Source organism: Klebsiella sp. FDAARGOS_511 (genome assembly GCF_003812845.1).
Taxonomy (GTDB): Bacteria; Pseudomonadota; Gammaproteobacteria; order Enterobacterales; family Enterobacteriaceae; genus Klebsiella; species Klebsiella grimontii.
Map to the genome: position 1 here is coordinate 285,626 of NZ_CP033824.1, position 57,016 is coordinate 342,641.

At 56.3% G+C, this 57,016-nt stretch carries 55 protein-coding genes and 1 pseudogene (1 of these 56 only partly in view); 29 read left to right on the forward strand and 27 right to left on the reverse strand.

Going from position 1 to position 57,016, the window contains the following annotated elements:
* Positions 1-157: 157 nt before the first annotated feature.
* From EGY08_RS02355 to EGY08_RS02385, 7 genes are read left to right on the forward strand one after another with little or no spacing between them, the layout of a single operon-like run.
* Positions 158-592, forward strand: coding sequence for a nuclear transport factor 2 family protein (locus EGY08_RS02355; protein ID WP_004121140.1), 435 nt, complete (start codon positions 158-160; stop codon positions 590-592).
* Positions 589-1,308 carry an SDR family NAD(P)-dependent oxidoreductase gene (locus tag EGY08_RS02360; protein WP_123828138.1) on the forward strand — a complete coding sequence of 240 codons (720 nt, stop codon included), beginning with the start codon at positions 589-591 and terminating at the stop codon, positions 1,306-1,308. Before EGY08_RS02355 ends, EGY08_RS02360 begins: the two co-directional genes overlap by 4 nt.
* Positions 1,305-2,564 carry an NAD(P)/FAD-dependent oxidoreductase gene (locus tag EGY08_RS02365; RefSeq protein ID WP_123828139.1) on the forward strand — a complete coding sequence of 420 codons (1,260 nt, stop codon included), beginning with the start codon at positions 1,305-1,307 and terminating at the stop codon, positions 2,562-2,564. Before EGY08_RS02360 ends, EGY08_RS02365 begins: the two co-directional genes overlap by 4 nt.
* Before the next feature lies 1 nt (position 2,565).
* Positions 2,566-3,288 carry a DUF1365 domain-containing protein gene (locus EGY08_RS02370; protein ID WP_123828140.1) on the forward strand — a complete coding sequence of 241 codons (723 nt, stop codon included), beginning with the start codon at positions 2,566-2,568 and terminating at the stop codon, positions 3,286-3,288.
* Entirely contained in the window at positions 3,285-4,508 is a 1,224-nt protein-coding gene (locus EGY08_RS02375; RefSeq protein ID WP_049115314.1) for an SAM-dependent methyltransferase, read from the forward strand. Before EGY08_RS02370 ends, EGY08_RS02375 begins: the two co-directional genes overlap by 4 nt.
* Positions 4,505-5,038 (forward strand): DUF3833 domain-containing protein, encoded by a 534-nt coding sequence (locus tag EGY08_RS02380; protein ID WP_004121156.1) that lies wholly within the window; start codon positions 4,505-4,507, stop codon positions 5,036-5,038. Before EGY08_RS02375 ends, EGY08_RS02380 begins: the two co-directional genes overlap by 4 nt.
* A 14-nt stretch (positions 5,039-5,052) precedes the next feature.
* A complete protein-coding gene (locus tag EGY08_RS02385) occupies positions 5,053-6,012 on the forward strand; it encodes a YbgA family protein (RefSeq protein ID WP_004121158.1) in 960 nt (319 codons plus the stop codon).
* A 65-nt stretch (positions 6,013-6,077) separates the two neighbouring features.
* Here the strand turns inward: EGY08_RS02385 and EGY08_RS02390 are convergent, their stop codons facing one another.
* Together EGY08_RS02390 and EGY08_RS02395 are read right to left on the reverse strand one after the other, a co-directional pair.
* Positions 6,078-7,460: a carbohydrate porin gene (locus tag EGY08_RS02390; protein ID WP_123828141.1), complete on the reverse strand. Its 1,383-nt coding sequence runs from the start codon at positions 7,458-7,460 to the stop codon at positions 6,078-6,080.
* Between the two features lie 258 nt (positions 7,461-7,718).
* Positions 7,719-7,910, reverse strand: a complete 192-nt coding sequence (locus EGY08_RS02395) for a hypothetical protein (protein WP_123828142.1) — start codon at positions 7,908-7,910, stop codon at positions 7,719-7,721.
* 438 nt (positions 7,911-8,348) lie between these two features.
* On the opposite strand from EGY08_RS02395, the gene EGY08_RS02400 reads away from it, so the two are divergent.
* Together EGY08_RS02400 and EGY08_RS02405 are read left to right on the forward strand one after the other, a co-directional pair.
* Positions 8,349-9,788 (forward strand): MFS transporter, encoded by a 1,440-nt coding sequence (locus EGY08_RS02400; RefSeq protein ID WP_177447572.1) that lies wholly within the window; start codon positions 8,349-8,351, stop codon positions 9,786-9,788.
* 57 nt (positions 9,789-9,845) lie between these two features.
* Complete coding sequence (locus tag EGY08_RS02405) at positions 9,846-11,525, forward strand: glycoside hydrolase family 43 protein (RefSeq protein ID WP_123828143.1); 1,680 nt, start codon at positions 9,846-9,848, stop codon at positions 11,523-11,525.
* A gap of 156 nt (positions 11,526-11,681) precedes the next feature.
* Here the strand turns inward: EGY08_RS02405 and EGY08_RS02410 are convergent, their stop codons facing one another.
* The 3 genes and pseudogenes from EGY08_RS02410 to tssB all read right to left on the reverse strand — a co-directional run bounded on the left by EGY08_RS02410 (position 11,682) and on the right by tssB (position 12,739).
* Entirely contained in the window at positions 11,682-11,822 is a 141-nt protein-coding gene (locus tag EGY08_RS02410; protein ID WP_077252535.1) for a VasL domain-containing protein, read from the reverse strand.
* Between the two features lie 16 nt (positions 11,823-11,838).
* Positions 11,839-12,207, reverse strand: a pseudogene (locus tag EGY08_RS02415) (type VI secretion system contractile sheath domain-containing protein); the annotation flags it as partial.
* Positions 12,208-12,247: 40 nt separating this feature from the next.
* On the reverse strand, positions 12,248-12,739 hold the full coding sequence (gene tssB, locus EGY08_RS02420) for a type VI secretion system contractile sheath small subunit (protein ID WP_123828144.1): 492 nt from the start codon (positions 12,737-12,739) through the stop codon (positions 12,248-12,250).
* A 752-nt stretch (positions 12,740-13,491) separates the two neighbouring features.
* Between tssB and EGY08_RS02425 the strand changes: the two genes are divergently transcribed.
* Positions 13,492-14,055 carry a DJ-1/PfpI family protein gene (locus tag EGY08_RS02425; RefSeq protein ID WP_112166433.1) on the forward strand — a complete coding sequence of 188 codons (564 nt, stop codon included), beginning with the start codon at positions 13,492-13,494 and terminating at the stop codon, positions 14,053-14,055.
* A gap of 93 nt (positions 14,056-14,148) precedes the next feature.
* On the opposite strand, the gene EGY08_RS02430 is transcribed toward EGY08_RS02425, so the two are convergent.
* Positions 14,149-15,765: a peptide ABC transporter substrate-binding protein gene (locus EGY08_RS02430; protein WP_004121195.1), complete on the reverse strand. Its 1,617-nt coding sequence runs from the start codon at positions 15,763-15,765 to the stop codon at positions 14,149-14,151.
* Positions 15,766-15,954: 189 nt separating this feature from the next.
* Between EGY08_RS02430 and mpaA the strand changes: the two genes are divergently transcribed.
* Positions 15,955-16,668, forward strand: coding sequence for a murein tripeptide amidase MpaA (gene mpaA / locus EGY08_RS02435; RefSeq protein ID WP_004121196.1), 714 nt, complete (start codon positions 15,955-15,957; stop codon positions 16,666-16,668).
* Here mpaA and ycjG read toward each other — a convergent pair.
* Positions 16,659-17,624, reverse strand: a complete 966-nt coding sequence (ycjG, locus tag EGY08_RS02440; RefSeq protein ID WP_087829242.1) for an L-Ala-D/L-Glu epimerase — start codon at positions 17,622-17,624, stop codon at positions 16,659-16,661. The genes mpaA and ycjG overlap by 10 nt on opposite strands.
* 101 nt (positions 17,625-17,725) lie before the next feature.
* Here ycjG and tpx point away from each other — a divergent pair, with 101 nt between their 5' ends.
* A complete protein-coding gene (tpx, locus tag EGY08_RS02445; RefSeq protein ID WP_004101479.1) occupies positions 17,726-18,232 on the forward strand; it encodes a thiol peroxidase in 507 nt (168 codons plus the stop codon).
* Positions 18,233-18,275: 43 nt separating this feature from the next.
* Here the strand turns inward: tpx and EGY08_RS02450 are convergent, their stop codons facing one another.
* From EGY08_RS02450 to pspA, 9 genes are all read right to left on the reverse strand, one after another.
* Positions 18,276-19,331 (reverse strand): AbrB family transcriptional regulator, encoded by a 1,056-nt coding sequence (locus EGY08_RS02450; RefSeq protein WP_049114321.1) that lies wholly within the window; start codon positions 19,329-19,331, stop codon positions 18,276-18,278.
* Positions 19,332-19,447: 116 nt separating this feature from the next.
* Complete coding sequence (tyrR, locus tag EGY08_RS02455) at positions 19,448-20,989, reverse strand: transcriptional regulator TyrR (RefSeq protein WP_004121199.1); 1,542 nt, start codon at positions 20,987-20,989, stop codon at positions 19,448-19,450.
* 285 nt (positions 20,990-21,274) lie between these two features.
* Complete coding sequence (locus EGY08_RS02460; RefSeq protein ID WP_123828145.1) at positions 21,275-22,336, reverse strand: YcjF family protein; 1,062 nt, start codon at positions 22,334-22,336, stop codon at positions 21,275-21,277.
* Entirely contained in the window at positions 22,333-23,730 is a 1,398-nt protein-coding gene (locus EGY08_RS02465) for a YcjX family protein (RefSeq protein ID WP_004121201.1), read from the reverse strand. Before EGY08_RS02465 ends, EGY08_RS02460 begins: the two co-directional genes overlap by 4 nt.
* Before the next feature lie 100 nt (positions 23,731-23,830).
* A complete protein-coding gene (gene pspE / locus EGY08_RS02470) occupies positions 23,831-24,145 on the reverse strand; it encodes a thiosulfate sulfurtransferase PspE (protein WP_004121202.1) in 315 nt (104 codons plus the stop codon).
* A 33-nt stretch (positions 24,146-24,178) separates the two neighbouring features.
* A complete protein-coding gene (pspD, locus tag EGY08_RS02475) occupies positions 24,179-24,409 on the reverse strand; it encodes a phage shock protein PspD (protein WP_004101464.1) in 231 nt (76 codons plus the stop codon).
* Positions 24,410-24,428: 19 nt separating this feature from the next.
* The gene (pspC, locus tag EGY08_RS02480) at positions 24,429-24,788 is read right to left on the reverse strand and encodes an envelope stress response membrane protein PspC (protein ID WP_004101461.1); all 360 of its coding nucleotides are present in this window, start codon (positions 24,786-24,788) and stop codon (positions 24,429-24,431) included.
* Positions 24,788-25,012 carry an envelope stress response membrane protein PspB gene (gene pspB, locus EGY08_RS02485; RefSeq protein WP_004101459.1) on the reverse strand — a complete coding sequence of 75 codons (225 nt, stop codon included), beginning with the start codon at positions 25,010-25,012 and terminating at the stop codon, positions 24,788-24,790. Before pspB ends, pspC begins: the two co-directional genes overlap by 1 nt.
* A 51-nt stretch (positions 25,013-25,063) precedes the next feature.
* A complete protein-coding gene (gene pspA / locus EGY08_RS02490) occupies positions 25,064-25,732 on the reverse strand; it encodes a phage shock protein PspA (protein ID WP_004121203.1) in 669 nt (222 codons plus the stop codon).
* A gap of 152 nt (positions 25,733-25,884) precedes the next feature.
* On the opposite strand from pspA, the gene pspF reads away from it, so the two are divergent.
* Complete coding sequence (gene pspF, locus EGY08_RS02495) at positions 25,885-26,874, forward strand: phage shock protein operon transcriptional activator (RefSeq protein ID WP_162626072.1); 990 nt, start codon at positions 25,885-25,887, stop codon at positions 26,872-26,874.
* Here the strand turns inward: pspF and EGY08_RS02500 are convergent.
* Together EGY08_RS02500 and EGY08_RS02505 are read right to left on the reverse strand one after the other, a co-directional pair.
* Complete coding sequence (locus tag EGY08_RS02500; RefSeq protein WP_123828146.1) at positions 26,865-28,256, reverse strand: MFS transporter; 1,392 nt, start codon at positions 28,254-28,256, stop codon at positions 26,865-26,867. The genes pspF and EGY08_RS02500 overlap by 10 nt on opposite strands.
* Positions 28,257-28,281: 25 nt before the next feature.
* Complete coding sequence (locus tag EGY08_RS02505) at positions 28,282-29,451, reverse strand: M20 aminoacylase family protein (RefSeq protein WP_087829244.1); 1,170 nt, start codon at positions 29,449-29,451, stop codon at positions 28,282-28,284.
* Positions 29,452-29,620: 169 nt separating this feature from the next.
* On the opposite strand from EGY08_RS02505, the gene EGY08_RS02510 reads away from it, so the two are divergent.
* The 14 genes from EGY08_RS02510 to osmB all read left to right on the forward strand — a co-directional run bounded on the left by EGY08_RS02510 (position 29,621) and on the right by osmB (position 44,611).
* The gene (locus EGY08_RS02510; protein ID WP_112166413.1) at positions 29,621-31,927 is read left to right on the forward strand and encodes a helix-turn-helix domain-containing protein; all 2,307 of its coding nucleotides are present in this window, start codon (positions 29,621-29,623) and stop codon (positions 31,925-31,927) included.
* Positions 31,928-32,096: 169 nt separating this feature from the next.
* Positions 32,097-32,381, forward strand: a complete 285-nt coding sequence (locus EGY08_RS02515) for a hypothetical protein (RefSeq protein ID WP_049114326.1) — start codon at positions 32,097-32,099, stop codon at positions 32,379-32,381.
* Positions 32,382-32,745: 364 nt separating this feature from the next.
* The gene (gene sapA / locus EGY08_RS02520) at positions 32,746-34,389 is read left to right on the forward strand and encodes an ABC transporter substrate-binding protein SapA (protein WP_123828147.1); all 1,644 of its coding nucleotides are present in this window, start codon (positions 32,746-32,748) and stop codon (positions 34,387-34,389) included.
* Entirely contained in the window at positions 34,386-35,351 is a 966-nt protein-coding gene (gene sapB / locus EGY08_RS02525) for a putrescine export ABC transporter permease SapB (RefSeq protein WP_004121215.1), read from the forward strand. Before sapA ends, sapB begins: the two co-directional genes overlap by 4 nt.
* Entirely contained in the window at positions 35,338-36,228 is an 891-nt protein-coding gene (sapC, locus tag EGY08_RS02530; RefSeq protein WP_004121217.1) for a putrescine export ABC transporter permease SapC, read from the forward strand. Before sapB ends, sapC begins: the two co-directional genes overlap by 14 nt.
* The gene (sapD, locus tag EGY08_RS02535; protein WP_004121219.1) at positions 36,228-37,220 is read left to right on the forward strand and encodes a putrescine export ABC transporter ATP-binding protein SapD; all 993 of its coding nucleotides are present in this window, start codon (positions 36,228-36,230) and stop codon (positions 37,218-37,220) included. Before sapC ends, sapD begins: the two co-directional genes overlap by 1 nt.
* 1 nt (position 37,221) lies before the next feature.
* On the forward strand, positions 37,222-38,031 hold the full coding sequence (sapF, locus tag EGY08_RS02540; protein WP_004121221.1) for a putrescine export ABC transporter ATP-binding protein SapF: 810 nt from the start codon (positions 37,222-37,224) through the stop codon (positions 38,029-38,031).
* Positions 38,032-38,049: 18 nt separating this feature from the next.
* Positions 38,050-38,592, forward strand: coding sequence for a HutD family protein (locus EGY08_RS02545; protein ID WP_004121223.1), 543 nt, complete (start codon positions 38,050-38,052; stop codon positions 38,590-38,592).
* 210 nt (positions 38,593-38,802) lie between these two features.
* Positions 38,803-39,591, forward strand: a complete 789-nt coding sequence (gene fabI / locus EGY08_RS02550; RefSeq protein ID WP_004121225.1) for an enoyl-ACP reductase FabI — start codon at positions 38,803-38,805, stop codon at positions 39,589-39,591.
* A gap of 182 nt (positions 39,592-39,773) precedes the next feature.
* Positions 39,774-40,931: a CMD domain-containing protein gene (locus tag EGY08_RS02555; RefSeq protein ID WP_123828148.1), complete on the forward strand. Its 1,158-nt coding sequence runs from the start codon at positions 39,774-39,776 to the stop codon at positions 40,929-40,931.
* Between the two features lie 81 nt (positions 40,932-41,012).
* A complete protein-coding gene (locus EGY08_RS02560; RefSeq protein WP_049112423.1) occupies positions 41,013-42,947 on the forward strand; it encodes an exoribonuclease II in 1,935 nt (644 codons plus the stop codon).
* 177 nt (positions 42,948-43,124) lie between these two features.
* Positions 43,125-43,307 (forward strand): hypothetical protein, encoded by a 183-nt coding sequence (locus EGY08_RS02565; RefSeq protein ID WP_004121231.1) that lies wholly within the window; start codon positions 43,125-43,127, stop codon positions 43,305-43,307.
* Positions 43,308-43,379: 72 nt separating this feature from the next.
* Positions 43,380-44,129: a DNA-binding transcriptional regulator YciT gene (locus EGY08_RS02570; protein WP_004121233.1), complete on the forward strand. Its 750-nt coding sequence runs from the start codon at positions 43,380-43,382 to the stop codon at positions 44,127-44,129.
* A 263-nt stretch (positions 44,130-44,392) separates the two neighbouring features.
* Positions 44,393-44,611 (forward strand): osmotically-inducible lipoprotein OsmB, encoded by a 219-nt coding sequence (gene osmB / locus EGY08_RS02575; RefSeq protein ID WP_004139496.1) that lies wholly within the window; start codon positions 44,393-44,395, stop codon positions 44,609-44,611.
* A gap of 97 nt (positions 44,612-44,708) precedes the next feature.
* On the opposite strand, the gene yciH is transcribed toward osmB, so the two are convergent.
* The 5 genes from yciH to pgpB all read right to left on the reverse strand — a co-directional run bounded on the left by yciH (position 44,709) and on the right by pgpB (position 48,350).
* Positions 44,709-45,035, reverse strand: coding sequence for a stress response translation initiation inhibitor YciH (gene yciH, locus EGY08_RS02580; RefSeq protein WP_087829250.1), 327 nt, complete (start codon positions 45,033-45,035; stop codon positions 44,709-44,711).
* Positions 45,035-45,772 carry an orotidine-5'-phosphate decarboxylase gene (pyrF, locus tag EGY08_RS02585; RefSeq protein WP_087829251.1) on the reverse strand — a complete coding sequence of 246 codons (738 nt, stop codon included), beginning with the start codon at positions 45,770-45,772 and terminating at the stop codon, positions 45,035-45,037. The genes yciH and pyrF overlap by 1 nt, the downstream gene beginning before the upstream one ends.
* A gap of 190 nt (positions 45,773-45,962) precedes the next feature.
* Entirely contained in the window at positions 45,963-47,132 is a 1,170-nt protein-coding gene (lapB, locus tag EGY08_RS02590) for a lipopolysaccharide assembly protein LapB (RefSeq protein ID WP_004121242.1), read from the reverse strand.
* A gap of 6 nt (positions 47,133-47,138) precedes the next feature.
* Positions 47,139-47,447, reverse strand: coding sequence for a LapA family protein (locus EGY08_RS02595; RefSeq protein ID WP_014229014.1), 309 nt, complete (start codon positions 47,445-47,447; stop codon positions 47,139-47,141).
* Positions 47,448-47,582: 135 nt separating this feature from the next.
* Entirely contained in the window at positions 47,583-48,350 is a 768-nt protein-coding gene (gene pgpB / locus EGY08_RS02600) for a phosphatidylglycerophosphatase B (RefSeq protein WP_087829252.1), read from the reverse strand.
* A 161-nt stretch (positions 48,351-48,511) separates the two neighbouring features.
* Here pgpB and ribA point away from each other — a divergent pair, with 161 nt between their 5' ends.
* Entirely contained in the window at positions 48,512-49,102 is a 591-nt protein-coding gene (ribA, locus tag EGY08_RS02605) for a GTP cyclohydrolase II (protein ID WP_004121245.1), read from the forward strand.
* A gap of 57 nt (positions 49,103-49,159) precedes the next feature.
* On the opposite strand, the gene acnA is transcribed toward ribA, so the two are convergent.
* The 4 genes from acnA to topA form a co-directional block, all read right to left on the reverse strand.
* Positions 49,160-51,832 (reverse strand): aconitate hydratase AcnA, encoded by a 2,673-nt coding sequence (acnA, locus tag EGY08_RS02610; RefSeq protein ID WP_004850158.1) that lies wholly within the window; start codon positions 51,830-51,832, stop codon positions 49,160-49,162.
* A gap of 395 nt (positions 51,833-52,227) precedes the next feature.
* Positions 52,228-52,395 carry a YmiA family putative membrane protein gene (locus EGY08_RS02615; RefSeq protein WP_004121247.1) on the reverse strand — a complete coding sequence of 56 codons (168 nt, stop codon included), beginning with the start codon at positions 52,393-52,395 and terminating at the stop codon, positions 52,228-52,230.
* A gap of 245 nt (positions 52,396-52,640) precedes the next feature.
* Positions 52,641-53,615: an HTH-type transcriptional regulator CysB gene (cysB, locus tag EGY08_RS02620; RefSeq protein WP_004121248.1), complete on the reverse strand. Its 975-nt coding sequence runs from the start codon at positions 53,613-53,615 to the stop codon at positions 52,641-52,643.
* A 331-nt stretch (positions 53,616-53,946) separates the two neighbouring features.
* Positions 53,947-56,544: a type I DNA topoisomerase gene (gene topA / locus EGY08_RS02625; RefSeq protein WP_049112416.1), complete on the reverse strand. Its 2,598-nt coding sequence runs from the start codon at positions 56,542-56,544 to the stop codon at positions 53,947-53,949.
* Positions 56,545-56,954: 410 nt separating this feature from the next.
* On the opposite strand from topA, the gene EGY08_RS02630 reads away from it, so the two are divergent.
* Positions 56,955-57,016: the beginning of a YciN family protein gene (locus EGY08_RS02630; RefSeq protein WP_004101388.1), read on the forward strand. 190 nt of this gene lie beyond the right edge of the window; the window shows 62 of its 252 coding nt (coding positions 1-62); the start codon lies at positions 56,955-56,957; its stop codon lies off the right edge, out of view.

A 57,016-nucleotide genomic window follows, 5' to 3' on the forward strand; every position in this document is an offset into this window, starting at 1 on the left:
TTCGCCTCTCGCTAAAGCCTCAAACCTGCACAGCAGAGATAAAAATAACCATATGATTTTTAATAAAAATAAAAAATATCTCAGCCAAAACTTGGACAAATATTATTAATTGTGTAAGTTTTAAATACGCTATGTTGATTCACTCTGGATGTGAGCCATGAGTCCTTCGCCCTCCGTTCTCAGCCGTTTTACCGAGTACTACGCCATGCTGGATACCCAGCCACCCTCGGCGCTGGCCGCGCTCTATCATGCGAATGCCGTACTGATCGATCCGTTTGGCCAGCATCGGGGACTATCCGCGATCCAGGGGTATTTTTCCCATCTGCTAGCCAACGTGGAGCGGTGCCGTTTCGCCATCAATACGCCGGTCTGCAACGCTCAGCGGTTTGCCGTCGCCTGGACTATGCACTGGTCACATCCGCGCCTGGCCGGCGGGAAGGCGTTAGAACTTGCGGGCTGCTCGATGGTTACGGTTGAAGAGGAGCGGATTATTTACCAGCGCGACTACTACGACGCCGGAGAGATGCTGTACGAACATCTTCCCCTGGTGGGCTGGGCGGTACGCGGCGTCAAGCGGAGGGTGCGGACATGATGACGGTGCTTATCACCGGCGCCAGCTCCGGGATTGGCGCCGGGCTCGCCAAATCCTTTGCTGCGGACGGCCACTCCGTCATCGCATGCGGGCGCGATCCGTCACGTCTGGCGGCGCTACAGCGGCACAGCCCCAACATCAGCCTCCGCCCATTTGATATGACGGACAGGGAGGCCTGTCGCCGGGCGCTCGCGGAGTGCCCGGCCGATCTGATCATTCTCTGCGCCGGGACCTGCGAATACCTGGACCACGGCACGGTAGATGCCGCGCTGGTGGAACGGACGATCGCCACCAACTTTCTCGGGCCGGTGAACTGCCTGGAGGTGCTTCAGCAGCGGCTGTCTGCCGGCAATCGCGTAGTGCTGGTAAGTTCAATGGCGCACTGGCTGCCCTTCCCTCGCGCCGAGGCGTATGGCGCCTCCAAAGCGGCGCTAACCTGGTTTGCCAACAGCCTGCGCCTGGACTGGGAACCGAAAGGCATTGCCATCACGGTGGTCTCGCCGGGATTCGTCGATACCCCGCTGACGCGCAAAAACGATTTTCCCATGCCCGGCCAGGTGAGCGTGGAGCAGGCGGTAAAGACGATTCGCCGCGGTCTGGCGAAAGGTAAAAATCATATCGTCTTCCCGACAGGTTTTGGCATGCTCCTGCGCCTGCTGGCAGGGCTTCCCGAAGGTCTGCAACGCCTACTGTTGCGCAGGATGGTACGCTCATGAATATCGCGATTATTGGCAGCGGCATTGCCGGTCTGACCTGCGCCTGGCGCCTTGCCGGACAACACCAGGTCACCCTGTTCGAAGCAGCATCCACGCCGGGGGGACATACCGCCACGGTGGATATCGCCACGCCGCAGGGCACATGGGCCATCGATACCGGGTTCATCGTTTACAACGATCGCACCTATCCGCGCTTTATGGGGCTGCTCAGCGAACTGGGCCTCAGCGGTCAAAAAACGCAAATGAGCTTCTCGGTACACAACCCGCAGAGCGGGCTGGAGTATAACGGCCACAGCCTGAGCTCGCTTTTCGCCCAGCGGCGCAACCTGGTAAAGCCGGCCTTCTGGGGATTTCTGACGGAGATCGTCCGCTTTAACCGTCTGGCGAAACAGGCTCTGGCGGGGGCGTTCGACCCGGGCGCCACGCTACAGACCTTCCTTGAGCGGCACCGCTTTAGCCCCTTTTTTGCGCGCCACTATATCCTGCCGATGGGCGCCGCTATCTGGTCATCGTCGCTGCAGGAGATGCGCCGCTTCCCGCTGGCGTTGTTTCTGCGCTTTTTTGAAAACCACGGCCTGCTCGATATCCGCCAGCGTCCGCAATGGTACGTGGTGCCCGGAGGCTCGCGCGAATACGTGCGCGCCCTGCTGGCTCAGCGTGGCGATCGCCTGCGCCTGCGCCTCAATGCACCTGTGCAAAACGTTATCCGTCGTCAGGATGGCGTCACGCTCCAACTGGCATCGGGGGAGCAGCATTTCGACCAGGCGATCTTCGCCTGCCACTCAGCCCAGGCGCTGGACATGCTGGCGGACCCGACCTCTGCCGAACGCGAGATTCTGGGAGATATCGGCTGGCAGCAAAATGAAGTCGTTCTGCATAGCGATCCCCGCTGGCTACCGGTGCGTAAGCGCGCCTGGGCCAGCTGGAACTATCGCCTGAGCGAGCAGGATCAGGCCAGCGCCTGCGTCACCTATAACATGAATATTCTCCAGGGCCTGCCCGCCGATGCCCCGCTGTTCTGCGTCACCCTCAATCCGCCAACGCCGGTGGACCCGCGTTTCGTCTGGAAGCGCATGGTCTATGAACATCCGCTGTTTAATCCGCAAAGCTGGTCCGCCCAGATGCGCCGCGAGGAGATTAACGGCCGCCAGCGGAGCTGGTTCTGCGGCGCGTACTGGTATAACGGTTTTCATGAAGATGGCGTGCGCAGCGCCCTTGATGTGGTCAACGGTATCGCGGCGGCGGAGAACCTCTGAAATGAACAACTGCCTCTATGAGGGCGTATTACGCCACCGCCGTCTCCAGCCGAAGGCGCACCACTTTCGCTATCGCATCTTTATGGCCTGGCTCGACCTGGACGAACTGGATGCGCTCGCCGCCGTCGGTATCCGCCGCAATCGGTTTGCCGGCGCTGCCTTTTACGATGCCGATTATCCGCTGGGCACGCCGTTAAAACAGCAGGTTCTGAACCGCCTGGAAAACCTGACCGGCACGCGCCCGGATGGCCGCGTCATGCTGCTGACCCAACTGCGTTACCTGGGCTTTCATTTTAACCCGGTCAACTTTTACTACTGCTACGACAGCGCCGGTACCCTGCGCTGGGTGCTGGCCGAAGTGCGCAATACGCCGTGGAATGAGCGCCATTACTACGCGGTAGACGGTCAACAGGCGCGTCCGCTGGCGAAAGCCTTTCACGTCTCGCCGTTTAACCCGATGGATATGGTCTACCTCTGGCGCTTTAACAGTCCCGGTAAAACGCTGCACATGCATATCGAGAACCATCAGGCCGCGAAAGTCTTCGACGCCACGCTGGCCCTGAGCCGCGTGCCTTTGACGCGCGCCAGCCTGCGCGGTCTGCTGCTGCGCATTCCGCTGATGACGCTGAAAACCGTCCTCGCGATCTACTGGCAGGCGCTGCGGCTATGGCTCAAGCGCATGCCGCTGTATAACCATCCTGTCAGCAGGAGTGAACGCTCATGACCGATCCCGTCTTTGCGCTTGAACCCGATATTCCGCGCAACGTGCGTATCGCGCGCTGGTTGCTCTTTCGTCTGTTGAGCGGCATTCGCGAAGGTTCGCTCACCGTGCGCGAAGGGGCGCAAACCTTTCATTTTGGCGACCCTACCGCCGCGCTGCGCGCCGAGGTGCGAGTGCTTTCAGCGAACGTCTACTGGCGCTTATTGACCGGCGGCAGCCTCGCCGCCGCGGAGGCCTGGATGGACGGCGAATGGGAGAGCCAGCAGTTGACGCCGCTGCTGCAGATGCTGGCGCGTAACGGCCAGGTACTGGGGCGGCTGGAGCGCGGCTTCCGGCTGCTGGGCAAGCCCGTCGAGCGGCTGCGTCACTGGACGCGCCGCAACTCGCGCGCGCAGGCGAAGGCGAATATCGCCGCCCATTACGATCTGGGCAACGACTTTTACGCCCACTTCCTTGACGACGAACTGCTTTACTCCAGCGCGCTATTTACCGACGACGGCCAGGATCTCACCCAGGCCCAGCGGGCCAAAATGGCGCGCCTGTGCGAGCGTCTGGCGCTTACGCCCGGCGATCATCTCCTGGAGATTGGCACCGGTTGGGGGGCGATGGCCGAATACGCCGCCCGCCACTACGGCTGCCGGGTCACCACCACCACCCTGTCGCAGGAACAGTTCCAGTGGGCCAACGCGCGAATTGCCCGCGCCGGGCTGCAGGATCGCGTCGAGGTACTGCTCTGCGATTACCGCGATCTGACCGGCCAGTATGACAAGCTGCTGTCGGTGGAGATGATTGAAGCCGTGGGGCAACGCTATCTGCCAGCTTTCTTTCGCACCTGCCAGGCGCGGCTGCGCCCGGGCGGCAGAATGGCGATCCAGGCCATCACCATCCAGGATCAGCGCTATCGCGGCTACAGCAAAAACGTGGATTTTATTCAGCGCTACATCTTCCCCGGCGGATTTTTGCCCAGCATCACGGCGATGAACGAGCTGATGACGCGGCACACCGATTTTGTGATGCGCGATCTGTTCGATATGGGGCCGGACTACGCCCGCACCCTGGCCCACTGGCGGCAGCGATTTATCCACGCCTGGCAGGATATTGAGAAGCTCGGCTTTGACGATCGCTTCCGCCGCATGTGGCTCTACTACTTCGGCTACTGCGAAGCCGGGTTTAACGCCCGCACCATCAGCGTTGTGCAGCTTACCGCGGAGCGAACATCATGAAACGCATTCTGACCCTTGGCCTCGCACTGCTGATGCTGGCTCTGGCGGGCTGCAGCGCCGAAGTGACCGACTACCGACAGCAGCAGCCGGCGCTGGACATTTTCCACTACTTTCAGGGCCAAACGGAAGCCTGGGGGATGGTTCAGGATCGTAACGGCAAGCAACTGCGCCGCTTCCACGTGGCGATTGACGGCGACGTGGTTGGCGACACGTTGACGCTTCACGAGCGCTTTGTCTATGACGATGGCGAAAAGCAGCAGCGGGTATGGCGCATTCGCCGCACCGGCGACCACCGTTATGAAGGCACCGCGGGCGACATTACCGGCGTGGCGACCGGCCAGGCGGCGGGCAACGCTTTCCACTGGCGCTACAGCATGAACGTGGCGGCCAACGGTAGCACCTGGCTGCTGCACTTCGACGACTGGATGTTCCTGCAGGACGACGTGCATCTGTTCAACAAAACCGAGATGAAGAAATTCGGCATTACCGTCGCCACGGTGACCCTTTTCTTCACCCGAACGGTACATTAAGAGAGGACAACGCCATGAACACGCAACCTGTCATTGGGATCAGCGGATGTTTAACCGGTTCAGCCGTGCGATTCGACGGCGGGCACAAGCGAATGAGCTTTGTGATGGATGAGCTCGCACAGTGGGTGGCGTTTAAACCCATCTGCCCGGAGATGGCTATCGGCCTGCCCGTTCCGCGCCCAGCGCTGCGGCTGGTGCAGACGACCGAGGGGGAGTTTCGCATGCGCTTTAGCCATGCCCCGCACGACGACGTGACGGAGAAGATGGCCGATTTCGCCAGCGCCCATCTCTCCACGCTGGGCGAGCTGTCGGGATTTATTGTCTGCGCCAAATCGCCCAGCTGCGGCATGGAGCGCGTGCGGCTGTACGATGAAAAGGGCAACCGCGGGCGTAAAGAAGGCACAGGATTGTTTACCGCCGCGCTGATGGAGAAATACCCCTGGCTACCGGTTGAGGAGGATGGTCGCCTGCACGATCCTGTGCTGCGTGAAAACTTCGTCGAGCGGGTTTTCGCCCTGCATGAACTGAATAGTCTGCACAAAAATGGCCTGACGCGTCGTGCGCTGCTGGATTTTCATAGTCGCTATAAACTTCAGCTGCTGGCCCACCATCAGTCGGGGTATCGCGAGATTGGTCCGTTCGTTGCGTCGCTCCACGAGTGGCAGGATCTGGAGGCTTTCTTTGCGGTGTACCGCGAAAAACTGATGGCGATCCTTAAACAGCCCGCTTCGCGTAAAAACCACACTAACGTGCTGATGCATATTCAGGGCTACTTCCGTAACCAGCTAAACAGCCGCCAGCGCGGCGAGCTGCGGGAGGTGATCCTTAACTATCGCTCCGGGCTGCTGCCCATTCTTGCGCCGATAACGCTGCTTAAGCATTATCTGGCCGAATATCCTGATCGTTACCTGCAGGCGCAGAACTATTTTGACCCCTACCCGCAGGACCTGGCCTTGCGCCTGACGGTGCATTGAGAGGGCTGAACGAGCGAACAGGCTGGCGCGCGCCAGCCTGTTCGCCCTGGTAAATCCGTCAGCTTTTAGAACCACGCCTCAAACATGCCGCCGACGTTCAGCGAATCCAGCTGTTCGTCTTTGGTGCCGTTGACCTTCGCAGTGCGCTTGTTATCCACCTGGCCGCCGGTCACGTAGAAGCGCAGCATCGGACGGAACTCCGGCCCCATTCCGATGGCGATATTCTGCGACAGCGTCAGCTTCCAGCCGTGGTTATCGCCGCCCTGGTCGTAATCGACGCGCTGGTAGCCCGCTTCCAGCCAGGTGGAGTGCACGTCGTTCCAGAAGTACATCGGACGGACGATGGCGCCGTAGTTTTTGCGGTTATCGGTGTTGTCCTTGCCGTTGTCATAGTCGTGGAAGGCCAGCAGATATTCGATCTGCGCCTGCCGGGTAAATTTATGCAGCCCTTCAAAGCTGGCGTAGATAGCGGTCAGGTCATCGGTTTTGTTGTAGACGCTGTTATCCGAGTTATCGGAGTAGCGCAGGATCACTTTATTGACGCCGCTGTCGTTGGTGTGGCTCAGCACCAGCCCGCCCTGCCAGGCGTCGAGACGCTCGTCGCTGTCCACCGCTTTCGAATCAAAACCGTAGTTGGCGTATACCTCAACGTCGATCGGCCCGGCCTTGATGTTGTGGGTTTTGGTGGTCAGGGCGTAGTGGCCGTTATCGCCGGTACCGGAGCCGCCGGTACAGGTGATGCGCGACGGGTTGGCCTCATCGGCCATCACTTCCGGGCTACAGGACTCCACCTGCGACACCCCCGCCACGTCAAACTGCACGCCGCCGATCTCAAAGTTTTTCACCCCGGCGCCCTGGCCATCGTGGTTCATCCAGAAGTAGTCGTTGATCCCCTGCTGCGGACGCTGATGGAAGTCGCGGCCTGCCCAGATATAAGCGTTGGGGTTAGATTCCAGCACGTTGGTGACGCCGACGTAGGCTTTTTTCAGGTTAACTTCATCGCTCCAGTGGTCAAACATGACGTTGATATCCCAGATCGCGCCTTTATTGCTCTTAAAGGCTTTGGTTATCTGGAATTCGCCGCCGTTACCTTCGTTGCCTAAACGACCGATCGCCGAGGCGCCGTTATAGGAGCCATCCACGCCGACAAACTTCTGATCGCCGGTCTGGAACTGCGCGCCGTAGCGGGCGTAGCCGCTGAACTTGAGGCCGAAGGGGATCGCCAGATCCGGCGTGGCCGCGGTGGTCTGCGGGTTGGTAATGACGTCCACTTTTTTATCGGCGGCGGCGTCGATTTTCGCCTGGCGCTCGGCCAGGGCTTTATCGACGGCTTTCGCCACAATGGCGTCGATCTGTTCCTGCGTGAACTCTTGAGCTATTACAGAGGTAAACGGGAAAAAGGCGGCGATAACCGCCACGGGTAATGGAAGTTTTTTTATCATTGTCAAAATTATCTCAATATAGGTTAATTTTATTCAGATAATAACAATCCTATTCTGAGTAGACAGAATATCTCGCTATCATAAGAACATTATTTTAATTTTGTACATCTACAGAGGCTTTACACTATTAGGGATACCCGACCTCCTCGCGCATTATTTAATAATTAGCGGCCCCCCGGGTAAATTATCACTTTGGATAATTCACGGGCCAGCAGCGGTGGTATTGATTGCCCCAGGCATGCGCCATTAATTAGCGTCGTTGTTTCAGCAGCTGGCGACGGCCTCCCTACTCACGACACCACCTTTTGCCTCCAGGCGGCGGACAGCATTGATGGCGCCAGCGACCTGCACTATTGCCGTGAAAAACAGGAACGGCGCGGCGTTGGCCGCCGCCCCGGCACCGTCGAGTGGATGTGTAAAACCCCTACCTGCGCCCCACTCAGCATAAGATTGCATGATAAACCCCATAATTTATGAAGCCAAAATTTAACAACTGTGACACATCCTCTATTCTCCTGGCCGGTTGCTCAATTACGTTATTTCACTCAGCGATTAAGAAAATGCTCAAATGTGAGCCATCTCGCAAATATTAGCGCTATTTACTCAACGCCAGGAGAACCCTGTAAAGTACATTTCTTCGGGTGACCAGGAGAGAAAAAATAAAATAAAAATGATTTTTTCGCGCCCTGAATCTATCGGGATATAGCTTGTGAATCGTTAGTCAACAAGAGAGACAAGATAGTCTTGATGGGTATTTGCTTCGATGATCACAGAAGTAAAAAAACATAATAAATTAATTTAAAAACGTAATGGATTCTTCGAGATCATTTATGTCAGAAATTGTTACACATCCACACAACACACCGGAGTCTGCTCAGAATGAGTAAAAACATAATGCAAAGCCGCCATGACGAATATCATAAATTAACGCGCGGGGAACGTATTGGTTATGGGATGGGCGACTTCGCTCAAAACCTGGTCTTTGGCACAATAGGCGGCTTTCTTGCTCTTCACATGCTGACGGTAAATACCATCAGCACGGCAACGGCTGGGTTTATATTTCTTTTTGTCCGAATCATCAATGTCTTTTGGGATCCAATGGTTGGTACGTATGTAGACAAAAGAACGTCAAAAGCAGGTAAATACCGTCCCTGGCTGTTAAGAGCCGGCGTGCCGCTGGTGATCCTTTCCGCGTTACTTTTTGCTCCCATTCCTGGCGTCCGAGGTTCAGTCCCTTTTGCTTTTATCGTCTATTTGGCTCTGGATTTAGTTTATTCGGTGGTGAATATTCCTTATGGTTCTCTTAACGCGTCCCTGACCAGGGATCCGGAATCGATTGATAAACTCACCAGTACCCGCATGATGCTGGCCAATAGCGCGAACCTTCTTGTCTATACCCTGTTCCCGATGTTTGTACAAATGGCCTCGCCAAAAGATCGTAGCCTTAAGGACACCGGTTTTTTTGGCATTGAGCTCAATCTGGGAAACTATACCGATCCATCAGCGAACTACGCCTGGTTCGGCGTTTACTCCGTTTATATGCTAATCGGCGCTGCGGCGCTTTTCATCTGCTATAAATTCACCAAAGAACGCGTTGTTGCAACGGCAGAACAGACTGCCAACGTCAAAACGACCGATCTGTTCCTTGAACTTAAACATAATCGTCCGCTGGTTATTCTCGGGCTGTTTTTCATGCTGGCATTTACCTTCATGTTTTTCATGAACACGGTTAACGGCTTTTTTAATCAGTACGTTGTGGGTCATTCAGAGTGGATGGGGGCCGTCGGCCTTGTTGCCTCGATTCCGGGCATTGCCTTCCCTATTTTCTGGCCCAAACTCAAGAAAATTTTTGGTAAAAAAGGGTTCTTCCACATTTTTCTGGCCATGTTTATTGTCGGTGAATTACTGACTTACGTCTGGTCACGGGAGGGCATGCACGATGCGCTTTGGCTTGCTTACATCGCGACCTTCATTAAACAGTGGGGCTTGACCTCGGCGACCGGCTTTATGTGGGCGCTGGTTCCTGAAGTGATTGCGTACGGCGAATTAAAATCTGGCAAGCGAAATGCGGCGATCATTAATGCCATTATGGGGCTCTTTTTCAAAATCGGCTTTACTATCGGCGGCGCGATTCCGCTGTGGTTACTGGCCGTTTACGGCTTTAATGAAACCGGCGCCCAGCAAAGCGCCAGCGCTATCGACGGGATCATTATGACCGCGGTATGGATCCCTATCGCGTTAGCCATTATATCGATGATCATCATTCAGGTTTATCCCATCTCTGACAAAAACGTTAACGATATCAACCGTCAGCTTGATGAGATACGCGTGTAGCTAAAAATTATAAATCCAGCCATTAAGTCACTTTTCATTTTAAAAAGGTGTAATGATATGTCTCTTATTCAAAACCCTATTTTACGTGGGTTTAATGCCGACCCAAGTATTATCCGCGTGAAAGATACCTACTATATCGCCAACTCGACGTTCGAGTGGTTCCCGGGCGTTCGTTTACATGAGTCAAAAGACCTGGAGCACTGGAATCTTCTCCCTTCGCCATTGTCAACGACCACCCTGCTGAATATGAAAGGCAATCCTTCATCAGGCGGCATTTGGGCGCCGGCGCTCTCATATGCGGATGGTCAATTTTGGTTGGTGTATACCGACGTCAAAGTCACCGAAGGCGCCTTTAAAGACATGACTAACTATCTGACCACCGCAACCGATATTCGCGGCCCGTGGACGGATCCCATCAAGCTCAACGGCGTAGGTTTTGATGCTTCACTATTCCATGACGATGATGGGCGTAAATATATCGTGCAGCAAACCTGGGATCATCGTGAGTACCACCATCCCTTTGACGGCATCACCTTAACCGAACTGGATACCAGGACCCTGAAATTAAGACCAGAAACCGCGCGTACTATTTACCGCGGCACTGCCGTTGCGCTTGTTGAGGGGCCGCATCTTTATAAACTGAACGGCTATTATTATCTTTTTGCCGCCCAGGGCGGCACCGTATTTACGCACCAGGAAGTGGTTGCGCGTTCTAAGACCTTAGACGCCAACAGCTTTGAAACCGAGCCTGGTGAGGTCTTCTTAACCAACGTCGATACGCCAGACAGCTATATCCAAAAGCAAGGACACGGCGCCTTAGTTTCTACCCTCGGTGGGGAGTGGTACTATGCCTCGCTCTGCGCGCGTCCGTGGAATCGCCCGGGTGAGTCAGTCTACGATCCTCGCGGCTGGTCAACGCTGGGTAGAGAAACGGCTATTCAAAAGGTGTATTGGGATGAAGATGGCTGGCCGCGTATTGAAGGTGGCCACGGCGGAAAAACGTTTGTCGAGGGTCCAAAAGATGCCATTTATACCGAAAGCCCGGAAGACCGTAGCCAGCACGACGACTTTACAACGGCGACGCTCGATCGAAACTGGAATACCCTGCGAGTGCCGTTCACAGAAAAAATGGGGACCACTGGCGATGGCAAGCTAACGTTAATTGGCCAGGGCTCTTTAGCGAATACGCACGACCTGTCGCTGATTGCCCGCCGCTGGCAGGCCTTCTATTTTGACGCGAAAGTTAAAGTCAAATTTAATCCATTTAACTACCAGCAAATGGCAGGATTAACAAACTACTATAACGATCGTCACTGGAGTTTTGTGTTCATTACCTGGAATGAAATTAACGGCAAGGTCATTGAATTAGGTGAGAATAACCGCGGGAAATATACATCATATTTAAAAGATGACGCCATCAAAGTCCCGGAACATATTGAAGAAGTCTGGTTCCGCACGAAGGTCAGGAAAGAAACATATAGCTATGAATATAGCTTTGATGGAGTTGAATTCACTGAAATCCCCGTCAGGTTAGATGCTGCGATCCTTTCGGATGATTATGTTCTGCAAAGCTACGGCGGGTTCTTTACCGGGGCGTTTGTTGGCCTTGCGGCAGTCGACTACTCCGGTTATGACGCCAGCGCTGAGTTTTATCATTTCGATTACCAGGAGCTGGGCGATACGTTAATCGCCAGTGACGCTTACAGTTGGGAAGCCAGTGAATTACGTGGTTATTAGATAGCCCTGACCGGGGATGTGAAATGAGGAACTGGCGCGACAGGCCGCGCCGGTTCCGGGTGTTGCGGGGGCCGTTCTGGCCGCAGAATGGATATCCCGGATGCTTTTCGTAGATTATCTGTAGAAAAAAATATAACGGCGGATGCGATCCCGGGGTTATTCCGCCGATTTTATTTGTTTCAACGCGGCATAGCGGGCAATCAGTTGCTGCAGGTGTTGTTCCGTCTGGCTCTGCTGCGCCGAAGCCCCTGGCTGATTGTGCGGCTGTTCTGACAGCTGCCGCAGCTGCTCTTCCACCGGAACGGTCCGGCTGAACGACTGCGTTCAGACCGCGCCACTGGGATTCCACTTTCTGGAACGCTTCGTGGTGCATGATCGCATCCAGCTGGCGGCTAATCAGGTAGTCCAGTTCCGCGATATGGTGATCGATCAGGGTTTTGTCGAGCTTCTCCACCGGCTGGCCGGACTTGCGGATGCAGTCCATAAACACCTGCATCGCCGCCGTCAGACGTTCGCCCGCCGGGGCGTCAGACAGTGCGGCATCATCCAGAAAGTTGTTAATATCCCCCAGGCGGGACGCCAGGGTCAGGTTGATTTTTTCAAACAGGGAGGCGTAAACGCCCTCTTTTTCCAGTACAGCGGTCTGCCCATGCGTAGAGGCGGTTTCAGTATTTACAGACATCAGCATATTCCCGGTTAATCCATTAAATAACGCACGCCGTTTATTTCGGGGCCAGTGCACTCATTTCATCGCGTAATTCCTGAGACAGCGCCGGGTCTTTGAGGATCTTTTCGAGCTCTTTTCGGAAAGTGGCGTTATCCAGAAGGTTGGATTTGAGGTCACGTAATAAATTACGCATCGCCAGCATGGCGCGAAGCTGCGGAATTTGACGGGCAACCTGCTCAGGCTCGAAGTCTTTCATATCAGCGAAGTTCAGCTTAATGCTTTCCTCCGTGCTGTCTCCGGCCAGCGTGTTCTGCACGGTCAGGTTTATTTCCGGGTTGAATTCCGCAAGGACGCTGTTGAAGTTATTTTTGTTGATATTGATTTTTTCTCTGTCAGATAATGGTCGGTCCTCTTTACCATTACTGAAATCACCGAGGGTGAGAAGCTTCAGCGGCAGCTCGACTTTTTTCTGCGCGCCCCCTGTATGCAGAGCCAGCTTTAAATTAATGCGTGCCTTTGGCACTTCATTCTGGAAACTATCAGCCATAGCGGTCCCTTCCCTTGAGGAATATTTGTTAAAAATAACGACGTTTGATGACAAAACCATAGTAGAGCAAAGCATCAGAAAATATCAACCCGTCAGTTCGAAAGTCCAATATAAGACTTCCCTTAAAGATTTTAATCAAAATGTAAAAACCAAAGTATCAGACGAACAAAACCAATATGAAATACCCAGCGTTTACTTACAATAAAGACAGGATTTACGCCCGCCTTATGAATAGGTAATGAATTCACATCTCAACACATCTGTTCAATTGGTGAAAATCAATGTGTAACGGTAATAATTATTGTTCCATCATTGAAAATATGGCTGACAAAAGAAATAAAGATCGAATTCTTTTTTTATCGTTTGCAAGCCATGAATGTTCCCTGAACCAGACGTTAATATAGTCATAAAAAATGTCAGACAGGATTGGTATAAAAACCACAAATAATCCCCCTCAAATATTGCTCTTTGATTATTAGAACTGACAAGGCATTGAGACTCAGTGAGCGCAATGAAATATTAGCAATCCATTCACCCAGTATATTTAAATACGGCAGACAATAATGCTCATCGCTCATTAATTCCTTCCCGGTGCCCGTTCGAAAGCGGCGCGCCCGCCTCCCGCCAGCCAGGTCGTAAAGGATTACAGCTGCGGATTCATTGTTTTGTTGTCCAGAGCCGAGTTGCGGTTCGCATTCCCTCTCCCGCCAGGCTATATCTTAGACACCTTTCTTCATACAGGAGTGAATATGATGGGCAAAAAGATTCTGATGCTGGTGGGCGATTATGCCGAAGATTACGAGACCATGGTGCCGTTTCAGGCACTACAAATGATTGGTCATCAGGTTGATGCGGTCTGTCCTGACAAAATCAAAGGCGACTACATTATGACCGCCATCCATGACTTTGACGGCGCCCAGACTTACAGCGAGAAACCCGGCCACCGCTTTGTTCTCAACGCCGATTTTGCAAGCGCGAAAGAAGCGGATTATGACGCGCTGTTGATCCCCGGCGGACGGGCGCCAGAATATCTGCGCCTGAATGCGGAAGTGCTTAAACTGGTGCAGGCATTTGACGCAGCGCGTAAACCTATTGCTGCCGTTTGCCACGGCCCTCAGCTGTTGGCGGCTGCGGGGGTATTAAAAGGCCGCACCTGCAGCGCCTATCCGGCCTGCGCGCCGGAAGTGCGGCTCAGCGGTGGACATTTTGCCGACATCGGTATCGATCAGGCGCATATTGACGGCAATCTGGTTACCGCCCCCGCCTGGCCCGCCCATCCGCAATGGCTGGCGAAATTTGCCGAATTGCTGCGGTAAAAAAACAACCGGATAACTGCCTCGATGAAGATTATTTGAAGGAGGAGCTGGCGCTAAAATCGCGCCAGCTACGGGTTTAAATGTCAGTACCCATCAGTGCTTCACGATATACATTGTGCGGCTATAGGCCACGTCCTCCGGATTGGCTATCGGATACCCTTTCAGCCATGGTTTAATCAGACGCCCGTTGGTGTACTGATAAATCGGCGCGATGGGCGCTTTCGCCATAATGATTTTTTCCGCCGCGTTGTAATCGTCATTGCGCGCTTTTTCCGACGTTTCCAGCGCCGCCTGGGTCAGAATTTTGTCGTAGGCCGGATCGTTGAAACGGGAGATATTGCCGCTATGGGTTGAGGTCAGCAGCGACAAGAAAGTCGACGGTTCGTTGTAATCCCCCACCCACGAGGCGCGGATCACATCGAAATTGCCGGTATTGCGGCTGTCGATATAGGTTTTCCACTCCTGGTTTTGCAGCTTCACGTCGACGCCCAGATTTTTCTTCCACATGGAAGCCACCGCAATCGCGATCTTCTGGTGGTTCTCCGAGGTGTTGTACAGCAGCGTCAGCTTCAGCGGACGGTTCGGACCGTAGCCCGCCGCCTGCAGCAGCGCTTTCGCCTGGGCATTCAGTTCGGCCTGGCTCATGCTTTCGATTTGCGTCGGCTGCGGAGTAAAGCCTGCGGTCACATCCGGAGTAAAGCGCCAGGCTGGTTTCTCGCCGGTACCCAGAATTTTCTCCGCCATCAGACGACGATCGATAGTCATGCTAAGCGCCAGGCGGACGCGCTCATCGGCGGTTGGCCCTTTCTGAGTGTTAAAGGCGTAATAATAAGTTCCTAGCTGCGGCGGAGTATAAACCTGCCCCGGTATATCCTTCAGCAGCTTCTGATACAGATTTTTCGGGAACGACTCGGTGATATCGATATCGCCGGCCAGATAACGTTTGGTGGCCGCTGATTCCTGGTTAATGGGCGTAAATGTGACCTGCTGGATCACCGTTTTGTCGTTATCCCAGTAGTGCGTATTGGGGACCACTACCAGCTTTTCATTCACCACGCGATCTTTTAGGACATACGCGCCGTTGCCAATCAGGCTTCCCGGACGCGTCCAGTTGTCGCCGCTCTCCACGTTAGCTTTTTGCACCGGATAGAAAGCAAAGCTCGCCGTCAGATTGCTGAACCACGGCAGCGGTTTATCCAGCTGCACGCGCAAGGTACGCGCGTCAACGGCGGTAACGCCGAGGGTATCCGGCGCGGCTTTACCATCAATAATATTTTGCGCATTAGCGATTCCGGCCAGCGCAGCAAACCAGGCAAACGGGGATGTGGTTTTGGGATCAACCAGCCGCCGCCAGCTATAAACAAAATCCTCTGCCGTTACCGGCGTTCCGTCGGACCAGCGGGCGTTATCGCGCAGGGTAAATGTCCAGACGCGATTATCATTGCTCTGCCAGCGAGTCGCCACGCCCGGGATCAGGTTGCCTTTCTCGTCCTGATTGACTAAACCTTCAAAAAGATCGCGGATAACCTGAATTTCAGGCAGACCGACGGCTTTCGCGGGATCTAAGGAGGCGGGCTCGTCTTTAATATGCCGCACCAGCACCTGGTTTTCGGCTAAAACAGTGCCCGGCGGGACATCAGCCGCCCAGGCAAGAGAAGAGACGCTGGCTAACCACAGCGCGCCGCATGTCAATGTGACAGGATACTTCATAAGATCCCCTTTAAAATAAAAAAACCAGAGCTGGCAGTGCGATAATTATTTGTTTCATCACCTGAAATTGCAAACGGCTTGTGAAAGAAAGTTGACGTCTATGCTGATTTCACTATCGCTGGAAACTATTTGATTCCGGGACGGTTTTACACAACACTGCTGAAAAATAACCTGATAACAGGATGCCCTATGCCCGTTTCTCGTCCTCGCCCTCAGCGCGGTGATTTTCCGCCAGGAACACAACGCTACGGCCAGTCTCACCTTGGCGCGCCGCTGCTGTGGTTCCCGGCGCCGCTGGCCGATAGCCGTAGCGGCCTGATCCTTGCCGGAACCCACGGCGATGAAGGCTCATCCATAGTCACGCTTTCCTGCGCGCTGCGTACGCTCAAACCCGAGCTGCGCCGTCATCATGTGGTGCTGGCGGTCAACCCGGACGGCTGCCAGCTGGGGCTGCGCGCTAACGCGCGCGGGATCGACCTGAACCGGAATTTTCCGGCGGCGAACTGGAAAGAAGGCGAAACGGTTTATCGCTGGAACAGCGCGGCGGAACAGCGCGATGTGGTTCTGCTCACCGGCGAAAAACCCGGCTCAGAACCGGAAACCCAGGCGCTGTGCCAGCTTATCCACCAGATCCACCCCGCGTGGGTGGTCTCGTTTCACGATCCGCTGGCCTGTATTGAAGATCCCGGCCATAGCGAACTGGGTCAATGGCTCGCCGATGCGTTTAGCCTGCCGCTGGTGGGCAGCGTCGGCTATGAAACGCCCGGCTCCTTTGGCAGCTGGTGCGCGGATATCGGCCTGCCCTGCATTACCGCCGAATTCCCGCCGATATCCGCCGACGAGGCGACGGATAAATACCTGGCGGCAATGACGGACCTGCTGCACTGGCACTCTCAAAGATGAAGCACGCCGGTGCTGAAATGCAGCGCCGGCTCGACGTCCACCGCCAGCCAGGTCGGGCCATCGAGGTCGGCAAAACGGACCTGCGGCGCCAGCGCTAGCGCCGCGCTGATGGCTCTGGAAGTACACAGCATACAGCCCAGCATCCGCGCAAATCCCAGGCGCTCCGCCTCCTGCGCCAACAGCAGCGCTTCGGTCAGGCCGCCGGTCTTATCAAGCTTGATATTGACCATCTCATAGCGGCCGCGCAGCGCCGCCAGGCTGTCGCGAGTATGGCAACTCTCATCGGCGCAAATGGGCAGCGGGTGGATAAAATTCTCCAGCGCCTCGTCGGCCCCAGCCGGGAGCGGCTGTTCCAGCATCGCCACACCGATATCCGCCAGCAGCTGGCAACGCTCGGCCAGGCCATCGCCGCGCCAGGCTTCGTTAGCATCCACGATGAGCGTGGCCTGCGGAACCGCTTCACGAATGGCAATCAACCGCTCGCTAATCAGATGATCGTCAAGCTTCACTTTCAGCAACGTAGCCCCTTTTTCCCACAGCGCCGCCGCGCTGGCCGCCATCTGCTCCGGCGTGCCGATAACCACCGTTTGCGCCGTCACCACCCGGTTGGGCAGCGTCACGCCCAACAGCTGCGCGATGCTCTTACCCGCGCTTCGCGCCTGCCAGTCCCAGAGCGCGCAGTCCACGGCGTTACGCGCGGCCCCTGGCGGCAGCAGGCGCTGGATCTCCTCGCGGGAAACGCCGCGCTCAATCTGTTCGCCAATTGCCATGATCTGCGCCATCACCGAAGCAATACTCTCCCCGTAACGAGGATAGGGCGTGCACTCGCCTGTACCCTTGACACCATTCTCTTCAATTTCCACCACCACGACTTTTGCCTCGCTGCGGCTGCCGCGGGCAATCACAAACGGGGTATGTAACGGCCAGGCTTCTTCATAGACTCGCAGATTTCGCATTCCCTGAACCTCGCAGGTAAGTATTAAAAGGATTTGCCGTGTTGCTGACGGATGTCATACACTAGCCGCGACGTTAACTATATGTAAACAGGAAGATAACCATGTCACAAACCGTGCATTTCCAGGGCAACCCCGTTTCTGTTCAAGGCACCATTCCGCAGGCAGGCGCTAAAGCGCAGCCGTTTACGCTGGTGGCCAAAGATCTCTCTGACGTCGCGCTGAGCCAGTTCGCAGGCTCCCGTAAAGTGCTGAATATTTTCCCAAGCATCGATACCGGCGTTTGCGCGGCATCGGTACGTAAATTCAACCAGCTGGCGTCTGAACTGAACAACACCGTCGTGCTGTGCATTTCCGCTGACCTGCCTTTCGCTCAGTCTCGCTTCTGCGGCGCTGAAGGCCTGAACAACGTTGTGACTCTGTCCACCCTGCGCGGCGCGCAGTTCCTGGCCGACTACGGCGTCGCTATCTCCGCGGGCCCGCTGGCCGGCCTGGCGGCGCGCGCTGTGGTCGTGATTGATGAAAACGACCAGGTTGTTTACAGCCAGCTGGTGAATGAAATCACCGAAGAGCCGGACTACGACGCCGCCCTAGCCGCGCTAAAAGCGTAATAACGCCACAGGCCACGTAAGCCCTCGTTAACCGGGGGCTTTTTTATTCCCGCGCCGCATAGCGGGAGATAAAGCGCGCAATCGCCGGCCCGGTCAGTAAGATGGTGAACAAGCGCAGCGTCTGCATCGCCATAATAAACGACATATCCGCTCGCGTACCGGCGGCGATAATCGCCACCGTGTCCAGCCCGCCCGGACTGGTCGCCAGATAGGCGGTCATAAAGTCCAGCGGCAAAACCTGCGTCAGCCCAAAAGCCATCAGCGCGCACAGCAGGATCAGGCCAATAATCGATGCGAGGATCTGCGGCAGGGTTTTGAGCGCCAGCAGGAAAATCTGTTTATTAAACTTTAGACCAACGCTCCAGCCAACGGCGGCATAAGCCAGCGCCAGCAGCCACTCAGGAAGTTCAAGCTGCAGCCAACCTTCCCCCTGCGCCAGCGCCCCGATCACCATCGGGAAGAGCATCGCGCCGGATGGAAAGCGCAGCCGCAGCCCCAACCACCCTGCTGCCGCCGTCAGCAGCAGCGTGAACGGTAGCTGCCAGCTTATCGGAGGAAACCAGGCGACCTGCTGAGTCATCTCCTGCGCTTCACCGCCGAGCGCGACGCGAACGACCAGCGCCGCGGCCCCCGCGACAAACAGCACCCGCAGATACTGCATCAACGCCACCAGCCGGACATCTGCGCCGTACTCCTGGGCCATAATCACCATCGCCGAAGCGCCGCCCGGCGAACTCCCCCACGCCCCGGTGGCGCCAGGCAGATCGCTGTAGCGCACCAGCAGCCATCCCGCCAGCGCGCTGATAGCGAGCGTAGAAAAGAGAATCAACAGCACCAGCGCCCAGTTCGCCAGCAGGACGCCGAAAATGGAGGGCGTCAGGCTGCGGGCGATCATGCAGCCGATAATCGCCTGGGCGGCGATAAAAAAGGGACGGGGTACACGAATTTCCGCGCCGCGCAGGCTGAGGATGATTCCGGCAATCATCGGCCCCAGCAGCAGTGCGGCGGGAAGATGAAACCAGAACAATATAAAAGAGAGCGCGCTGGAGAGTACCAGCAGTTTCATCCATTGAAAAAAATCACTACGCCAGATCCGCATGCGTATTCCTGCCAAAAAGAGGGTAAAGACGAAGTATATACAGAATCATTCTACACCTGGACCCCGCCCTTTTCTGGAAATACCAACCGCCTGCCCGGGCAGACGGTTGGTGAGCATTACTCGTCGCCTTTTTTCTGGCTCAGGCCATATTCGCGCAGCTTATTGGCGATCGCGGTGTGGGAGACGCCAAGACGCTTGGCCAGTTTACGCGTGCTGGGGAAGCTGCGATAAAGCTGGGTGAGCACCGAGCGTTCGAAACGGCGGGTAATGTCATCCAGAGACCCCTCCATCGCTTCTTCGCCAACCGCCAGCGAAGAGACGTCGTGGTCCGGCAGCAGGATATCCTGAGGGCGCAGCTCAAACCCATCCAACTGAGTCAGCGCGCGATAGATCGCGTTTTTCAGCTGACGCACGTTGCCCGGCCAGCTGTAGCGCGTCAGTACGCTATTTAAATCGGCTGAGAGTTTTGGCCGCGGAATGCCCTGTTCATCGGCAAAGCGCGCCACGAACAGTTCGGTCAGCGGCATGATGTCCTGCGGACAGTCGCGCAGCGGCGGCAGATACAGCGTCAGCACGTTCAGGCGATAATAGAGGTCTTCGCGGAACAGCCCCTTTTGCACCAGCTCCACCAGGTTTTTCTGGGTCGCGCAGATCACCCGCACATCAACGTGGACCTCATGATCTTCACCGACGCGGCGGAAGGTGCCATCGTTGAGGAAACGCAGCAGTTTGGTCTGCATGCGCGGCGACATTTCGCCAATTTCATCCAGCAAAACCGACCCGCCGTTAGCCTGCTCGAAAAAGCCCTTTTTCCCCTGGATGGCGTCGCCGAACAGCTCGCTTTCCACCGCGTCTTCCGGGATAGAGCCGCAGTTCAGCGCCAGATAAGGTTTCCCCGCGCGCGGGCTCGCCAGATGGCAGGCGTGGGCCAGCAAATCTTTCCCTGTGCCAGTATCCCCGACGATCAGCAGCGGCGCGCTGAGCATGGCCAGCTTGCGTGCCTGCTCGACGACGTGGCGCATTTTCGGACCTACGGCGAGGATCTGGCTAAAGGCGCTGGTATCCTGAATGGTCATGGTTTGCAGCTGGCGCCCCATACGGACCGTCGAACGCAGCATCGCTACCGCGCCGGTTAGCACCTTCTCGCCGTGCTCGCCTTCCAGGTAGACCGGGGTGATCTCCAGCAGAAAGTTCTGTCCGTTGACCACCACGTGTTCCGCATGCGACTCCTGAGGATCGTTCTCCAGCCAGCGCTGGACGTTAAAATCGGTAATCAGCTGCGCGACCGGATGGCTGCGCAGCTTATCCTGGCTCTGGCCAAACAGCTGGCAGCTGGCTGGGTTAGCCAGTTCGACTTTTCCTTTGGTATCCAGAGACAGCACCGGCTCCGGCATCGCCACCAGCAGCGCGCTGAGCGCCAGGTGTTCCCGCTCTGACGGCATCCACGCTACGGTGCGCACGTCGGTGACGCCGGCGATACGACGAATTTCCGCCATCAGGCTGCTGAAGCTGGCGAACTCCAGCTCGGCGAAATTGAGATAAATTCGGCCAATAGGGTCAATGTCGATACCCCGCAGGTCGATACCGCGCAGCACCAGTAAATCGAGTAATTCACGAGTCAGACCAAGACGGTCTTCACAAAAGACTTCAAGACGCATAGGTGTTTTCACCCTAAAGAGGCCAATGACGGATGAATAATAGGACAGTTATTTGCTGGCGTGAAGCCAGCTGTCAACAATTATTGACAGTATGGCGGAAAAATGGCCTTTCTGCCGTAAAGTTATGCGCTCAGACGAAAAATGGCGATGAGATGAGCGGCTATCATCGCTTCTGTTTTTCTCCCCGGCTTGCGCTACGCTTAGCCGGGCTACAGGTTACAGCCTTCTGTGAAACGGTAGCCCGGCTAAGGCATTCACGCCGCAAGCAGAGAATGCTTAAGCGACTTATTTTTCCACGCCGCTTTTACTCTTCTGCAACGTCTCTTTTAGCTGGCCGATCAGCTCGCGGCGAAAATCCCCCAGCCGCGGTTTATCGTCGGCGATCCACGGCAGCGGACGGCAGAGTTCCATAGCTTTAATTCCCAGCCGCGCGGTCAGCAGACCGGCGCCAATCCCCTGCGCCGCGCGCGCCGATAGCCTGGCCGCCAGATCCTGCGACATCCAGTCCATCCCGACTTCCCGCACCAGTTCGCTGGCGCCGGCAAAAGCGATATTGAGCAGCACCAGACGAAACAGGCGCAGGCGGCTATAGTAGCCCAGCTCAATACCGTAGAGGGTGGCGATGCGGTTGATCAGCCGTAAATTGCGCCAGGCGATAAACGCCATATCCACCAGCGCCAGCGGACTGACGGCTATCATTAGCGTCGACTCTGCCGCCGAACGGCTGATTTCACGCCGCGCCTGCGCATCCAGTACCGGCTGCACGATCTGCGCATACAAGCTCACCACTTCACGATCGTTCTGCGTTTCGTGGATTGCCGCATACCAGCGCTGCAGAGCCGGGTGCGATTGATCGAGCCCCGCCTGCTGGGCCAGCTTCTCGCAAAAGGCGCGCCCTTTGCCGACCGCATGGCTGTGCATCAGGTCCCGCGCCTCATCGCGCTCGTGGGCGCGCTGGCGTAGTCGCCACAGCCGGCGCCACTCGGTTGCCACCGAACCGACGCCCGCGCCGACGATCAAGGCGCCGGCAGCGCAGCCGCCAAGGGCTATCCAGTCCTGCGTTTGCCAGGCGGTCATCGTCCACTGCACGCCCTGCGCCACCACGCTGACGCCAAAAATAGCCAGCCCGGCGCTGACCATCTTTCGCCACAGGCTGCGCTTAGGTCGCAGCACTGACTCCACTACCGCTTCCGCCGCCCCCTCTTCTTCTTGCAGAACGTCAAGCCGCGCAGGAGCGAATTTCGCCGCGTCGGCGCCGTCAAACGCGCGCGCGGACTTCAAAATTTGCGCCTTTTCCTCCTCCAGCGGGCCGTCGAAATCGATACGCGGTTTTAAGGGTTCGGTCATCGCAATTTATCTCCGATCAAAAATTCCAGCGCCGCATCGAGGCGAATATGCGGCAGCGGTTTATCAACGTCCATCACCTGCGGGCGGAAGTTTTCAAACTGAAAGCCCTGCTGTTCCCAGAAAGCCTGGCCCGGCAGGCGGGCTGGCACCTCGCCGGGGTAGACAGTTAGCGGCTGGCCGTCGCTCAGCCTGTGGCCTCGCAGCGCAGGGATCTTTTCGCCGTTCACCTCAATAAGCCCGCTCTGCGTCGCCTGAATCGACGCCAGTCCCAGACAATCCATACTAATACCTTCGAATGCCGCGTTTTGCCAGGCATCCTGTATCAGCTGCTGCAGCAGCGACACCATATTGCTGTGCTGATCGACGGTCACATGATCCGCTTTGGTCGCGGCGAACAGCAGCTTATCGATAACCGGTGAGAACAGGCGACGAAACAGCGTACGCTGGCCATAGTGAAAACTTTGCATCAGCTGCGTCAGCGCCAGGCGCATATCGTTAAATGCCTGCGGCCCGCTGTTAAGCGGCTGAAGGCAGTCCACCAGTACGATTTGCCGATCGAAGCGCAGGAAATGATCTTTATAGAAGCCCTTTACCACTTTCTCGCAGTAGTATTTAAAACGCTCGCGCAGCATTCCGGCATTGGTATGTTTGCCCGCCTGCGCCAGCTTAGCCTCACCGGCGGCATCCACATCCGGCCAGGGAAAGAACTGCAGTGCCGGCGCGCCGGCCATTTCACCGGGCAGCACAAAGCGCCCTGGCTGAATAAAGTGCATCCCTTCGCGCTTACAGGTATGCAGATAGTCGGTCCATGCCGCAGCGATCTCCGCCAGACGGGTTTCATCGGCGGGCGCCAGCGGATCCAGACCTTCGCATAGCTGTCGCCAGCGTGCCGACCACTCCGCCCTCTGCCCCTGCAGTAGTCCGGTCATCTGCCGTGACCAGGTCAAATAGTCCTGGGCCAGCATCGGCAGATCCAGCAGCCACTCGCCGGGATAATCGACAATTTCCAGATACAGGGTTGAGGTTTCTTTAAAATGGCGCAGCAGCGAATCGTTAGAGCGATAGCGCAGAGCGAGGCGGATTTCGCTGACGCCACGGGTGGGCGTCGGCCAGACCGGCGGCTGACCGTAGAGCTGGGCCAGCCCTTCATCATAGGTGAAGCGCGGAATACCAAAATCCCGCTGCGGTACGCGCTTGACGCCCAGCAGGCGCTCTTCTCTGGCCGCGCTAAGCAGCGGTAGCCGCGCGCCGGCGTGAATATTCAGCAGTTGATTGACCAGCGCGGTGATAAAGGCGGTCTTGCCGCTGCGGCTAAGGCCGGTGACGGCCAGACGAAGATGCCGATCAACCCCACGATTGATCAGCGCGTTAAATTCTGTTTTGAGTCGCTTCATCGCCATCCTGTTGTGCCTGAAGAACGAGGGAAATAAACATGAGGGCTAAAGAGATAATTATCAATAGATTGCATTAGCCCCGCTGCGACGGGGCCGACGATTATTTGCTGGCGCTTTTCGGCCTGGCTATCCCACGGAGGCCGCCGGCGTTAACCACCTGCGTGTAGCCCATTTCGCTCAGCAACTGCTGAGCCTGTCCCGATTGCCGGCCAACGTTACAATAAACGTGAATGGTATCGTTTTTATCCGGTACTTCCGCCGCAATCCGCGTTTTTAAATCCGCCAGCGGAATATTCACCGCCCCGACGACGTGCTCTTTTTGATACTGCTGCGGAACGCGGACGTCAATCCAGTGTTCCGCCGCGAAGACGGGTAAGGCCATCGCCAGCGCTAAACCCAGAAGGAGTTTTCGCATGTTATCATCCTGATAGTGTGAGTGTTTAGGCACTCATAACATACGCCATCCGCGACGTTTAGAAAACCGCTGCGCCGCCCGGCTGAGCATAGGTTCCAGAACAAGCATCAGCAGCATTTTCAGCGGCCGACGCGCGACGGATTTTACCGCCCAGCCTGCGACGCCCGCCGGGCCGTAGCGCAGCGCGGTGAGCAGCACCAGTTTGCCCGCGATTTTCAGACCCGGTTTGACTTTTTGCCCGGCCTGCTGCCATTTCATGTTCATCATTAACCTCAACTTTCAGTTATAGCTGGCGGAAACGACTGCGCAGCGAAAAGGTATCAGAGGTGACGTAGCGCTCCATTTCACGCAGACGACGCTCACCCGCTGCCAGTTCCTTATCCGCGGCGGCCAATAGTTCTCCGCTGCTCGGCGTTTTTTCACCATACAGCTCGCTTTCCGGCATCGGATCCAGCGCAAACGAGAGAATGATGTAAGCCACCACGACAAACAGGAACAGGCCAAATATCATTGCCAGTACGGTAATCAGGCGTACCAGCTTAACCGGCACGTCCAGATACTGCGCGATGCCGGCACAAACGCCTTTCACCATGCCCTGCTGCGGAATGCGCCACAGTTTTTTACTCAGATCCAGTCCGCCCATTATTTCTCTCTCCAGTTCGGGTGCTCAGCATCAAGAATGGCTTCCAGCGCCTGAATACGCTCGCGCATGCGCTTCGCGTCATCGGTCAGCTGCAGCAGGCGCTGCTGTTCATTCTGCGAAAGGCTGCCGCTGGCGGTGCGGTTGTTGTAATGCAGCCAGAGCCAGACCGGCAAAACAAACAGCACAAACAACGTCAAAGGGATGGCGAGAAAAAGCATGCTCATGTGAACTCCTTGCAGATGGCGGCGGCACGTCTTGGTGCCGCCCGAAGATGATTACTGGTTATTTTGATTCATTTTGGCTTTCAACGCCGCCAGCTGCTCGCTGATTTCATCGTCCGCTTTCAGATCGGCGAACTGCTGATCCAACGACTTATCTTTACCAAAGCGATGGCTTTCCGCTTCTGCTTCCATATGATCGATACGGCGTTCAAACGATTCAAAACGCGCCATCGCCTCGTCAATCTTGCCGCTGTCCAGCTGACGGCGAACGTCGCGGGAGGAGCTTGCGGCCTGATGACGCAGCATCAGCGCCTGCTGACGGGCGCGGGTTTCGCTGAGTTTGTTTTCCAGCTCGCCAATCTCTTTTTTCATCCGCGCCAGCGTTTCGTCCACCAGCTGCGCTTCGTTTTCCAGGCTACCGATCAGGTCGGTCAGCTTCTGCTTTTCGATTAGCGCCGCTCGGGCCAAATCCTCTTTCTCTTTACGCAGCGCCAGTTCGGCTTTTTCCTGCCATTCCGCCTGCTGGGCAACGGCCTGTTCAATACGACGGCTTAGCTGTTTCTTTTCAGCCAACGCCCGCGCCGAGGTCGAACGCACTTCAACCAGCGTGTCTTCCATCTCCTGGATCATCAGCCGAACCAGCTTCTGCGGATCTTCCGCTTTCTCCAGCAGAGAGTTAATGTTGGCGTTCACGATGTCGGCAAAACGAGAAAAAATACCCATAATTTCAATCCTCATAGTTCTGGTGTCAGGCACCGGCCTGTGCCATGACTAATACAAATGCCGTGCCAAGTTTTTATCTTATTGATTTTAATGGAAGTGGTTGTTATCTGGCCAGCGCATTGCTAAAGTGACCTGGTGAATCACACTACTAAATGGCGAAATTCATCATGGCGGATTACAAGGACAACCTGCTCGGCGAGGCCAATAGCTTTCTTGAAGTGCTGGAACAGGTCTCGAGACTGGCGCCGCTCGATAAACCGGTGCTGGTGATTGGCGAGCGCGGAACCGGCAAGGAGCTGATCGCCAGCCGCCTGCACTTTCTCTCATCCCGCTGGCAAGGGCCATTTATCTCGCTCAACTGCGCGGCGCTCAATGAAAATCTGCTCGATTCGGAGCTGTTCGGGCATGAGGCCGGCGCCTTTACGGGGGCCAGTAAACGTCACCCGGGGCGCTTCGAACGCGCCGACGGCGGTACCCTGTTTCTCGATGAGCTGGCCACCGCGCCGATGCTGGTGCAGGAAAAACTGCTGCGCGTGATTGAGTATGGCGAGCTGGAGCGCGTCGGCGGCAGCCAGCCGCTACAGGTTAACGTCCGTCTGGTGTGCGCGACCAACGCCGACCTGCCACAAATGGTAGAAGACGGACTTTTTCGCGCCGACCTTCTCGACCGTCTGGCCTTTGATGTGGTGCAGCTGCCGCCGCTGCGCGAACGGCAGAGCGACATCATGCTGCTCGCCACCCAGTTTGCCATCCAGATGTGTCGCGAACTCGGATTACCGCTGTTTCCCGGCTTTAGCGAACGCGCCGCCGAAACGCTGCAAAACTACCGCTGGCCGGGGAATATCCGTGAATTAAAAAACGTGGTTGAACGTTCGGTCTACCGCCACGGCAGCAGCGAGTGCGAGCTGGATAATATTATCATTAACCCCTTCCGCCAGCAGCACACGGCGACGCTCGTCGAAGTGGAGAAGACGCCAGGCCCCACGCTGCCGCTCGATTTACGCGCTTTCCAGCAGGAGCAAGAAAAAAGCCTGCTCGAGAGAAGCCTCGAACAGGCGAAGTACAATCAAAAACAGGCGGCCGAACTGCTGGGGCTAACCTACCACCAGCTGCGGGCGCTGCTGAAAAAGCATCAGCTTTGACCTGTACGCGGAAGCAGCAGCGCGCTCACCGCCATTGAACCAAGGCAGAGCGCGGCGTTAAACCACAGCGCATACTGCGCCGCGCTGGCCATTCCGAGCGGTAAAAACAGCGCAAAAAGTGACGCTGTCACCGCAATGCCCATCGCCCCACCCAGCGAACTGCCCATCTTATAGATCCCCGAGGCCACGCCGACCTTATTCTCGGGAGCGTTAACCACCGCGGTGTCCGTTGAAGGGGTGGCGTAGCAGCCCAGGCCGAAGCCAAACAGCACGTTGCTGAAAAAGACCGTGACGATATAGGTCGATTTATCGAGAAAGGTGCAGGAGATAAGAAGAATACCGACCGCGGTAAAGACCGGGCCGGTCATCATCGGCAAACGCGCGCCGTAGCGTTGCAGCAGTTTCTCGCCCACCCGAATCATCGCCAGCACGGTAACCAGGTAGCCAAGCGTCATCATTCCGCTCTCCAGCGGGCTCAGATGATGCCCCTGCTGGAGCCAGATGCTGGCAATCATCATCGTACCGATGGCGCCGTTAAGCATAAAGTTCGACAACACCGCGGCGCTGTAGGCACGGTTGCGAAACAGCGCGAAATCAATCAGCGCCGCGTCGCCTTTACGCTGGCCGCTACGGATAAAAAATAGCCCCGAGGCCAGCGCGCCGGCCAGCATCGCCAGCGAGGTTGCGCTGGTCCAGCCCCAACCGTGGCCTTTGCTGATAAAAAGATTTAACAGTATCAGCGCCAGGATCAGGCTGAGCAGGCCGCTGATGTCCAGCTTATGCTGCTGCGCGCTGGCGCTACGGCTTTCCGGCGTACCGCGCAGCAAAAACAGCGCCGCCAGCGCTACCACGATGGAGAAAACAAAGATCCAACGCCAGCCCAGCCCGGTGGCGATCGCCCCGCCGACAAACGAGCACAGCCCGCTGCCGCCCCAGGAGCCGATGACCCAGAAGCTGACCGCCCGCTGGCGCGCTTTGCCTTCATACCAGGTTTTTATTAACGCCAGCGTCGCCGGCATGATGCAGGCGGCCGACAGCCCCTGTAAAACGCGCCCGGCCAGAAACAACGCGGGCCCCTGCGACAGCACCAACATCGCGCTGCCGACAATGCTGAGGATCAGGCCGAGCGAGGTCATACGCATGCGGCCAAATTTATCCGCCAGACCACCGCTGGCGACCACGAAGCAGCCGCTGAATAAGGCGCTCAGGCTCACCGCCAGAGTCAGGGTCTCCAGCGAAATATCGAGGCTGCTTTTCATTGCCGGAACCACGTTGATCACCGACTGGGCAAACAGCCAGAAGGTCAGAACGCTCAATACAATACCCGCCAGCAGACGATCGGTGCCGACGAACTGCGCTTCGCTTAGCGATACAGAACTCATAGCAGGGTCCTCTTCGTTGCGGAGATTAACGCAAATAGTGTTCCGTCAGGGCGCACCACAGCGCGGCGCCTTTCAGCAATAGCGCATCGTTGAAGTCGTATCCGGGGTTATGCACCATGCAACGATCCGCCTCGTCTCCGGCGCCGAGGGTGAAATAGCAGCCGTGTGGGTTGCGCTCAAGCATAAAAGCAAAATCTTCGCTGCCCATAAACGGCTTCACCTCGCCGACCTGCGCCGCTCCAAATAGCGCGGTTGCCACCGTGCGAACCATCTCATTGGCAGCCGGATCGTTCCTTAAAACCGGGCTGCCGTTAACGTGGGTTAAGGCGGCGCTGGCGTTAAAGCTCTCGGCCTGAGCGACGGCGATATCGTGAATGCGCTGCAGGACCGTCTCGCGAACCTGTTCGTTTAAGGTGCGCACCGTGAGCTTCATTAACACCTTGTCGTTGATAATGTTCGGCGCGTGACCGGCCTGAATGCTGCCCACGGTCACCACCGCCGGTTCAAACGGCGTGATGTTGCGGGAAACAATGGATTGCAGCGCCAGGGTGATATGACAGGCAACCAGCGTGGCGTCGACAGTATGCTCCGGTACCGCGCCGTGTCCGCCCACCCCTTTGACTTCAATATGGAGAGTGTCTGAGGAGGCCATCATCGCCCCATCGCGCAGGCCAATTCTGCCTAACGGCTGCCCCGGCATATTATGCAGGCCAAAAATGGCATCGCAGGGAAACTGGTCAAACAGGCCGTCTTCGAGCATGACCCGCCCGCCGTAGAGCAACTCTTCTGCGGGCTGAAAAATAAGCTGCAGCGTACCGTTAAACTGTCGGGTGCGCGCCAGATATTCCGCGGCGTACAGTAAGGTAGTGGTATGGCCGTCGTGGCCGCAGCCGTGAAAACGTCCATCGACCCGGCTGGCCCACGCCTTGCCGCTCATCTCCTGCATCGGCAGCGCGTCCATATCCGCCCTTAGCCCCAGTCGTTTTTTGCCGTCGCCCGCGCTTAAGGTCGCGACCACGCCGGTGCCCGCCAGACCGCGGTGAACCTGATAGCCCCATTCGCCGAGCAGGCGGGCAACCTCTTCACTGGTTTTATGCTCTTCAAAACCGATTTCCGGCTGCTGATGGAAACGGCGGCGAAGCGCGACAAACTGCGCCTCGTTAACCTGTAATGCCTCAATAATCGGGTGTGTCATTTTTATTATTCCTGTGTTGTGTTTGCACGACACTTTCGAGTTTATGCATCTTTGTTGGCTTTAAAATGCGATTTTTTGTTTTATAGTGACGGATTATTAATGAGTGCTTTTCATACAAAACGGTTATGACAAAAAATAACATGCTGTTTTTTGTCTTCAGGAGGCGACGGTGGAGCATCATTCAGGCGACTTTCAGGTTGTGGTTCGCGATATCCGACAGTGGAGCCAGCAGGAAAACGATGCTCTGACACTGATATGGCTGCTTGAGGGCAGCGTAGAACTCCGCGATGGCGAAACGGGTCGCTATCTACAGGCTGATGAACTGGCGATAGTGAATCGTCATCGCCGCTGGAGCCTCAACAGCAAGACGGCGAACGTTGTGATGACGCTGTCGCTGAACGCCGGGTGGCTGACCCGCCTCGACGGTGATTTTTTTTCCTCCGCCTACCAGAGCAGCAGCGAAACGCGCGATGCCGAAGACACCCTGCGTTACCTGATGCGCCAGCTGCTGGTCCTTGGTCTGGTCAATCCCCAGGCACACTACCGGCTGGAGGCCAACCGCTGGCTTAGCGAAATTGCGCTCCTGCTGGCGTCACGCTTCAGCCGTCCCCTCACCGCCCAGGCGCCTCGCGGCTCGGAACGCTGGAGCCAACGAATTAACCGAGTAGTGGCGCGAATCGATGCCAATTATCAACGGCGCCTGTCGCTGCAGGAGATTGCCGCCGCGGAATTTGTTTCCGAAGCCTGGCTATCGCGTCTATTCCGCAAAGAGGTGGGCGTCAGCTTTATGCAGTACATCACCGGGCTGCGCCTGCGCAAGGCCGCCGAGCAGCTGACGGCCACGCGCAGGTCGGTGCAGCAGATCGCCCAGCAGCATGGCTTCGCCAGCAGCCGGGTGATGAGCGACCTGTTTAAACGCGAGCACGGCCTGACGCCGCGCCAGTTCCGCCAGCAGCATCCGCAGACGGCGATCGAATCCCCTCGTCCGCGCCCTCAGCAAGCCGAGCTGTGGCAGCCTGTATCAATCGACCGGCTTTACTCCCGGCTCAATGCGCCGCAAACCAACGGCCTGGACAGCCCGCCGCTGCGGCTCAATCCCCAGCAAACCCGCCATCTCGATGTGCGTGAACTGCCGACGCGGGCCGCGCCGCTGCGCCACACCCGCATGGTCGTTACCGTTCGTGAACTGGACGATCTGCTGCGCGAGGATGTCCGCCGCGAGCTGGAACAGCTGCACGGCGCACTGCCGATATTCGCCATCGATATTCACGATCCGTTTCTCAGCAGCCGTCTGTTCAGCGCCGGCTGGGACGATCCGCAAATGGCCGGCTACGCCTGCTGGTATAATCTGCAGCGCATATTTAGCTGGCTGGCGACTATGGGCTGGGCGGTGATACTCCATACCGGGCTCACCACCCGCGGCGATCTGTTGCAACGCTTTCTGCGGCTCTCCGCCAACCATTTTCCACCGACAACCCTGGCCAGCTGGCGCTTCGTCTGGCACTGGTCTCCCCAGGCCAGCGACGAGGCGCGCCAGCACGCCTGGCGGCAACAAAAAGCGATCCTGCAGAGGCTATCGCCGCAGTCGGCGCTGGGGATCTGGCACCGTTTTCCGCAACAGGTAGAGGACGATCCCCTTCTGCGCTCACCGCTGCTTGCCGAGGCGGATTTTCTTGCCTGCCAGGCCGATGCCAACGAACTGCTGGATCTGGCGCAGATTGACAGCCAGAAGCTGGCCGCCAGCGAAAACTATCCGGTACATAAATTACGCAAACTCCATAGCGCCCTGCGCCAGCGGCATCACCTGCTGCCGCTTTGGCTGCTCTCGTGGAATACCCTCACCGGCGATACCCGCGATACCAACGGCCGTTTCTTTCGCGGCGCGCTGCTGATGGACAATCTGCTGGGACTGGCGGATCAGGTGTGGCTCGCGGGGTTCTGGCTGAATTCCGGATTGCAGGGAGAAGCCCGGGCCAACGGCAAGCTGGATACCTCCAGCCTGGCACTGCACTATCTCCACGGTCTGCCGCGACCGGTCTACTGGGTATTGTGGCTATGGCGCAGGCTACGGGGCGAGGTGCTAATCAACGACAAAAATCTGCTGCTGCTACGCCATCACGGCCATTATCAGCTACTGTTGCGCAATACGGTGGTGTTCAACCCCTGGCTCTCCAGCGAGGAGGCGTTTACGCAGCGCTTCAGTCAGCCCTGGAGCGTGCGGCTCCTCGGTCTTGAGGGACGCTGGCGAATCAAACATCATCTGTTCGATCAGCACCATGGCGCGCTCTTCCCGCTATTCGAGGCCTTTCGCAGCCAAAGCGGGCCGGACGATGAGGACTATCGCTGGCTGATGCACCGGGCGCGCCCGGCGCTGCGCGTCAGTGAAGAGACGCCGGATAGCGACCGCTGGCAGCTGGTAGAGACGCTGGAAAGCAACGCGCTGGCGCTTTATGAATTCACGCCGCTCGCGGACTAAAAGTGACAGCGTCACCATGCGATAACGTCCCACAAGCGGCCTGTGCCGCGAAAAATGGCGTTTGATTGCGCGGGAGTCGTTTCACATGCAGTTAAAAAAATGTAACTAGCAAGATATCTTCATGTGAACTATCATCTGCGCATAATGATTCAATGGACTGAAAATAAAGATGATTCCGGTTAATCCTTCAACGCTTGGCCGCTATGCGGCGCACGTCAGCCTGGTCCATACTATGAAAAACCACCGCGCGCCGGCGCTCTCGGTTATGATGATCTTTTCGGACCTGCTTATCCGCTCAACCGAAGATTCATATCGTCAACAGGGCTGGACAATCACACCGCAAAACAGCGGCCTGGTCCTGCGTAACTATGTCGCCCTCCATCACAACGGCGGAAAGCTGGAAATAAATCCCAAAGATTATATCGCCCGCTATAACCGACTTCTTCCCCTGTAGCGCCTCAACATCCAGCGAGCCGTGCGGATACGGCTCGCTGGAGAAACCGCAAATAAAAAGATACCATGTGGCGGATATCGGGGCTGCGATGCAAAATAAGCGCCGTGCTCAATACCCATAGCATCCTCAAGCCGTGCAGCATATGAATCGAAAATACGCTTTACTCAACCCCTTGCTTGCCTGATGCCAAACGTCAGGTGATTTACGAGGTATACTCGAAGTTCATAAGCGGTATGAATTTGAATCCGTTGGCCAAATAGCCGACGCAACCATCGCTTATATTATCTTCAGAGGCAATAAGGTGGTGGTAAATGTTATTTAATATTAATAAGATAGAGCCTTGCTCTATAATCAAAAAGAAATTATGCGCCTGAAATTGTCTTCTCTCCTGGCAGCGGCATCTATGCTGTGCGGGCAAGCTTTCGCCGCGCCCGCGCTGCCTGCGCACGCCGACATTCGCGATAGCGGCTTTGTGTATTGCGTCAGCGGTCAGGTCAACACCTTTAACCCACAAAAGGTCAGCAGCGGCCTGATCGTCGATACCCTGGCCGCCCAGCTCTACGACCGCCTGCTTGATGTCGATCCTTATACCTATCGTCTGGTCCCCGAACTGGCTGAAAGCTGGGAGGTGCTGGACAACGGCGCAACCTACCGCTTCCATCTGCGCAGCAACGTGACTTTCCAGACCACTGCCTGGTTCAAACCGACCCGCAATTTTAATGCCGATGACGTGATTTTCACCTTTGGTCGTATTTTTAATCGCGACCACCCGTGGCACAACGTCAACGGCAGCAGCTTCCCCTATTTCGATAGCCTACAGTTTGCTGACAGCGTGGAAAGCGTGCGTAAACTGGATAGTCATACCGTCGAGTTTCGCCTCAAACGCCCGGACGCCTCATTCCTCTGGCACCTGGCCACCCACTACGCTTCGGTAATGTCGGCAGAATATGCCGCGAAGCTGGCGCAGAGCGATCGTCAGGAAATGATCGATCGGCAACCGGTTGGCACCGGTCCGTTCCAGTTGGAGGAGTATCGCAGCGGTCAGTACATTCGCCTGCAGCGCCATCCGGCCTACTGGCGCGGTAAACCGCTGATGCCGCAAGTGGTGGTCGATCTCGGCTCCGGCGGCACCGGTCGCTTGTCGAAACTGCTGACCGGCGAGTGCGACGTACTGGCCTGGCCCGCCGCAAGCCAGCTCTCTATTCTGCGCGACGACCCGCGCCTGCGCCTGACCCTGCGTCCGGGGATGAATATCGCCTGGCTGGCGTTTAATACCGCTAAGCCGCCGCTCGATAATCCGGAGGTACGCCACGCGCTGGCGTTGGCCATCAACAACCAGCGCCTGATGCAGTCGATCTACTACGGCACGGCGGAAACCGCGGCGTCCATGCTGCCTCGCGCTTCATGGGCCTACGATAACGAGGCCAGGATCACCGAATATAACCCTACTGAAGCCCGCGCCCGGCTGAAAGCCCTGGGGCTGGAAAAGCTAACGCTTAAGCTGTGGGTACCCACCAGCTCGCAGGCCTGGAACCCCAGCCCGCTGAAAACCGCCGAGCTTATTCAGGCAGATATGGCGCAGATTGGCGTGAAGGTGATTATTGTCCCGGTCGAAGGCCGGTTCCAGGAGGCCAGATTAATGGATATGAGTCATGACCTGACGCTGTCCGGCTGGGCAACGGACAGTAACGATCCGGACAGTTTTTTCCGTCCGCTTTTGAGCTGCGCGGCGATCGCCTCGCAAACCAACTATGCTCACTGGTGTCATCGCGAATTCGACGAGGTGCTGCAAAAAGCGCTCACTTCGCAGCAGCTGGCATCGCGCATCGAGGCCTATAAAGAGGCGCAGCGCATTCTTGCCGATGAACTACCGGTGCTGCCGCTGGCCTCCTCCCTGCGTTTACAGGCCTACCGTTACGATATGAAAGGCCTGGTGCTGAGCCCGTTTGGCAACGCCTCTTTTGCGGGCGTCTCGCGGGAAAAAGAAGACAAGGTGAAAAAACCATGATTATTTTTACCCTGCGTCGCCTGCTGCTGCTGCTGATTACCCTCTTCCTGCTGACCTTTGTCGGTTTTAGCCTGAGCTACTTTACGCCCCATGCGCCGCTGCAGGGTGCCTCGCTGTGGAACGCCTGGCTCTTCTGGTTTGAGGGGGTGCTGCACTGGGATTTCGGCGTTTCCAGCATCAACGGGCAGCTGATTTCCGAGCAGCTTAAAGAGGTCTTTCCCGCCACCATGGAGCTCTGTATCCTCGCCTTCGGCTTTGCGCTGGTGATCGGGATCCCCGTCGGTATGCTGGCGGGGATCATGCGGAATAAGTGGCCAGATACCCTGATCAGCGCCCTGGCGCTGCTGGGCTTTTCGATTCCCGTCTTCTGGCTGGCGCTGCTGTTGACCCTGTTCTTCTCCCTCACCCTGGGCTGGTTTCCGGTTTCCGGGCGTTTCGACCTGCTCTATGAAGTTAAATCGGTCACCGGCTTTGCGCTGATCGACGCGTGGCTCTCTGATTCGCCGTGGCGTCACGAAATGATCGTCAGCGCGGCGCGCCACATGGTGCTGCCGGTACTGACCCTGGCGGTGGCGCCGACGACAGAAGTGATCCGTCTGATGCGCATCAGCACCAGCGAAGTGTACGACACCAACTATGTCAAAGCCGCCGCCACCCGCGGCGTATCGCGGCGGACAATTTTACACCGCCACGTCCTGCACAACGCCCTGCCGCCGGTGATCCCGCGCCTGGGGCTGCAGTTCTCCACCATGCTAACGCTGGCGATGATTACCGAAATGGTCTTTAGCTGGCCGGGGCTCGGCCGCTGGCTTATAAACGCCATTCGCCAACAGGACTACGCCGCGATCTCGGCGGGCGTGATGGTCATCGGCGCGCTGGTGATTATTGTGAACGTGATATCCGATATTTTGGGTGCGATGGCAAACCCACTGAAACATAAGGAATGGTATGCCCTACGATAGCGTCTATCTGGAGAAGCGCCCGCCGGGTGCGCTGCGCACCGTATGGCGAAAATTCTACGGTGATACAACCGCGATGATCGGCCTGTACGGCTGCGCGGCGCTGATTCTGTTGTGCGTTTTCGGCGGCTGGTTCGCCCCTTACGGCATCGACCAACAGTTCCTCGGCTATCAGCTGCTGCCGCCGTCATGGTCGCGGTACGGCGAAGTGTCGTTCTTTCTCGGTACTGACGATCTCGGTCGCGACGTCCTGAGCCGCCTGCTGAGCGGCGCGGCGCCAACGGTCGGCGGCGCATTTGTAGTGACGCTCGGCGCCGCCCTCCTGGGGCTGGTGCTCGGCGTGATTGCCGGGTCCACTCACGGCCTGCGGTCGGCGGTGATGAACCATATTCTTGACACGCTGCTGTCGATCCCATCCCTGCTGCTGGCCATTATCGTGGTCGCCTTCGCCGGGCCGCACCTTAGCCACGCGATGTTCGCCGTCTGGCTGGCGCTTTTGCCGCGGATGGTGCGTTCGGTTTACAGCATGGTGCATGACGAGCTGGAAAAAGAGTACGTTATCGCCGCCCGCCTTGACGGTGCCTCGACGCTGAATATTTTATGGTTCGCGGTACTGCCGAACATTACCTCTGGTCTGGTCACGGAGATCACCCGCGCGCTGTCGATGGCGATCCTCGATATCGCCGCGCTGGGCTTCCTCGACCTCGGCGCTCAGCTACCTTCGCCGGAGTGGGGAGCGATGCTCGGCGACGCGCTGGAGCTGATTTACGTTGCGCCGTGGACGGTGATGCTACCGGGCGCGGCCATTATGATTAGCGTCCTGCTGGTTAACCTGCTGGGCGACGGTATCCGCCGCGCAATTATCGCCGGGGTGGAATAATGCCGTTACTCGATATCCGTAATTTAACCATTGAGTTCAAGACCAGCGAAGGCTGGGTAAAAGCCGTCGATCGCGTCAGCCTGACCCTCGCTGAGGGGGAAATTCGTGGCCTGGTCGGAGAGTCAGGCTCGGGTAAAAGCTTAATTGCCAAAGCAATTTGCGGCGTCACTAAAGACAACTGGCGGGTGACCGCCGACCGTATGCGTTTCGACGATATCGATCTGCTGCGTCTCTCAGTACGCGAGCGGCGTAAACTGGTGGGCCACAACGTCTCGATGATTTTTCAGGAGCCGCAATCCTGTCTCGACCCTTCCGAACGGATCGGCCAGCAGCTGACGCAGAATATCCCCGGCTGGACCTTTAAAGGACGCTGGTGGCAGCGCCTGGGCTGGCGCAAGCGGCGCGCCATCGAGCTCCTGCACCGCGTGGGGATTAAAGACCATAAAGATGCGATGCGCAGCTTTCCCTATGAGCTGACGGACGGAGAGTGCCAGAAGGTCATGATCGCCATCGCGCTGGCTAACCAACCGCGGCTGCTGATCGCCGACGAGCCGACCAACGCCATGGAGCCCACGACGCAGGCGCAAATTATCCGCCTGCTGACGCGGTTAAACCAAAACAACAACACCACCATTTTGCTGATCAGTCACGATATGCAGATGCTCAGTAAATGGGCGGACAAAATCAACGTGATGTACTGCGGACAGACGGTGGAAACCGCGCCGAGCGAAGAGCTGGTGACGATTCCTCATCACCCTTACACGCAGGCGCTGATTCGGGCGATTCCCGATTTCGGTAGCGCCATGCCGCACAAGAGTCGGCTCAATACCTTGCCGGGGGCGATCCCACTGCTCGAACAGCTGCCCATCGGCTGCCGGCTCGGGCCGCGCTGCCCTTATGCCCAGCGCGAATGTATCGAAACGCCCCGGCTGGTGGGCGCACGTAACCACCTCTATGCCTGTCATTTCCCGCTGAACATGGAGAAAGAGTGAAATGGTCGAAACATTGCTTGAAGTGCGCAATCTGAGTAAGACCTTTCGCTACCGCACCGGCTGGTTCCATCGGCAAACGGTGGAAGCGGTCAAGCCGCTAAGCTTTACCCTGCGCGAGCGCCAGACTCTGGCAATTATCGGCGAGAACGGATCCGGCAAATCGACGCTGGCGAAAATGCTCGCTGGAATGGTTGAACCCAGCACCGGCGAACTGCTGATTGACGATCGCCCGCTGACGTTTGGCGATTACTCTTTCCGCAGCCAGAAGATTCGCATGATCTTTCAGGATCCGTCGACCTCGCTCAATCCCCGGCAGCGTATTTCGCAAATCCTCGATTTTCCGCTGCGCCTGAATACCGACCTCGAACCCGAAGCGCGGCAGAAGCAGATTATCGAAACGTTGCGAATGGTCGGCCTGCTGCCGGACCACGTCAGCTACTACCCGCATATGCTGGCGCCGGGACAGAAACAACGTCTGGGCCTGGCGCGCGCGCTGATCCTGCGTCCGAAGGTCATCGTCTGCGATGAAGCGCTGGCGTCGCTGGATATGTCAATGCGCTCGCAGCTGATTAACCTGATGCTGGAGCTGCAGGAAAAACAGGGTATCTCCTATATTTACGTGACTCAGCATCTGGGCATGATGAAGCACATCAGCGATCAGGTGCTGGTGATGCATCAAGGAGAAGTGGTCGAACGCGGCAGCACCGCCGACGTTCTGGCGTCTCCGCTGCACGAGCTAACAAAACGCCTGATTGCCGGTCATTTCGGCGAAGCGCTTACTGCCGATGCCTGGCGTAAAGACGGTAAATAATCCGAGGCGTAAATTGCGATGATTGTTCCGGTTCAATTTTCTACCCTCCCCGTGACGCCGTGGAAAAATGGCGGCGGGGAAACGCGCGAAATCGTCAGCGTCGCTTCGCCGGACGCGCCGTTTCTCTGGCGCGCCAGCATCGCCACGCTGGAAAATGACGGTCCGTTCTCCCTTTTTCCCGGCGTTGACCGGGTCATCACCCTGCTTGAGGGACAGCCGCTGTGGCTACGAGGCGATGATATCGCCCAGCGCCTTGAGCTCTGGCAGCCGTGGGCATTTGCCGGCGAGTGGCCCCTCGCCAGCGAAGGTATCTCCGGACGCGGCCTGGACTTCAATATTATGACCCATCGCTCGCGCGCCGCAGCGCGCGTGAACGTCGTCGCGGAAGGACAGCGGCCCGGCGCGGAGGGCATCGCATGGATTCTCCAGGGTAGCTGGCAGTTGGCTGACGCGGTTTATCAGGCCGGCTCCGGGATCTGGTGGCAGAACCAATCGCCCGGCGAGCTGTTACCGCGGTCTGCGGACGCCCGACTTTTACTGGCGGAAATCGTTCGCCGCTAGCGCCATATCGCCACAATTTCAGATGGTATACTCTTGTATACACGGTAGCCAAAGCGCGATATGACGTGGCGGATGGCAGAAAAATATCGTGACACAAGGGGTCGTCAGTGGGATATAATTCCCGGCTAAATTTGAGTTATTTTGAAATGACAACGCTAACTAAATGATTGTTAAAGTAAAAATACGCAATAACGATAAGGATTAAAAGCTATGGGTTTTCTTTCCGGTAAGCGCATTCTGTTGACTGGCCTTGCCAGCAAACTGTCCATCGCCTACGGCATCGCGCAAGCCATGCACCGTGAAGGGGCTGAACTGGCGTTCACCTATCAGAACGAAAAACTGAAAGGTCGTGTGGAAGAATTTGCCGCCGCGCTGGGCTCTAATATCGTCCTGCCGTGCGATGTCGCGGAAGATGAGAGCATCGAATCTCTGTTCACCGAGCTGGCAAAAGTGTGGCCGAAGTTTGACGGTTTCGTCCACTCTATCGGCTTTGCGCCGGCAGACCAGCTGGACGGCGACTACGTTAACGCGGTAACTCGTGAAGGTTTCAAAATCGCTCACGATATCAGCGCCTACAGCTTTGTGGCGATGGCGAAAGCCTGCCGCGGGATGCTGAACCCGGGTTCCGCCCTGCTGACGCTCTCCTACCTGGGCGCAGAGCGCGCCATTCCGAACTACAACGTGATGGGCCTGGCAAAAGCCTCTCTTGAAGCTAACGTGCGCTACATGGCGAACGCCATGGGCCCGGAAGGCGTTCGCGTTAACGCCATCTCTGCCGGTCCGATCCGTACCCTGGCGGCTTCCGGTATTAAAGATTTCCGTAAGATGCTGGCGCACTGCGAAGCGGTCACCCCGATCCGTCGCACCGTCACCACTGAAGACGTGGGCAACAGCGCAGCATTCCTGTGCTCCGACCTGTCTGCCGGTATCTCCGGCGAAGTCGTTCACGTTGACGGCGGCTTCAGCATCGCGGCGATGAACGAGCTGGAACTGAAATAAGTTCTTCACCCTCCTCGCATCCGTGAGGAGGGTTCTTTCCCCTATACTTTCCTGCTGTTATTCCAATCCGCTATTTGTTAGCACGTATCAATATTTTCTCCCGCTCCAGGGTTAAGCCAGGATAGTTCCGCATAGCATGACCGCGAAACGGCGGTTTGCCACATACCGAACAAGGAACGCCCATGGAGCAACGCCGCGTTTACGGCAAAAACCACTGGTATCATGAGACCCAGTCAACAATCTGCCCGGTGGATGTATTGCCGCTCGTCCCAGAAGCTGCCCACGTTGAAGATCGTTTCCTACTCGATCTGACGCTCCTCGAAGAGCTGCTCAAGGCGCATGCGCGCTGGCTTACGCCGGCCCGGCGACTGGCAGATGCCCTCTTCCCCACGACAGTGACGGTTAATCGCCTGCAGACGTTTAGCGCCTATGATCGGCTGAGTACGGCGCTGACCGTTGCCCAGGTTTATGGCGTACAACGCCTGTGCAATCACTACGCCGCCCGGCTGGCGCCGCTTCCCGGCCCGGACTCCTCGCGCGAGAGCAATCGTCGTCTGGCGCAGATTACCCAGTACGCACGCCAGCTCGCGAGCTCTCCTTCGCTGATTAACTCGCTCTCCCGCAGCCAGCTGGACGAAGTCGGGCTGACCAGTCGCGATATTATCCTCATCAACCAGATCATTGGTTTTATCAGCTTCCAGGCCCGCGCTATCGCCGTATTCCATGCCGCGCTGGGCTACCCGGTGCGCTGGATCCCCGGCATGCCGCAGCAAGAAGATGCTCCGGAAGCGCTTTTTGACGCGAGGGAGAGTGACTGGCAGCCAGGTCTTGACGATTCCGACTTACGCTATGCCGACGATGAGCGCCAGTCGCTTTTAGCGAACTGGCAAAAACATCCGGGCCTGTTCGAACTGGCTCCGCTGCTGGCGGCCCAGGAGCCTCCACTGGTGCTTCAGGAACAGCTTCTGACCCATCTCAGCGGCCAACAGCCGTTCGCTGCGCAGGTGGCGCTGATAGCCGCGCGGATTAATGGCAGCGTCAGCTGCTTTAACGCCTGGGCTTCGCGATGTCCAGATTTAGCCGTTCTTACGGACGCTTTGCGCGGTAATGAATCCGGCGTCCAGGCATGGGGAGACACCCCGTCAATTGAGCGCCAGCTTTTGCAATCCGTACAGCTTTTGACCCGCGCGCCCGACCGTTTCAGCGCCGCCCAGCTAACTCCCCTCACTGAATACGGGCTTTCCCGCAGCGCGGCTATCGATCTGCTCGCCTGGTGCGGGCTGTGCGGTTGGATGAATCGGCTGAAAATCGCCCTCGGGAATGTAGGTCAGGAGACGTAAATTGCTGAAACAGCGCTTGCTGCGGCAGGCATATTCGCGTAAAAATGTCAGCCGCTCTTTTAGCCACGAAAATACGAAATTATGTTTCAGGACAACCCGCTGCTAGCGCAGCTTAAACAGCAACTGCATTCCCAGACTCCGCGCGTTGAAGGGGTCGTTAAGGGGACGGAAAAAGGGTTTGGCTTCCTCGAAGTCGACTCGCAGAAAAGCTATTTCATTCCGCCGCCGCAAATGAAAAAAGTGATGCATGGCGATCGTATTATCGCCGTGGTCAATACTGAAAAAGAACGCGAAAGCGCTGAACCGGAAGAACTGGTTGAGCCGTTCCTGACGCGTTTTGTCGGCAAAGTTCATAAAAAAGACGATCGTCTTTCTATCGTTCCTGACCATCCGCTGCTGAAAGATGCCATTCCCTGCCGCGCCGCGCGCGGCGTAGAGCATGATTTTAAAGAGGGTGACTGGGCCGTTGCCGAAATGCGCCGTCATCCGCTGAAAGGCGACCGCGGTTTCTACGCTGAGCTCACCCAGTACATTACCTTTGGCGATGATCATTTCGTTCCGTGGTGGGTCACCCTGGCGCGTCATAATCTGGAAAAAGAAGCGCCGGACGGCGTGGCGACCGAGATGCTTGATGAAGGTCTGGAACGCCGTGATTTAACGGCCCTGGCTTTCGTGACCATCGATAGCGCCAGCACCGAAGATATGGATGATGCGCTGTACGTCGAGCAGAACGCTGACGGTAAACTGCACCTGACCGTCGCTATCGCCGATCCAACCGCCTGGATTGCCGAAGGCAGCAAGCTGGACAACACGGCGAAAATTCGCGCCTTTACCAACTATCTGCCGGGCTTCAACATTCCGATGTTGCCACGCGAGCTCTCTGACGACCTCTGCTCCCTGCGCCCCAACGCGGTTCGTCCGGTGCTGGCCTGCCGCATGATCCTCGCTGATGACGGAACCATCGAAGACGATATTGAGTTCTTCGCGGCGACCATCGAGTCGAAAGCGAAGCTGGCCTACGATGATGTTTCCAACTGGCTGGAAAACAGCGGTAGCTGGCAGCCGGACAGCGAGATTATCGCCCGGCAAATTAAACTGCTGCAGGAGGCCTGCCTGCGTCGTAGCGAATGGCGTAAAAACCACGCGCTGGTGTTCAAAGACCGCCCGGATTATCGCTTTGTGTTGGGCGACAAAGGCGAAGTGCTGAATATCGTTGCCGAACCTCGCCGCATCGCCAACCGTATCGTTGAAGAGTCAATGATCGCCGCCAACATCTGCGCCGCCCGCGTCCTGCGCGATAAGCTCGGTTTCGGCGTTTATAACGTGCATACCGGATTCGATCCGGCCAACACCGAGCAGCTCGCGGCCTTACTGAAGACACACGACGTACACGTTGACCCGGTGGAAGTGCTGACGCTTGAGGGCTTCTGCAAGCTGCGTCGCGAGTTGGACGCGCAGCCGTCCGGTTTCCTCGACAGCCGTATTCGCCGCTTCCAGTCGTTTGCGGAAATCAGCACCGAGCCGGGCCCGCACTTCGGGCTGGGTCTTGAAGCCTATGCGACCTGGACCTCCCCGATCCGTAAGTACGGCGATATGATTAACCATCGTCTGCTGAAAGCGATTATCAAAGGGGAAGCGATCTCCCGTCCGCAGGATGATGTTGCGATCCAAATGGCTGAACGCCGTCGCCTCAACCGCATGGCGGAGCGCGATGTCGGAGACTGGCTGTACGCCCGCTATCTGAATCCGCAGGCCGGTACCACTACCCGCTTTGCTGCTGAGATTATCGATGTCAGCCGCGGCGGCATGCGCGTGCGTCTGGTTGATAACGGCGCGGTTGCCTTTATCCCGGCGCCGTTCCTTCACGCCGTGCGCGATGAGCTGGTGTGCAGCCAGGAAAACGGCACCGTGCAGATTAAAGGCGAAGTCGTCTACAAAGTCACGGATGTGATTGATGTGACAATTGCCGAAGTCCGTATGGAAACCCGTAGCGTGATTGCGCGTCCTGCCGCCTGATAACTGCCCTGTGCGGCTCCCTTAAACGGAGCCGCATTTTTATCCCTTCCAGCTGTTTTTCCGCGCGTTGCCCACGAATCATCGTAGATGGGTTAGTTTGTGCGTTTTTTTCGCTTCTCTTTTTCATCCGTTTTTAGCATCATTGATTTTATTCACATTTGTAACCAGGATAACGCCATGTCAGATCTGAATGCCCGTCTGCTCGCCCAACGAATCGATACCGTGCTGGATATTCTGGTTGCCGGGGATTATCACTCCGCGATTCATAATCTGGAAATCCTCAAAGCTGAGCTGCAGGCGCTTTCCAGCGACGAGCAGGAAAATAAACCCGGTCAGCCTAAAGCGCCGTGGGAAATTTGATAATCTACATCACCGCAATCGGCCACCCAGGGCCGATCGCTCGCCCAAATAGCCCTTAACTGCGAAGTTGCTATGAACGCCCGACAACAAAGTATTTTGCAAATGGTCATCGACAAAGGCCGTATTAGCGTGGCCGATCTCGCGAAGATGACCGGTGTCTCTGAAGTCACCATTCGCCAGGATTTGAATTCACTCGAGAAGCAGAGCTACCTGCGTCGTACTCACGGCTTCGCCGTTCCGCTGGATAGCGAAGATGTGGAAACCCGCATGATGACCAACTTCGCCATTAAGCGAGAGCTGGCTGCGCGGGCCGCAACGCGCGTTTCTGCCGGAGAGACGGTGTTTATCGAGAACGGGAGCTGCAACGCCCTGCTCGCCCGCACGCTGGCCGAGCGCGGCGATATCACCATCATCACCGTCAGCAGCTATATTGCGCATCTGCTGAAAGAGACGCCTGGAGAAGTGATCCTGCTGGGCGGGATCTATCAAAAGCGCAGCGAAAGTATGGTTGGCCCACTGACCCGCCAGTTTATTCAGCAAGTCCACTTCAGCAAGGCCTTTATCGGCATTGACGGCTGGCAGGCTGAAACCGGATTTACCGGACGGGATATGATGCGTGCCGACGTGGTTAACGCGGTGCTGGAAAAGGGCTGTGAGGCGATTGTGCTGAGCGATAGCTCTAAATTCAACGTGGTTCACCCCTATCCCCTTGGGCCGATAGAACGGTTTAACCGTATTATCACCGACGATAATCTCAATGATGCCGTGCACAGCCAGTTAATCGAATGCGGTTTAGCCGTCGATATCGTCAACCATCCCTGATCCTGTCCTTACTTTGCCGGGGCTGCCCGGCATCGCTATCGTCTGAGACTTTTCTGACACCTGAATTCAGACTTTTTACCTGCCTGAAAAATTTATAGAAAGTAGAATTAATGTTAGCGATATAACAGGGAGTAACTATCACCTGCGTGATTAGAGTAACACCTGCGCAACTAAAGCTTCATGGAATAACCCCTGAGCAAGAGTAACAAGCTATGCTTAAGGGAAGTTGTATCCGTGAATAGATTATTCAGGAGAAAAAAATGATGACTTCAATGAACAAAAAAATGGCCGCGGTAGTTCTGGCCGTCACTGTTGCAATGTCTCTGAGCGCTTGTTCTAACTGGTCTAAACGCGATCGCAACACCGCAATCGGCGCAGGCGCCGGTGCATTGGGTGGTGCGGTATTAACTGACGGTAGCACCCTGGGTACCCTGGGCGGCGCGGCAGTCGGCGGTATTATCGGCCACCAGGTGGGTAAATAATATTAACCACGAACAATAATATGAAAGTTTATATTAGCTGACGAGTACACCAGCACAAAAATGAAGGCCACGATATTTATCGTGGCCTTATTATTGATTAACCGCCTGCCAGCTTAACTTTCATGCCTTTGGCTTCGAGAAGCAATTTGAGCAAGTCACGCTTATCGCCCTGAATCTCAATCACGCCATCCTTAACCGCTCCGCCGCAGCCGCATTTCTTTTTCAGCTCGGCAGCGAGTTTCGCCAGCGCGTCGTCACTTTCATCAATACCGCTAATCAGGCACACGCCCTTACCCTTACGCCCGCTGGTCTGCCGCTGAATACGTACGATACCGTCCCCTTTCGGGCGCGCTTGTGCCGGTTTGGGTTCATCAATACGGCCGCGGTCCGTTGAATACACCAGACGGCTGTTGGAATCGCTCATCATACCCCCTTGTTCAACGATGCGTTAATGCCGCGCAGGGTGGCGGCAGGATCGGCAGACTGCGTTACCGGACGACCAATCACCATGTAATCTACGCCCGCCGCCTGTGCCTGTTCCGGCGTCATAATGCGCCGCTGGTCACCCGCATCGCTACCTTGCGGACGAATGCCCGGCGTCACCAGCCTGAACGCCTGGCCCAGCTCTTGCTTAAAGCGAACCGCTTCCTGCGCCGAGCAGACTACACCATCCAGCCCGCAGCGCTGGGTCAGCGCCGCCAGCTTCGCGGCGTAGTCAGCCGGAGAAAGCGTAATGCCCAGATCCTGCAGATCGCTGGCTTCCATGCTGGTTAATACCGTGACCGCAATCAGCAGCGGCGCCTCTTTTCCGAATGGTTGCAGGGCTTCACGTGCAGCGGTCATCATACGCGCGCCGCCGGAGGCATGAACGTTGACCATCCAGACGCCCAGCTCTGCCGCAGCGGCGACAGCACGCGCCGTGGTATTCGGGATATCGTGGAACTTCAGATCGAGGAAAACCTCAAAACCGCGCTGGTGCAGGTCACGAACAAACTGCGGCCCCAGCAGGGTAAACATCTCTTTGCCCACCTTCAGGCGGCAGTCGCGCGGGTCGATACGGTCGACAAATGCCAGCGCTTTATCACGGTTATCATAATCTAGAGCAACGACGATGGGAGAGGATGTGACAACGCGGGAAGAAGATGTAGCAGTAGACGTCATGACCGGACCTTAATTGTTGATGAGCGCCGGTTTGGCGCAAAAAAGGTAAACGGGCAGCATTCTACCTGCGATAAGCCGAAAATAACAGGCTGCATTTCGCTTCCTGCCGGACGACGGGGGCGCCGAAGCCGGAGGATATGACGTAAAAAACCTTTAAGTATGTTGTAACTAAAGTGCGTTTTTTTTTAATTTATTGCCCGTCCAGTCCGCGAATAGGCTTAATCGATGACCACGACCGGCAGGACGGACAGTGCCAGTACAGCGTATGGGCGGTAAAACCACATTTCTGGCAGCGGTAGCGCGGTTTGCTGCGGACCTGCTCGCCCACCATATGGCGCAGAACGCCCAGGCTCTCCTTCGCGCGCCCCTCTTCGGCTTCATTGATATGGTAGTCGATGAGCTTATGGAACACGCGCATCGTTGGATGTCGCTCCAGCTGGCGAGTCACGTAGTTTTGCGCGGACTCGGCACCTTCCCGCTGTTCAAGGATCTGCGCCAGCATCAGGTCGGCTGTCGCGCCGGTGTTTTCCTCTGCGCAGCGGCGTAAAAAGGCTTCCCATTCGTCGGTTTTACCCAACTGCTGGTAACAGGTTTGCAGCATTTCCAGGGTTTCGCCCACCAGCTCTTTATCCTGCTCAATCACTCGCTCAAGGCTCTCTACGGCTTTCGCATAGTCGCCCTTTTCCATCCAGACTCGGCCCATCATGATGGAAACGCGAGCGCTATTGCGGTCCGCGGCGGCGCCCTTCCTCAGCAGCGCCATCGCTTTGTCGAGATCGTTGCCCGCCATTTGCTGTAGCGCCAGTTCACACCAGAAATTGGCGATTTCACCGCGATGTTTATCTTTCCCCAGCTTAACCAGACGTTCGGCCACTTCTATCGCCGACTGCCAGTCGCTGGTCGCCTGATAAATTTGCAGCAGCTGCTGTAGCGCGCTCAGGCGAAAATCCGTCTCGTCCACCAGTTGTTTAAACATCCCTTCAGCCCGGTCATAAAGCCCGGCGGCCATATAATCTCGCCCCAGCTGCTGCACGGCCAGCAGGCGCTGGTCGTAGGTTAACGAGGCGCTTTCCATTAAGCTCTGATGGATGCGAATCGCGCGGTCAACCTCACCGCGCGAGCGGAACAGATTGCCCAACGTAAGGTGGGCTTCGACGGTGCCGGTATCCTCTTTCAGCATATCGAGGAACAGATCGACGGCTTTATCCTGCTGATTGCTCAGCAGAAAGTTAACCCCTGTAACGTAGTCACGCGACAGACGGCTCGCATCGTCCTGTTTGGACTGTTGTGCACTTCTGCGCCCCATATACCAGCCATAGGCTGCGGCCACGGGCAAAAGCAGAAACAACAACTCCAGCATAAATGATTATTCCTTCACCGCAGGAACGCCAGCTTCGGCAGGCGTTGCGCTGGCTGGCGCGATCTGGTGCTCCAGACGTTTAATTTTACGCTCGGCGCGCGCCAGAGAGACGCGAACGCGCAACCAGAAAAGGCCGCAGATCAGCCAGCCGATAGCAAAACCAGCGGCAAAAAGCACGGCCAGCAGCGTCGAAATACGGAACTCACCCTGCGCGAGGAGATAGTTGAACGTGACCACCTGGTCATTTTGCGCGCCCAGCGTCACTGAAATGACGAAGATAGCTAACACCAATAAGAAAATAAGAAAATATTTCACATGACTTCCCGTTCTGTGGGTTGCGCGAAAAGATCCCGCGTTCAGCCCTATAAAGTATCATTTTCGCCGCAGCGGTGAAATGGAAATGCATGACACCCGTTAAGGATATGCGGCCTGATACGGCTAATATCAACATTATTCCGGCGCGGCCGCCCTTTTTTTAATATCCTGCGCCTCTTCTCCCGGCGGCGATAGCGGCCCGCAGAACCGCTGGGCAAGCCAGGTCGCCAGGGTCACCAGCAGCCAGGAAATCAGCGTCGCGACGATCAGGTCCTGCGGCCAATGCATGCCCAGCGCCAGGCGGCTTCCCATTACCGCCGTCGCCCACGTCAGCAGCAGCGCAATGGTGACCCAGCGACGACGCGGCCACAGTAAGCCCACGCCGAGCAATGCCCAGCTAGCGGCAAACATCGTATGGCCAGAAGGGAAAGCGAAGCCGGTTTCTTTTTGCCAGTGCTTACGCAAAAATTTAGGAATCTGCTGCTCTTGCGCCAGCTGTTCATGCACCAGTTTAGCGCGATCTTTGCGTTTCAACGCGTAGAATTGCGTGACTGGCACCTGCCGCGTCTGTTCCAGCCAGATGACAAAGGGACGAGGCTCCTGTACGCGGTCTTTGAGCCACGACTTCATCCCCTGCCCAACAAGTATCGCTGCGCCCAGAATAAGAAACAGCACTATCGCCGCTCGCAGACGAAAACGCAGGCACCACAGAAACCAGGCACACAGGATAACGTGCGTGATGATCCCCCAGGGTTGCGTCACCGTTTCAGTTATCCAGTACAGCAGCTTCATCGCCCCTGCCGACAGCCCCGGATGCCATTTCCAGCCGGTAATCCAGATCACAGCAGGCATGATTAATAACAGGGCCGCGCCAACGGCGGTTCGTCTGGCAATCAACAGCATCTCGTCTCCTTTTCATTGACCTCAATATCATAACGGAAAGTAGTTCGTTTGTGCGCTTTGCGCGCAGGTGACCGTACGCAATTAGGAGAACGTCGCGCCATTGTGGCAAAATAGCGGCAAACAGAAGCACAGTCAGGTGCTGATAGAATCTGGAGAATCACATGCAGCTTAAACGTGTGGCAGAAGCCAAACTGCCAACCCCATGGGGCGATTTTCTCATGGTGGGTTTTGAAGAACTGGCAACCGGGCAGGATCACGTCGCGCTGGTATTTGGCGATATTTCGGGGCAATCCCCGGTTCTGGCTCGCGTACACTCTGAGTGTTTAACGGGCGACGCCCTTTTTAGCCTGCGCTGTGATTGCGGATTTCAACTGGAAGCGGCGTTGTCACATATTGCCGAAGAGGGGCGCGGCATTCTGCTCTACCACCGTCAGGAAGGGCGCAATATCGGCCTGCTGAATAAAATCCGCGCCTACGCGTTACAGGATCAAGGCTATGATACCGTGGAAGCCAACCATCAGCTGGGTTTCGCCGCAGATGAACGCGACTTCACGCTGTGCGCAGATATGTTCAAGCTGCTGAACGTCGACCAGGTACGCCTGTTGACCAACAACCCGAAGAAGGTCGAAATTCTGACTGAAGCGGGAATTAACATTGTGGAACGCGTGCCGCTAATCGTGGGACGCAACCCGAAAAATGCCCACTATCTGGATACTAAGGCTGCCAAAATGGGGCACCTGCTGAGTAAGTAATGCTGTAGAAAAATGAAGGGCCAGCCTATGCTGGCCCTTTTTATATCAGACGCGGGTTTAGAGCATATTGCGGATCACATAGTGCAAAATACCGTCGTTCTGATAGTAGGTCAGCTCAGTCGCGGTATCGATACGGCAGCGGCAATCAATCACTTCCTGCCGACCATCCGCGCGGGTCAGCGTGACCGGCACCGTCATACCGGGCTGCAGAGCCTGCAGGTTGCTGATATCTATCCGCTCCTCGCCGCTCAGTCCCAGCGTTTTACGCGTCACCCCCTGCGGGAATTCCAGCGGTAAGATCCCCATGCCAATCAGGTTGGAGCGGTGGATACGCTCGAAAGACTCGGCAATCACCACCCTGACGCCGAGCAAACGCGGTCCTTTAGCCGCCCAGTCGCGGCTGGAGCCGGAACCGTACTCTTTGCCTGCGATCACCGCTAGCGGCGTGCCCTCTGCTTTGTAGAGCATCGCGGCATCGTAAATAGCGATAGGTTGGCTATCCGGAAGATGTCGGGTCATCCCCCCTTCCACGCCGGGGACCATTTCGTTACGAATACGAATATTGGCAAACGTTCCGCGCATCATTACCTCATGGTTGCCGCGACGGGAGCCGTAGGAGTTAAAATCAATGCGTTCGACGCCGTGATTTTGCAGATAACGGCCCGCGGGGCTATCGGCTTTAATACTGCCCGCCGGGGAGATATGATCGGTGGTAACCGAGTCGCCCAACATGGCGAGAATGCGCGCGCCGTGGATATCCTCTACCGGTTTAGGTTCAACGCCCATTTCATCAAAGAATGGCGACAGGCGAATATAGGTGGAATCATCCTGCCAGTCGTAGGTATCAGAGCGATCCACTTTTATCGCCTTCCACTCGGCGGTCCCTTCAAACACTTCGGCGTACTCTTTACGGAACATCTCCGTTGAGACTTGCTCAACCGCCTGCGCGACTTCGATTCCGCTCGGCCAGATATCCTTCAGATACACCGGCTGACCATCTTTACCCGTCCCTAACGGCTCACGGGTCAGGTCGAGATTCATATTCCCCGCCAGAGCGTAGGCGACCACCAGCGGCGGCGAAGCTAGCCAGTTGGTTTTTACCAGCGGATGAATACGTCCTTCAAAGTTGCGGTTCCCGGAGAGCACCGCCCCGACGGTCAGATCGCCCTGCTTGATTGCGCGCTCGATCGGGTCCGGCAGCGGTCCAGAGTTACCGATACAGGTGGTACAGCCGTAACCGACCAGATTGAAGCCCAGTTCATCCAGATAGGGCGTCAGCTTTGCGTGGGCCAGATAGTCGGAAACAACCTTCGACCCGGGAGCCAGCGACGCTTTAACCCACGGCTGCGGTTTCAGACCCCGCTCAACGGCTTTTTTGGCCAGCAAGCCGGCGGCCATCAGGACGCTGGGGTTTGACGTGTTAGTACAGGAGGTAATAGCGGCAATCACTACCGCCCCGTCAGGCAGCGAATACTGCTGTCCGTTCAGGGTGTAGTCAATTGGCCGTTTATCTTTCTGCGCGTGGTTGACTTCCAGCTCGGTGCTGGCGGCAAAGGCCTGAGGGACATCGCCGAGCGCTACGCGGTCCTGAGGGCGTTTCGGTCCGGCCAGGCTCGCTTCGACGGTTCCCATATCCAACGCCAGGGTGCTGGTGAATACCGGCTCATCTCCGGGCTGACGCCACATGCCCTGCGCTTTCGCATAGGCTTCCACCAGCGCCACCTGCTCTTCGCTGCGCCCGGTAAGGCGCATATAGTCAAGCGTAACGGCATCGATCGGAAAGAAGCCGCAGGTCGCGCCATACTCCGGCGACATATTGGCGATAGTCGCGCGGTCCGCCAGCGGCAGAGAATCGAGTCCATCGCCGTAGAATTCAACAAACTTACCCACAACGCCGTGTTTACGCAGCATTTGGGTGACCGTCAGGACCAGGTCCGTCGCGGTAATGCCTTCACGCAGCTTGCCGCTCAGCTTGAAGCCAACAACGTCTGGGATCAGCATGGAAACCGGCTGCCCGAGCATGGCGGCTTCCGCTTCGATACCGCCGACACCCCAGCCCAGAACGCCTAAACCGTTAATCATCGTTGTGTGCGAGTCGGTGCCGACAAGTGTGTCGGGAAAAGCCACCCACTCGCCGTTTTGCTGTTCGCTCCACACTGCCCGGCCAAGGTATTCGAGGTTTACCTGGTGGCAAATACCGGTACCCGGCGGTACTACGCTGAAGCGGCTGAATGCCTGCTGCCCCCAGCGCAAAAAGACGTAGCGCTCATGGTTGCGCTCCATCTCCAGACGGACGTTCTCTTCAAAAGCATCATCGTCGCCAAAGCGGTCGACGGTGACCGAATGGTCAATCACCAGGTCGACGGGCGAAAGCGGGTTCACTTTGGCGGTGTCCCCGCCCAGGCGTTTGACCGCCTCGCGCATCGCCGCCAGGTCCACCACGGCGGGGACCCCGGTAAAGTCCTGCATGAGGACGCGCGCCGGACGGTACGCAATCTCCCTGTCGGCATGGGCATGCTTCAGCCATCCGGCCAGGGCATGAATATCTTCGGCGGTCACTGAATCACCGTCTTGCCAGCGCAGTAGGTTTTCCAGTAGCACTTTGAGTGATTTGGGCAAGCGCGAGAGATCGCCCAGTTGTTTGGCGGCCAGCGGTAAGCTGTAGTAATGCCAGGTTTTATCTTTAACCTGAAGCGTATCCTTGCTGGCTGCTCGTAGGGTTGACGACATAGCTCCTCCTTTACCTTAGGGATAGCATCCCCTGATCCTCCTCAGGGTCATTATTAAAGATAACACATCTTTGATGTAACATTTTGATAACAACCCAAATTGCTAAAATAGGCGTAACACATTAAGACAGGAAATTTGAATAATGCGGGCAGATATATTGAGAAGGATTGAAGAAGTCAGGTTTACGTCGGCGACCGTGGCGTATTAGTACATGAGTACAAAGAAAGACTAATCGCCATTATTCTGGCGATTAGTCCAATAGAGAAAATTTATCGAGCGAGTCTAAAAAGGGAAAAATTATATCCTCCTTATTACCGCTATTTTATCAGATAGAAATAATTCTCAATAATTCACTTGTCATAAAACTGACACAACCACTGTGACTGGAAGGTGCTCTAGCTTAGTAACCAAACGTTGCAGACAACCAGAGCAATGACGCTCCAGAACATCGCAAGCCCAAGGATAACGGCGCTCCAGGCCTTACTTCTCAAAACCGGATCTATCTCGGTCTTGTCACGTTCCTGTGACATCGCAAACTTCATATAATCGATATCACTAATCATTTTTTCACCACCAATCGCTAAGAATTACTAACCACAGATAAATCTTAATTATGGATGGACTATTAATCCAGTGAATTCGCTTTTCAGAAGATATCTTTCATCATTAATTTGATCACGGCAGGTATATTTGCAAATGTGGTACGAGGAGTTAACGAAAATTGTGATTCAGACGAGGTTTAGATATTCCATTTCAGGCCATTATAGGTTTTGGCATCCCCGTAAGGATGCCATTATTTTTTCTACGGTTATTTTTCCGGTAATTTAATATCTTTGAACATCGCTTCGATATCTTCATTTGAGCGCAAAGCGACGGCGGTATCGACCACATCCCGGGTCAGATGCGGAGCAAATCGTTGAATAAAATCATACATATAGCTTCGCAAGAAGGTACTGCGTCGGAAACCTATTTTTGTGGTGCTATGGCTGAAGATACCGTTGGCGTCGAGTTTGACCAGATCCGGGTCGGAAACCGGATCCACCGCCATACTGGCAATCACCCCTACCCCAAGACCCAGACGCACGTAGGTTTTAATCACATCGGCGTCGGTGGCGGTGAAAACGATGCGCGGCGTCAAGCCGGCGCGATTAAAGGCGGTATCCAGCTCGGAACGACCGGTGAAGCCGAAGGTGTAAGTCACCAGCGGATACTGCGCCAGCTCCTCAATCGATACTGACTCGCGCGAAGCCAGCGGGTGCTCTGGCGTGACGACCACGGAGCGGTTCCAGTGATAGCACGGCAGCATCACCAAATCATCATAAAGATGAAGCGCTTCGGTCGCGATAGCGAAGTCAGCATTGCCTTTCGACACCGCCTCGGCGATTTGCGTTGGCGACCCCTGATGCATGTGCAAGGAGACGCGGGGATAGCGTTCGATAAAGCCTTTGATAACGCCCGGTAGCGCATAACGGGCCTGAGTGTGGGTGGTGGCAACGTACAGTGAGCCCTTGTCTGGCCAGGTATGCTCCCCCGCCACCGACTTGATCGCATCGACCTTCGATAAGACCTCGCGAGCGATGCGTATGATCTCCTGACCTGCGGGAGTGACCTGCGTGAGATGTTTGCCGCTGCGGGCGAAAATCTGAATTCCCAGCTCATCCTCCAGCATGCGAACCTGCTTGCTGATGCCCGGCTGTGAGGTGTACAGGCCTTCGGCAGTCGAGGAGACGTTCAGATTATGGTTAACAACCTCAACGATATAGCGGAGCTGCTGTAGTTTCATGGCTGATATCCGATAGCACGTAAAATAAACCCGCTTAATACATTTTACGCTCAGGTCACTTGCTGTCGGGTGGGTTGCCCCGCCCATACCTGCGACTCGCCGTGTCGGCGCCACAACGTATCCTGAAGACGATGATGTATAAGACGATAAGATAATAAAAAAGAGATTAGCTATAACCACTATATCATTTATATCTACAGTGTATAGATACTAACAAAAAATAATAAGTCGGTTATAAGGCGAGAGAGGATACAGTATAAAATCTTGGATATCAGCAACATGCGGTGTTAAAAAAGGGCCGCGGCGCGGCCCTTTTATCCGGTTAGAGCAGTTACTTCTTCGCTTCAGTCCATTTGCCGTCAATATAGAAAGCTGACCAGCCGGTGGCTTTACCGTCTTTCTCTGACGCAACGTACTGCTGCTTAGTTTTACGGCTAAAACGCACCATCGTTTTGTTGCCTTCCGGATCCTGCTGCGGCGCATCGGCCAGATAGCGCAGCTTTTCTGCCAGGCGGTCGCGGAAGCGGTACAGCTCTTCCACCAGCGGCGCACGGGTTTCGCGCGATTTCGGGAAGGTGTTCGCGGCCAGGAAAACGCCCGCCGCGCCATCGCGCAGAACAAAGTAGGCGTCCGATTTCTCACACGGCAGCTCCGGCAGCGGCACAGGATCTTCTTTCGGCGGCGCCACTTCTCCGTTACGCAGGATCTTACGGGTGTTTTTACACTCGTCGTTGGTGCAGGCCATATACTTACCAAAACGCCCCATCTTCAGGTGCATTTCAGAACCACATTTTTCACACTCAACGATCGGACCGTCATAGCCCTTAATGCGGAACTCGCCCTCTTCAATCTCGTAGCCATCGCAGGTCGGGTTATTACCGCAGACGTGCAGCTTGCGCTTCGGATCGATGAGGTAGCTGTCCATCGCCGTGCCGCATTTTTTACAGCGGCGTTTGGCGCGCAGCGCGTTGGTTTCAGCGTCATCGCCTTCCAGCACGTTAAGCACTTCGTTTTCCGGCACCAGGTTTATGGTGGTTTTGCAGCGCTCTTTTGGCGACAGCGCATAACCCGAACAGCCAAGGAATACGCCGGTGCTGGCGGTACGGATCCCCATCTTGCGCCCGCAGGTTGGGCAGTCGATGGTGGTCAGGACCATGGGGTTCGGCTGCATGCCGCCCTCTTCCGGATCTTTCTCCGCCGTTTGCAGCTGCGAGGTGAAGTCTCCGAAGAAGTTATCGAGAACCTGTTTCCATTCGGCCTGATGGTTGGCCACCTGATCGAGACGGTCCTCCATCTGCGCGGTGAAATCGTAGTTCATCAGATCGCGGAAGTTCTCTTCCAGACGATCGGTGACGATCTCGCCCATTTTTTCCGCATAAAAACGACGGTTTTCTACCCGCACATAGCCGCGGTCCTGAATGGTCGAAATGATCGACGCATAGGTGGAAGGACGGCCGATGCCGCGTTTTTCCAGCTCTTTAACCAGCGAGGCTTCGCTAAAACGCGCCGGCGGCTTGGTAAAGTGCTGTGCGGGCGTCAGTTCGACCAGGCTCAGGCTTTCGCCCTTGTTGACCAGCGGTAAAGTACGATCTTCATCGCCTTTACGCAGGGCTGGCATCACTTTGGTCCAGCCGTCAAAGCGCAGCGTACGCCCGCGGGCTTTCAGTTTGAAATCGCCGGCTTTCACCGTCAGGGTGGTGGAGTCGTACTGCGCTGGCGTCATCTGACAGGCGACAAACTGGCGCCAGATCAGCTGATACAGTTTCTGCGCATCAGATTCCATATCTTTTAACGTTTCGGCCAGCACGTTGACGTCGGAAGGACGAATCGCTTCGTGCGCTTCCTGAGAGTTTTCTTTGCTGGCGTACTGATTAGCGCTTTCCGGCAGATATTTCTTACCGAAGTTATCGCCAATATAGCCGCGCACCATATTCAGCGCGTCCTGGCTCAGGTTCGTGGAATCGGTACGCATATAGGTAATATGCCCCGCTTCGTAGAGACGCTGCGCCATCATCATGGTTTTCTTCACGCCGAAGCCAAGACGCGTACTGGCGGCCTGCTGGAGCGTGGAGGTGATAAACGGCGCGCCTGGCTTGCTGCTGGTCGGCTTGTCTTCACGCTCCAGCACGCTGTAGCTGGCTTTCTCAAGCAGCGCAACCGCTGCCATGGTCTCTTCACGGCTCACCGGACGGAACGGCTTATCGCCGCTGTGAGTCACCTGCAGCGGTAACGCATCGCCGCCTGGCGTCGTGGTGCTGGCGTCAACTTCCCAGTACTCTTCCGGAACAAACGCCTTAATCTCACGCTCGCGTTCAACCACCAGACGTACGGCAACCGACTGGACGCGGCCTGCGGACAGACCACGGGCAATTTTTTTCCACAGCAGTGGAGACACCATGTAACCCACCACGCGATCCATAAAACGGCGCGCCTGCTGAGCGTTAACACGGTCAATATTCAGTTCGCCCGGCTTTTCGAAAGCCTGACGGATAGCATTCTTAGTGATCTCATTGAACACTACGCGGCTATAGCGCTGTTCATCACCGCCGATAACTTCCCGCAGGTGCCATGCGATGGCCTCCCCTTCGCGGTCAAGGTCGGTTGCGAGATAGATGTGGTCAGCTTTTTCCGCCAACTGTTTGAGTTCGGAAACAACCTTTTCTTTACCCGGAAGTATTTCGTAGTGCGCATCCCAGTCATGCCATGGGTCCACGCCCATACGGTTGACCAGAGCGCCGCGTTCATCCTTCTTAGGCTTTTTAGCCCCTTTGGTGGAGGTAGAGTCGGCGCTCTTTTTGGAAGCTGAGCCACTGGTCGGCAAATCGCGGATATGACCGACGCTGGACTTAACCACGTAGTCATTACCCAGATACTTATTGATCGTTTTGGCTTTTGCCGGGGACTCAACGATAACGAGAGCTTTACCCATATTCACCTTTACCTAATTTGATTCATCCAGGAATACATCGCACATTGATTCACCATCCACTGGCGACACGTCACAACCTATGTTGCGTCGTTATCGATGGATATCAACCCTTTGCACCGGTTTCACTTCCATAAAACCAGATAGCTGAGTTTGCTGGCTTTTTCTTGCCAGGCGACATAGCACGAATAATTTTTGGCCGAATGTCAAGCAAATCTGTTGCCAGATCGCTGAAAGCGTCACACTGTACCTGATAAAATTCGTTACGCAACTTTATTAGCATGCAAAAGCAAATCCCGCCACTAAACTGATGTTTATTAAGCTCCTGCGATTACCCCTGTAAGATCCATGGAAAATTTGCCCCTTGTCGTCGCGCGGCGTAGACTAGCCGCGAAGAATCACAGGAGGCATTTATGCAAGGTACAACCCAACCCATCGATCGCCAGACGCTTCTGGAAAAAGCCAACAAACTCAT

Bases quoted from the DNA above. Each gene is read 5' to 3' on its own strand.
- sapF (WP_004121221.1), top strand. From the start codon at position 37,222: ATGGTCGAAACATTGCTTGAAGTGCGCAATCTGAGTAAGACCTTTCGC.
- pyrF (WP_087829251.1), bottom strand. From the start codon at position 45,772: ATGACGTCTACTGCTACATCTTCTTCCCGCGTTGTCACATCCTCTCCC.
- sapA (WP_123828147.1), top strand. From the start codon at position 32,746: ATGCGCCTGAAATTGTCTTCTCTCCTGGCAGCGGCATCTATGCTGTGC.
- EGY08_RS02450 (WP_049114321.1), bottom strand. From the start codon at position 19,331: ATGCGGATCTGGCGTAGTGATTTTTTTCAATGGATGAAACTGCTGGTA.
- EGY08_RS02460 (WP_123828145.1), bottom strand. From the start codon at position 22,336: ATGACCGAACCCTTAAAACCGCGTATCGATTTCGACGGCCCGCTGGAG.
- tyrR (WP_004121199.1), bottom strand. From the start codon at position 20,989: ATGCGTCTTGAAGTCTTTTGTGAAGACCGTCTTGGTCTGACTCGTGAA.
- EGY08_RS02465 (WP_004121201.1), bottom strand. From the start codon at position 23,730: ATGAAGCGACTCAAAACAGAATTTAACGCGCTGATCAATCGTGGGGTT.
- topA (WP_049112416.1), bottom strand. From the start codon at position 56,544: ATGGGTAAAGCTCTCGTTATCGTTGAGTCCCCGGCAAAAGCCAAAACG.
- pspA (WP_004121203.1), bottom strand. From the start codon at position 25,732: ATGGGTATTTTTTCTCGTTTTGCCGACATCGTGAACGCCAACATTAAC.
- pspB (WP_004101459.1), bottom strand. From the start codon at position 25,012: ATGAGCATGCTTTTTCTCGCCATCCCTTTGACGTTGTTTGTGCTGTTT.
- EGY08_RS02615 (WP_004121247.1), bottom strand. From the start codon at position 52,395: ATGATTAGTGATATCGATTATATGAAGTTTGCGATGTCACAGGAACGT.
- EGY08_RS02505 (WP_087829244.1), bottom strand. From the start codon at position 29,451: ATGACACACCCGATTATTGAGGCATTACAGGTTAACGAGGCGCAGTTT.
- lapB (WP_004121242.1), bottom strand. From the start codon at position 47,132: ATGCTGGAGTTGTTGTTTCTGCTTTTGCCCGTGGCCGCAGCCTATGGC.
- fabI (WP_004121225.1), top strand. From the start codon at position 38,803: ATGGGTTTTCTTTCCGGTAAGCGCATTCTGTTGACTGGCCTTGCCAGC.
- tpx (WP_004101479.1), top strand. From the start codon at position 17,726: ATGTCACAAACCGTGCATTTCCAGGGCAACCCCGTTTCTGTTCAAGGC.
- EGY08_RS02500 (WP_123828146.1), bottom strand. From the start codon at position 28,256: ATGAGTTCTGTATCGCTAAGCGAAGCGCAGTTCGTCGGCACCGATCGT.
- EGY08_RS02375 (WP_049115314.1), top strand. From the start codon at position 3,285: ATGACCGATCCCGTCTTTGCGCTTGAACCCGATATTCCGCGCAACGTG.
- ribA (WP_004121245.1), top strand. From the start codon at position 48,512: ATGCAGCTTAAACGTGTGGCAGAAGCCAAACTGCCAACCCCATGGGGC.
- yciH (WP_087829250.1), bottom strand. From the start codon at position 45,035: ATGAGCGATTCCAACAGCCGTCTGGTGTATTCAACGGACCGCGGCCGT.
- EGY08_RS02385 (WP_004121158.1), top strand. From the start codon at position 5,053: ATGAACACGCAACCTGTCATTGGGATCAGCGGATGTTTAACCGGTTCA.
- EGY08_RS02400 (WP_177447572.1), top strand. From the start codon at position 8,349: ATGCAAAGCCGCCATGACGAATATCATAAATTAACGCGCGGGGAACGT.
- pspF (WP_162626072.1), top strand. From the start codon at position 25,885: ATGGCGAAATTCATCATGGCGGATTACAAGGACAACCTGCTCGGCGAG.
- pspC (WP_004101461.1), bottom strand. From the start codon at position 24,788: ATGGGCGGACTGGATCTGAGTAAAAAACTGTGGCGCATTCCGCAGCAG.
- EGY08_RS02430 (WP_004121195.1), bottom strand. From the start codon at position 15,765: ATGAAGTATCCTGTCACATTGACATGCGGCGCGCTGTGGTTAGCCAGC.
- mpaA (WP_004121196.1), top strand. From the start codon at position 15,955: ATGCCCGTTTCTCGTCCTCGCCCTCAGCGCGGTGATTTTCCGCCAGGA.
- sapD (WP_004121219.1), top strand. From the start codon at position 36,228: ATGCCGTTACTCGATATCCGTAATTTAACCATTGAGTTCAAGACCAGC.
- EGY08_RS02570 (WP_004121233.1), top strand. From the start codon at position 43,380: ATGAACGCCCGACAACAAAGTATTTTGCAAATGGTCATCGACAAAGGC.
- sapB (WP_004121215.1), top strand. From the start codon at position 34,386: ATGATTATTTTTACCCTGCGTCGCCTGCTGCTGCTGCTGATTACCCTC.
- sapC (WP_004121217.1), top strand. From the start codon at position 35,338: ATGCCCTACGATAGCGTCTATCTGGAGAAGCGCCCGCCGGGTGCGCTG.
- EGY08_RS02515 (WP_049114326.1), top strand. From the start codon at position 32,097: ATGATTCCGGTTAATCCTTCAACGCTTGGCCGCTATGCGGCGCACGTC.
- ycjG (WP_087829242.1), bottom strand. From the start codon at position 17,624: ATGCGAAATCTGCGAGTCTATGAAGAAGCCTGGCCGTTACATACCCCG.
- cysB (WP_004121248.1), bottom strand. From the start codon at position 53,615: ATGAAACTACAGCAGCTCCGCTATATCGTTGAGGTTGTTAACCATAAT.
- EGY08_RS02370 (WP_123828140.1), top strand. From the start codon at position 2,566: ATGAACAACTGCCTCTATGAGGGCGTATTACGCCACCGCCGTCTCCAG.
- EGY08_RS02395 (WP_123828142.1), bottom strand. From the start codon at position 7,910: ATGCAATCTTATGCTGAGTGGGGCGCAGGTAGGGGTTTTACACATCCA.
- tssB (WP_123828144.1), bottom strand. From the start codon at position 12,739: ATGGCTGATAGTTTCCAGAATGAAGTGCCAAAGGCACGCATTAATTTA.
- EGY08_RS02355 (WP_004121140.1), top strand. From the start codon at position 158: ATGAGTCCTTCGCCCTCCGTTCTCAGCCGTTTTACCGAGTACTACGCC.
- osmB (WP_004139496.1), top strand. From the start codon at position 44,393: ATGACTTCAATGAACAAAAAAATGGCCGCGGTAGTTCTGGCCGTCACT.
- EGY08_RS02565 (WP_004121231.1), top strand. From the start codon at position 43,125: ATGTCAGATCTGAATGCCCGTCTGCTCGCCCAACGAATCGATACCGTG.
- pspD (WP_004101464.1), bottom strand. From the start codon at position 24,409: ATGAACATGAAATGGCAGCAGGCCGGGCAAAAAGTCAAACCGGGTCTG.
- acnA (WP_004850158.1), bottom strand. From the start codon at position 51,832: ATGTCGTCAACCCTACGAGCAGCCAGCAAGGATACGCTTCAGGTTAAA.
- EGY08_RS02365 (WP_123828139.1), top strand. From the start codon at position 1,305: ATGAATATCGCGATTATTGGCAGCGGCATTGCCGGTCTGACCTGCGCC.
- EGY08_RS02425 (WP_112166433.1), top strand. From the start codon at position 13,492: ATGGGCAAAAAGATTCTGATGCTGGTGGGCGATTATGCCGAAGATTAC.
- EGY08_RS02380 (WP_004121156.1), top strand. From the start codon at position 4,505: ATGAAACGCATTCTGACCCTTGGCCTCGCACTGCTGATGCTGGCTCTG.
- EGY08_RS02360 (WP_123828138.1), top strand. From the start codon at position 589: ATGATGACGGTGCTTATCACCGGCGCCAGCTCCGGGATTGGCGCCGGG.
- EGY08_RS02555 (WP_123828148.1), top strand. From the start codon at position 39,774: ATGGAGCAACGCCGCGTTTACGGCAAAAACCACTGGTATCATGAGACC.
- EGY08_RS02560 (WP_049112423.1), top strand. From the start codon at position 41,013: ATGTTTCAGGACAACCCGCTGCTAGCGCAGCTTAAACAGCAACTGCAT.
- pgpB (WP_087829252.1), bottom strand. From the start codon at position 48,350: ATGCTGTTGATTGCCAGACGAACCGCCGTTGGCGCGGCCCTGTTATTA.
- pspE (WP_004121202.1), bottom strand. From the start codon at position 24,145: ATGCGAAAACTCCTTCTGGGTTTAGCGCTGGCGATGGCCTTACCCGTC.
- EGY08_RS02405 (WP_123828143.1), top strand. From the start codon at position 9,846: ATGTCTCTTATTCAAAACCCTATTTTACGTGGGTTTAATGCCGACCCA.
- EGY08_RS02545 (WP_004121223.1), top strand. From the start codon at position 38,050: ATGATTGTTCCGGTTCAATTTTCTACCCTCCCCGTGACGCCGTGGAAA.